This window comes from Nocardia sp. NPDC051750, assembly GCF_044453135.1.
Taxonomy (GTDB): Bacteria; Actinomycetota; Actinomycetes; order Mycobacteriales; family Mycobacteriaceae; genus Nocardia.
The window spans coordinates 859989-915780 of sequence record NZ_JBITCK010000003.1; the positions used below are offsets into that span (position 1 = coordinate 859989).

Sequence of the window (55792 nt, forward strand, 5' to 3'; positions counted from 1 at the left end):
CGACGCCGATCTCGTCTTCTTCTTCGACCGCGGGGAATTGCACCGCGTCGTCGGTGCGGAAGACATCGCCGGTCTCGTGCAGTGCGCCCGGAAACGCCGAGAAGCGCTGGCGTTCCAGGATTCGCTCGAGTTCGACGACGTGTCGGTGGGCCGGCCGGCACCCCTCATTGCCCGGATACAGCACGGAATCACCGACGACCGGATCCCCGGACGGCCCGCCGGCCGGGGAACCGTGGAAGGCGTGGTGCGTGTCGCGAAGTCGATTGTCGAGGCACGTGACGTGCAGCGCGGTGAGATTCTGGTCGCCCCGGTCACCGACGTGGGGTGGACCCCGTACTTCACGGTCATCGCCGCGCTTGTCACCGATATCGGCAGCTCGGTATCCCACGGCGCGGTGGTGGCGCGCGAGTACGGTCTACCGTGCGTCGTCAACACCCTGGTGGCCACCCGAGTGCTCCGGACCGGCGACCGCGTACGTGTCGACGGGGACCGGGGCCTGGTCACCCGCCTGGACGAGTTTCCGCGTTTGCAGGTGTGATCGGCGTTCTGCGTGTGCAGTGCCCAGGGCGACCAGCCGATATCGGCGAAATGCCCCTGATCTTCGTGGGTCGGGGGCATTTTCGTCGGGGCGTGCGGGGTACGAAACCCGCCGGGTTCGTGGGCGGCCCCCTGGCCCTGGTCCGGGGAGCTGGTGTCTGCCTTTTTCCCTCGGTGCTTCTTCGCCTCCGATATTCTCTACAACCGTATAGGACTCGGTGGGGGCGTGGCGACAAGGCGCTGCCATGAAAAACGACGCCATGATCTTGATCAGACCGGTACGACCTTTGCCGACTTCCAGGCCGGCGCCAAAGCCGTTACCGGCAACGTGGATTGAGCGTGGAGCCGCCGCACATCGACGTCCGGGACGCCGATCCGGTGACGGGTCGCGGGGTGCGCGCATACAGGGCGGCCCAGGCCGGACGTTCCGCCGGTACCACCGCGGTTCGGTTCGGTCATCGGGGGGCATCAGCGGTGCGGCGTAAACGGTCGCGACATAGCTGCTGCGCACACCGACATCGAGGGTGCCGATGATGTCGATGGGCTCTTCCCAGAACTTGGTGCGCCCCATCATCTCGTTGCGGATGATCGCGGCATTGTTGACCAGGATGTCGATCCGGCCCTGCTCCTGTCCGATCCGAGTGAACAACACCTCGACCTGTTCGTCCTCGCCGTGGTCGACGCGGACCGGTATGCCATGGCCACCGGCCTCGGTCACCTGCTCCGCTGTCTCGGCAGGCCCGGACGTATGCGCGTTATCGGCTCGGCCGGTGACGTACACGGTGCGGCCGTGGCTGCCGAGGGCACGAGCGATTCCGGCGCCGGCGCCGCGACTGGCTCCTGTGACAGCGGCGACGGGCTTGGATTCGGGCATCGATTCCTCACGTTCTGTCGGGGGTTCGCGCGGAATCCTTCGCGGCCCGCACCTGCTCGGGGCAGCGGTCTGCCGGTTGCTACTGGAGCCGAACCTGCAGCAACTCGGCGCCACTGCTCCGGCTGCCGGGCTTTCCCGCAGCTCAGCAGGTGTGGTGCTGGGCAATCATGGCGAGATCGACAGCGTCGGCCATGGCCTGGTACCCGTGCGGGTTGGGATGGAGGCGGTCGGGGCTGGAGTACTCGGCCCGGAGGGTGGCGGGGTTGTGTGAATCACGCAGGGCGGCATCGAAATCCACGATGCCGTCGGCGATTTTCTGGGTGCGGATCCAGGTGTTGATGTCCTGCCGGTGTTTCTCGCTGTCAGGCGCGAGTAGTACACCGTCGACGAGTGCGTCGGACGCGGGGAGCAGGGTGCCGAGCCAGATCTTTTTTCCGGCGCGGCGTGCCGCGGCGATCAGCTGCTCGTAGCCGGCGATCACCTGGGCGGCGGTCGCGGGCGGCGGTAGTCCGAGGTCGTTGATTCCCTCTTGGACCAGCACACCGCTCACCCCCGCGTGATTCAAGGCATCACGTTCGAATCGGCTGACCGCGCTGGGGCCGAAGAGGAACGGCTCGCCGCCCGTGACCACCCGGTTGCTGCCGATTCCGGCGTTGACGACGGCGACCGGGATCCCCGCGCGGTCGAGCCGGCGCTGTAGGAAGTCGGGATAGCGCGTATCGGTGTCGGCGACTGCGCGGTCGGCCGGGATTCCCGCCGGGGTGGTTCCGACGAAACCGTCGGTGATGGAGTCGCCGAACGCCACCACGGAATGGGTGCCGGCCGGGGCCAGTACGTCGAGGGCGTGGACGTAGAACCAGGAACCGGTCCGGAAGGCGAACGGATCCGGCTCGGTCCGGTGGGTGAGATTGCCGCTGCCCGGAGGCGAGTAGTACGAGGTCGCGTTGGCGTTCCAGTGTTTGGTGGGTGGTCCCGCCCGGCCGGCAACATGGATACCGACGACCAGGGGCTGTGCGGACTCGATCGGGAACGGCAGCGGATCGCTGACGATATCGGCGCCCGCGGGCACGGTGACCGATCGTTTGCCGCCGAAGCCGACCGGCCGGATATCGGTCGCACCCGCTGCGGCGGTCTGTTCGCCGACGGTGACCTCGGCGAAAGTCACCGGCCCCTGGCCGAACCGGTTGGTGAGATGGAGCCGCAGCTGTGTTCCGCCGTGGTGCGGGGTGATGACCATGCGGAATGTCTGGTCGTCGACAGCGGGCGGTACCGGCCCGCCGGACGCGTCCACCGGGGTCAGGGAATCGGTGGGGCTGGCGGTCCACGCCGCGACGAATTGTTCTCGATCGCAGGATCGATCACCGGGCTGCGCTGTGGCAGTGGTAGCACCGGTCATCATCGTTGCCGTGATGGCCAGGGCCGTCGTGGTTGCGCACAACGTGTCACGAATATGCATTGCGCCTATCTTCGGTGAGTCCGGCCCGAGGTCCGGGCAATGGTCACGGGAGGGTGCCGGCGCAGGAGGCAGTGGGGTGGGACTGATCCGTCGGGCCGGGTGGTCGACGATGCCCGGTGGTGGGGCTGTGCCGACGAATCCATGGCGGGTACGACATTGCTCGCAAAGGTAGGCGAGTGCAGCGGGCGAAAAGTTCTGTACGGGAGCCGCTGTCGATGAATGCGACGGATTCTGCGGCGAACGGTCGGTTCGGGCGGGCGAACGGTGCGCCCGGCCCGGTTCAGCTCCCCGGCCGGTCGGGCGCCTGGAACGGCGACGTCAGTGCGGCGATCATCTCCGGGTCCGGCATCCAGCGGCGAGTCGCCCTATCGGCTACGGCGGCGGCCGCCTCGGCGTGGTTGTCGTTGGTCAGGCGGAAGACCGCCCGGTCGAGAATGGGCAGGATTTCGGTGATGTCGAGGGTGTGGTCGGCGAACCGCCCGATCAGGGCGTAGGTGAGGTTGTTCACGACCAGCGAGATGTCTTCGATATAGGCGGGGTCCGCCCCTTGGAAGAGCGCGGTGAGTATCGGTTCCATCGCCGCGATGCCCTGGGCGTCGAGCCGGTGCCCGGAGGGGCCGGTACGGGCGCGGTGGTAGGCCTCCAGCATTCGCGGGTTGCGTTCCCAGGGCTGGAATACGTATCCGAGGACGCGCATCAGACCGGCGTGCAGGGTTTCGCCCGGCTGCGGTGGCTGCATGGACGTGAAGCTGTGAGTGGCCATCCAATGCTCCACCGCGGCCACGATCAGGGTGTCGCGATCGGCGAAATGTTTGTACACGGTCGCGAGCGAGACGTGCGCGCGGCGTGCGACTTCGCGCAGTTGTACCGCCTCGTATCCTTCGGTTTCCAGCAGGTCGAGGACGACGTCGATGATCTGATCGGCGGGCGCCGGTTTCGGTGCTGGACTCACAGGTCCACGGTAGCGATCGCGAGGAGTCGCGGGCAGGGGCGGTGCGGTGTACGCGTCGAGTGATGCTCTGGACACCTCGGGTAACTATGTTACTGTCCGGTACGCGCGGCTGTGACGGGGCTCATCCGGCCACCCGCCGTGTCACTCGGGACACACTGGCATCGGCTCCCGAGTCGAAGCTTCATTGGAGAGGTATCGATGGATCAGCAGCATGGGCAGGGCTCCCGGCGGAGATCGCTGCGCCGGGGAGTCCGGATGACTGCGGTCGCGGTGGCGATGACCTGCGCCGCCGCGGTGGCGGTGGTGGCAGGGCAACCCGAAGCGGCGGCCGCCCCGGACGCGTTCTACGTTCCGCCCGAGCAGATCCCGGCCGAACCCGGCACGGTGATCCGGACCCAGCCGATGTCGCTGCTGGCCACCTTGCCCTCCGAACAGGGGTGGCCGGGCAAGGCCGAACACATCATGTACACCAGCCGGCTACAGGACGGATCGCCGGTTGCTGTGACCGGAACCTATATCGAGGCGGCAGGCCCGTGGCTCGGGGCCGGTCCGCGGCCGACCGTGGTGATCGGGCCGGGTACCTCGGGCCAGGGCGACCGCTGCGCTATGTCGAAGGCCTTCTCGACGGGGGTCACGATCACCGCCGATCCGTCCCCGTCGTTCTCGGCGAATCAGGAGTTACCGTCGTCGGCGGTATGGAGCCGCCTCGGTGCCCGCGTACTGGTGACCGACTACATCGGATTGGGCACCCCCGGAATCCATACCTACGCGAACCGGATCGAGGAGGCCCATGCCGTCCTCGACGGGGCGCGGGCAGCCCACAACCTGGCCGGTGCCGGACCGGAAACCCCGCTGGTGTTCTGGGGTTACTCCCAGGGCGGCGGGGCCGTCGCGGCGGCGGCGGAGATGCAGCCCGGCTACGCGCCCGAATTGAACCTGAAAGGGACCTGGGCCGGTGGCCCGGTGGCGGATCTGGCGGCGATCCTCGAGCGTATCGACGGGGCCCTCATCGGTGGGGCCATCGGCTTCGCCATCAACGGATTGGTGGCACGCTACCCCGACCTGGGGGCTGCGGTCGACCGGGTGACCAGCCAATACGGCCGCGACACCCTGGCGGCGTTGAGCGATGCCTGTATCGGTGATGTCATCACCCGCTATCCCTTCCTGAAGACCACTTCGCTGACCCATGACGGGCAGCCACTCGGTGCCCACCTGGCGGCGATACCGGAGGCCGCCCCCGCCCTGGCCGAGCTGCGGGTGGGCACCCTGACACCGGCCTCGCCGGTACTGATCACCAGCGGCCGCAACGATGACACCGTGCCCTACAACCAGGCCCGTCAGCTCGCCGACGAGTGGTGCGGCAAGGGCGCGACGGTCGAATTCCGTACCAACGAGCTGCCGCCGCTGCTGCCCGGAACCACCATCCCGAACCATTTCGGTCCGGAGATGATCGACGGTTTCGGCCCCGACAATGCCATCACGTATCTGCTGGATCGCCTGGCCGGCAAGCCGGTTACCGGCTGCACCATCGACTGAGGCCCAGCGCACCTGCCGCCTGCACGAGACGTCGTGCTGTGCGGATTCCGGTTCCGCGGCCGCCGTGGATTCGTCGTATCCACGCGCATCACCATCCGGTGGTGTGCGCTGCCGCCGTGCCCGTTTCGCCGGATCGGACAGACCTTTCTCCGAGAACGCAATCGCACCGAAGGATTGATTGATGAAGGAAATCACGCGCCGATCACTGCTGGCCGGCGTGACTGCCGCGGGCGCCGGCCTCATCGGGTCGCGCGCAATCGGGTCGCCGGCGCCGGCCGCAGCCCAGGCCGGTACCGTGCCACTCACTCGTGAAGAGCATCGGGTGGTGGTGATCGGCTCCGGGTTCGGTGGCGGTGTCAGCGCACTGCGTCTGGCGCAAGCGGGAGTGCCGGTGACGGTGCTGGAACGGGGATTGCGCTGGCCCACCGGGCCGGGCGCCGAAACATTTCCCCGGGCGACCGCGCCGGACAAACGATTGCTGTGGTGCCGGTCCAGCCCGAACCTGTTCGGCCGGCCGTTGGTGTTCGAACCGTACACCGGGCTGGTGGAGGCGGTGCCGGGGGAGAATATGACCGCCCTGTGCGCGGCGGGTGTGGGCGGGGGCTCGCTGGTCTACCAGGGGATGTCGCTGCAACCTTCCGAAGCGGTATTCAATACGCATTTCCCGCAAGAGCTGGATTGGCAGCTGATGAACCGGGTCCACTATCCGCGGGTGGCGAAGATGCTGCGGCTGGCCGAAGCGCCCGATGAGTTGGTCGCCACCGAGAATTACCGTGCGGCACGCGTGTTCGCCGATCGCGTGCGCCGCGCCGGGATGCCGCTGTCGAAGATTCCGATGCCCATCGACTGGGATTTCGCGCTCGCCGAGTTGCGCGGCGAGATGAAACCCTCCTACACCAACGGTGACGGTGCCATGGGGGTCAACAACGGCGGTAAGCACTCCGTGGATGTCACTTATATCGCTGCAGCCGAAGCCACCGGGCTCGTGCGCGTGGAAACGCTGCACGAGGTGACCGATATCGAGCGGGCACCCGACGGCCGCTGGACCGTCCGGGTGCAGCGACTCGACACCACCGGTGCGGTGGTAGAACACAAGGTGCTCACCACCGGCGCACTGATCTTGGCGGCGGGCAGCCTCAACACCACTCGGTTGCTCGTGCGCGCGGGTGCGAAGGGCCTGATCCCCGATCTGCCGGACGGCCTCGGCGCGGGCTGGGGAACCAACGCCGACCGCATCTACGTGTGGACCGACCCGTCCGCCGGATTCGGTGCACCACAGGGCGGTCCGGTGGTCTACGGCAGCCTGAACTGGGACGACCCGCATACCGCGCATACCGTCATCCAGGCCTCGATTCCGCCGCTCGCCATGGATCCGCGCAGCACGATGATGGTCGGCTACGGCGTCAGCGACGGCCGCGGAACGTTCCGCTACGACGCGGCGCGCGACGACGCGGTGCTGCAGTGGCCGCGCGAAGGCGACGGTTTCATCCAGAACGGGTACATCGGGCCCGCCGTGCACAGAATCGCCGGTCCCGGCGGTGCGCTGCTGGACACCAACACACTGTTTCCCTCGACCTGGCATCCGCTGGGCGGCGCGAGTATGGGGACGGTGTGTGACCTGGACGGCCGTGTGCACGGCCAGCGGGGACTCTATGTTCTCGACGGGGCGTTGATGCCGGGTAATACCGCGGCCTGCAATCCGTCGATGACGATTGCGGCGGTCGCCGAACGCGCCCTGGACAACCTCGTCGTGCAGGATGTCGGAACGCTCATCTGACCCACCGAGCCGCCGCACTCACCCACTGTTTTCCGGCGTGCTGTCCTGCACGCCCGGCCGCCCCGGCGGTGGAGGTGGGCCGATGGTCAGCGGATCACCATGCCGCCGTCGACGGCAAGGACCTGTCCGGTGACGTAGCTGGTGTCATCGGACAGGAGGACGGCGATGGTGGCGCCGACCTCGTCGGCCCGGCCCACCCGCCGCAGCGGCAGATCCGCCGAGGTCTGCGCCGCGGCCTGTTCGTCGTCGAACACCGAACCGAGACCCTCACCGGCGGTGGCACCGGGGCATACGCAGTTCACGCGAATCCCTTTCGGGCCGTAGCGGAGCGCGGTACGCCGGGTGAGCGCGACGACGCCGCCTTTACTGGCGGTGTAGGCCATCCCGTAGCCGTGCCCGCGCAACCCAGCGGTCGAGGCAACGGTCACGATCGCCCCGCCCGCACCGAGCAGGGGTAGCACCGCACGTAAGACCAGCACGGTGCCGCGCAGGTTGATATCGAGAACACGGTCGAAAACCGCCATATCGAGATCTTCCAGATCGAGCAGGTCGGGTGCTTCGAAAACGCCCGCACTGGTGCACACACCGGCGACCGACGGTAGCCGCGCGGCCGCGTCCGCCACGGCGGCGGCGACCGAATCCTCGTCGGCGACATCGCAGCCGAGGGCAAAGGCCGAACCCCGGGTGGCGAGGCCGGCGGCCTCGGTTTCCAGTTTTCCGATATCGCGGTCCAGCATGGCCACGGCGGCGCCGGCCGAGACCAGTTTCCGGCAGGTGCCCAGCCCGATACCGCTGGCTGCGCCGGTGACGATGTACCCTCGGCCCCTGAGATCCTGCATATCGCAACCTTCTATCGATCATTCCGGACTGGGGTGTCCGCCGGCGGTGCCCGGTTCGGGTCAGGACAGGATTGCGGGCATGGTGTCCCAGCCGCGGACCGTCGAGGTGGTCGACATCCGTGCCGCGGTGAGGTCGACGTCCCATTCCGGGAAGCGTCGCAACACCTCTTCGAGGGCGATACGACCTTCCAGCCGGGCCAAGGCGGCACCGAGGCAGAAATGTGCGCCGATCCCGAACCCGAGGTGGGGCTGCGGCGGGCGATGGATATCGAAAAGATCGGCGTCGGGCGGGAATCGCCGGTGGTCGTGGTTGGCTGCGCCGATGAGGAGCATCATGACGCTGCCCGCGGGTACTTCGTGACCGTAGTGCTCGACGGCGCGGGTGACATAGCGCGCGGCATGCGGTGCCGGTGGTTCCAGGCGGAGCAATTCCTCGATTGCCCGGGGGATCAGCTCGGGGTCTTCGGCGAGTTCACGGCGTTGTCCGGGATGCTCGGCGAGAACCTTGCCTGCCCAGCCGATCAGCCGTGTCGTGGTTTCGTTGCCGGCGCCGGCCACCACGTTCACATACATCAGCAGTTCGTCCCGGGAGAGACGCCGTAAGGTTCCCGTTTCGTCCTCGAACTCGATGTTGAGCAGTTCGGTCACGATGTCGTCGGAGGGATGTTTCTCCCGCCAGTCGATGTACTCGGCGAAGATCCGGCCGTCATCCAGCCCGTCCGAGGCCGCCGTCATGGGGCGGCCGTCTTCGGTGGACACTTGGGCATTGGAGTGATCCCGGACCGCTTCCTGGATTTCTTCGGGAATGCCCAGGAGCATGCAGATCACCCGCATCGGCATGGGGGCACCCAGGTCGGCGATGAAATCGAAACCGCCGCCGCCGACCAAGGGATCGAGGCTGCGGGCGCAGAATTCGCGCACCATCGGTGCCAACTGGCTGATCTTGCGAGGTGTGAACATTCGCGCCACGAGCCGGCGATGGATGTCGTGGCGAGGTGGATCCTCCATCACCAGCAGGCCCGGTGGGATCTCGATACCGGCCTTGATCAGTTCCAGGACATTGCCGCGGCCGGAGCTGTAGGTGGCGGTATCGGCGAGGCAGCTGTTGACGTCGGCGTACCGGCTCAGCGCGTAGAACTCGTGCTGTTCGTTGTAGTACAGCGGTTTTTCTTCGCGGAGCCGGGCGAACATCGGGTACGGATCGGCAATGAGACCCGTGTCGTAGGGATCGAAGAAGACTTCGCTGGTAGCGGAGACGGTCATAGCCGTCGCTCCTCCCCGGGAGGTACACCCCCAAGAGCATCGATTCACGCCAGGACGGGCTGGTAGCACCTACGGCGACGCGGCCGGGGGGCGGCCGCCGTAGGTGCCGGTCCGCATATGAGATACGGACACGTCATTAACATACGTTCTCGTATGTGACATTGTCAGCCGTATGCAATTTTTGCTTTGACAGGATGGGGCGATGGTGGAGCGCTGGACCCGGGAACGACGCACCGAGCACACCCGCAACCTGCTCGTAGATGCGGCACAGGAGGTATTCGCCGCCAAGGGTTTCGGCGCGGCGAGCCTCGATGACATCGCGGCAGCCGCCGGATACACCAGGGGTGCGATCTATGTGCATTTCAGTGCGAAGGAAGACCTGTTCCTGGCCGTTCATCAACGGTACTGGCGGCGATTCTTCGATGCCTTCACGGAGCTGCTGGCCTCGGTGGGCGAAATCGGTGAGGCCGAACTCGCCGAGATCGCCGGGCGATGGCGCCGGCTCGCTGAAAGCGGCGGTACCCAGCAGGCCGCGCTGGGTTACGAATTCACGCTCTACCTGTTTCGCAACCCCGAAGCCCGCGCACGTGTGGCGCCGCAGCAACAGCAGGTCCACGACGAGCTCACGGCCTTCATCGTCGCAAGCCTCGGCAAGCTCGGTGCCACGCTCGCAATGCCGGCTTCGACCTTCGCGCAATTGCTGATCGCCACCAGCGACAGCATCATGCTGGCCGCCGAACTGAACGACACCGATCTCTACCGGCCGGTGCTCGATATGTACACAGCAGTCATCGTCGTGCCCTGAGCGGATGAGCACGATCGAACACGACTGGGGTCATGCAACAGTATCCAGGTTACTGTACGGTCGGATTTACCTCGGTCTGCGCTCGTGCGACAGGCCCGTGCGAACACGGCGGTTCGGTTGCGCACCCGGGGCCGTCATGTTCGACGACGAATGAAACAGGAGTTCGATGCGCGCTGTGTCCGGGGAGCTCTTTTCTTGCGATCAGCGGTCGGTGATGCCGGCGCCGCATGCCATCACCCGCGCGCAGGATCATGTTTTGCGGTACCGTCTCGTGGTCGTATCCCCGACCGTGCGCGAGGCGGTCCGCCTCGCCGGTGGGTGGCTGTTCGACCGCGCGATGTCCGGCTGGGATGTCACGATCCTCGCCGGGGAAGTGGCCGACCCGCTTCCGGCCCGTGTTCTGGGTGCGCTCGTCGTGCCATGGGACACCGTGCCCGCGTCGGCCGAGGGGCCGGATCCACACGCTGTGGCGGTCATCGGTAACCCGCAGGATTTCGACGACCGGATGCGGCGCTGGGTAACGGACTACTCGCACCGTGGACAGGAAACAACGCTATGGGGCGAGGCTGTGTGGGTCGATCTACCCCTGCACGCCGAACCCGGGATTTTTCGCCCGAGTCGCACCGCGCTGTTGTTCAAAGCCCATGCCCTCAACGAAACCACCGGACCACCCGCTGCGCCGTCGGCCGACGAACCCTTCCGTGCCGTCGGGCCGGTCCTTCGCGGTGTGACCAGCCTGCAGGCCCACCGGCAATCCGGAGGTTCCCGGTCGGCCGTGGGTCCCGGTGCGTGACGAAGTCCGCGGAGCGGAGCGTTCGTACGCTCGGCCGGCGCATCCTCTGCTGCTTCGGCGGACCCGGTCCGGGTACGGCCGGCGCTCAGGGGGCGGTTTTGCCATTGCTCTGGGCGAGGACATGGGGGCCGTATCGCGAGGCGATCAGGGTCCACGGGTCGGCGTAGGGACCGCGGTGTTCGAGACGTCGCTGCAGGGTCAGCGCTGCACGTATCGCCGGTCGCAGGAGGGGGCCGGCGATACGGAGAGCCGCGCGCAGAATGCGGGGCTGAGCGTCGGCGATCCAGGCGACCGTTTCCGGCCACTCGTGATGCTGGAAGTCCAGCAGGGCTTGTGATTCCGTGGTGTCGAACCATCCGGTGAATGCCCAGCCGCGGTCGTCGGCGGGGTCGCCGGGCAGGCTCGCGGAAGGTCCGAGCCGACCGATGCCCATGGCTTCGAACATGGCGTCCTCGACATCGCGGTGGGTGTGGGCGTAGCTGTTGTTGCCGGCGATGAGCAGCACTTTGCCGTTGATGCTGTCGCGGCGGTCGACGGCGTTGGCGAATGCCAGCGCGACGTCGCGGGCGTCGACGCCGTGTAGCCGGTTGTCGCCGGGGGTCGCACGGATCAGCACCAGATGGTCGGTGTTGATGCCGGCGGTGGTGTCGGGGGACAGGATGCCACCGAGCCGGAGGAAGGCGTGGGGGAGACCGCTGCCGGCGATGACGCCCTCGGCCAGTACCTTGTCTTCGCCGTACTGGTCGATCGGGGCTACCGGGGTGTCCGCGGTGATGCGGTCGGGATGACGATGCGGATTGCGGGAACCGTATACCGCTGCGCTGGAGGCGAACAGCAGCAGCGGCGCGGCCGGCAGCTTCTGTCCTGCGCGCACCAGGTTCTCGGTACCGCCGACGTTGATCCGCCGGGCCAACTGTGGGTTGCGGTAGGACTGCGGGGAAAACATGGCGGCCAGGTGGATGATCGTGCCGGGGTGGTGTTCATCGACCAGGGCGTCGACAGCGCCGGAGTCGAGCAGATCGGCGAAGGCGGTGCGCAGCGTGCCCGGCGCGGTGGCCCCGGCCAGTCTCTCCGCGGCCGACAGTGCGGCGTCGGTGCGCAGATCGGTTGCCACCACCGTATGGCCCCTGGACAACAGGAGTTCGGCGACGCGTTTGCCGACCTGGCCGAATGCGCCGGTGATGAGGACGGGAGCGCGCATGGTGCCTTCTTTCACGCCGGATCGCGGGGATGCGTGTAGCCGTCGGCACTGCGCGGGAACGGGCGAACCGGCGACAAGGGATCGTCAGGGGAGTTTGACGACGGACAGATACATTTCGAGGATCGGCCGGTAGAGGTCGATATCGTCGAGTTGGCTGCCGAGTATCACGGAGTCGCTGGTGGCGATGAGTACCTGGGCGAAGGCCCGCGGCGTGATCGTCAGGCTGCCGCCCACGCGCTCGAGGTTCTCGGCGACGAATCCGGCGAGTTCTTCGGCCACTTCCAGCCGTTTGGCCGCTACCCGTGCCCGGGCCTCCGGATTGCGTAGGAGGTAGAGGGTGAACTCGTGTCCGAGCGCGGCGTGTTCGGCGCCGCGGTCGTTGCTGAGCTTGCGCCAGCGTTCGGCAACTCGGTCGAGTTCGTGCGGCCCCACTGCCGTGACGTTCGAGAGTACTTCGGCGAAGTTGTCGAAGTAGCGGCGCCAGTATCGGTCGCTCACCGCCAGGAACAGCTCCTCCTTCACGGAGAAATGTTTGTAGATGGCGCCCTTCGTGTAACCGGCCGCGTGTGCGATGTCGTCGAGGGTGGCGGCCGCGAAACCCTTTTCGGCGAATACTTCCTCGGCGGCATCCAGCAGGAGCGTACGGGTGCGCTCCAATCGCCGCTCTTTCGTCCAACGCTCCACCACGGAAGCGATCCTAGCATGGATCTCGGAAACCCATTGTGATGACAGATACCCACGGGTATCTTAACGAAGGGCCGGATGCCGGAAGGAGGCGGACTTCGCCGTGAAAGCGGATTTCCGTTGCGGCGCCGGTGATATCGAGCGCATGCCGAGTCCCGCTGTCGGCGATCGGACCCGCTAGCGCTGCAGAACGCAATCCAGAAGGGGCAGTTGCATGAGCGAACTGTCGAACAAGAAAACCGCCGAGGTCACCGAAAAGCTCGGCTCCGCGGCCCTCGGCACCGAGAATCGGCCGACGAGCAAAGGCATCTATATCTGGGCCGTCCTCGGCGGGCTGATCCTGGCACTCCAGGTATATGTGTGGATCAGATGGATCACCGGCCCCTACTTCGAGCGGGTACCCACCGGCCCGAACGATCCGCCGATGCTCATGAAGACGATCCTGAGCATCTGGACCGCCGGCGTCCTGATCGGCTTTCCCCTCGCCATTTATTGGTGGATCATCAGGCCCTGGTGGCGTGAGCGCCGGATCACCCTGGACGGCATCCTGCTGGCGTCGATGGGCCTGATGTTCTTCCAGGACCCGTTCCTGAACTACCTGAACACGTGGTGCACCTACAACACCTGGATGTTCAACAGGGGTTCCTGGGCGCCCTACGTTCCGGGGTGGGTATCGCAGGAAGAACCGGGTGCCCAGGTCGCCGAACCACTACTGATGAACGTCCCGGGTTACGCGTGGGGTGTCCTGCTCATCACGATCGGCGTGTGCTGGTTCATGCGGAAGGTCAAGTCGCGCTGGCCCGGGATCAGCAATCTCCAGTTGATCGGCGTCACGTTCGCGTTCACCTTCGTCCTGGACTTCATCATGGAAGGCTGCATGCTGCTGCCGCTCGGGCTCTACACCTTCCCGGGCGCGATCCAGTCGGTGTCGTTCAACGCGGGTCACTACTACCAGTGGCCGATCTACGAGGGCCTGATGTGGGGCGCGGTCCAAGCGGGTCTGGCCTGTCTGCGTTTCTTCACCGATGATCGCGGGCGCACGATTGTGGAGCGTGGGCTCGACCAGGTCCGCGGCGGCGTCGTCCGGCAGCAGCTCACGCGTTTCCTGGCGATCTTCGCCGCGGTGAGCGCGATCTTCTTCGTCTTCTACAACCTTCCCGCGCAATGGGTCGGCCAGCACGCGGATCCCTGGCCCGAAGATATCCAGGAGCGTTCGTACTTCACCGGCGGCATTTGCGGGGACGGAACGGACAAGCCCTGCCCCCATCCCGATCTGCCGATGCCACGCAACGACTCCGGCTACATCAACAAAGACGGTGAGCTCGTCCTTCCGGACGGAGTCGAGGTTCCGAAGATCGTCCCGTTCCAGCCGGAGGACTGATATGCCGACCACAGCCACGGCCGTGAGCCGCCCCGACGTGCAGGCACCGTTCTACCGGGCGGTCGGAGACGAGGCCGAAGTATTCCGTGCGGCGTCGTGCCGCGGGGTGCCGGTTCTGTTGAAGGGTCCCACGGGATGCGGGAAAACCCGCTTCGTGGAGGCCATGGCGCATGAACTGGGCCGCCCGCTGATCACCATCGCCGGCCACGAAGATATGACCTCCGCGGATCTGGTGGGCCGGTTCCTGCTCAAAGGCGGTGAAACGGTGTGGGTCGACGGCCCCTTGACGCGCGCGGTTCGCGAGGGCGGCATCTGCTATCTGGACGAGATAGTGGAGGCGCGTCAGGACACCACTGTGGTGATCCACCCACTCGCCGACCATCGCCGCGAGCTTCCTGTCGACCGGCTCGGCACCACGGTTCCGGCGGCGCCGGGCTTCCAGCTGGTGATCTCCTACAACCCCGGATACCAGAGTGTTCTGAAGAACATCAAGGAGTCCACCCGGCAGCGATTCGTCGCGATCGAACTCGGCTTTCCGCCACCCGAGATCGAGCGCGAGGTGGTGGCGCGTGAGGCCGGGGTCGCTCCGGAGATCGCGAATGCTCTGGTCGCGCTGGGTAACGCCATCCGGAACCTCGACGGGTCACCGCTGCGCGAAGCGTCCTCGACCAGGATGCTGATCCTGGCCGGGTCCCTGGTGGCAGGTGGGCTGAACCTGCGCGCCGCCGTACGGTCCGCGGTTGTCCAGGCCCTGTCCGATGATCCGGATATCGTGCGCGCGCTCGGTGAACTCGCGGACGCTGTCCTGCCGTCGCCATGACCACATCGGAAACCGAAGGCCCGGAACGGTTCCGGCTCCTCGCGACATTCCTGGCCGGCCGGTCCGTCGCAGTCGCGGCAGCGCCGGTCGGCCAGGCCGCGCACACCGACGGCAACGCCGTCTTCGTCTCTGCGGGCTGTTCCCGCACCCGGCAGCGCAGTGAAGTGCTGGTGCAATGTGCTCTGCTCCGGGCGGGAAGCCTGGACCAGGGTGTGATCAAGGGGCTGCGGGGACGTCCGCGCATCGCGCGCCGTTATCTGGCGCTCGAGGGCAGGCGAGGGCTGACCGAGCTCGCCCGGTGCGTGCCGAGCGCCGCCGCACTCGGTCCGTACGGGGAAGCGCAGACCGCCACCGTCGACGAATCGCTCGCCCTCGCGAGAGGTAAGGCGGTGATCGCCGATCCGCCGGAGTGGTTCGGGGTCATCGAGCCCGCCCGATTACTGAAGTCCGGCCGCGGACCGAGTTCCCGGGCGACCGACAAGGACCTGCGGCTCGAATTCGATCTCCTCGAGCAGCTCGAGCCCGAGCGGGACGACGACGATGAAGACGACGAAGCGGAGGGGACCGGCACCAGCCGTATCCTGAAACTCTTCGAGAATCCGCTGGTCAACTCGGAAAAGCTCGCCGATCTACTGCGGAAACTGCTCGGCACCTCGCGCGCCCCCGGAGAGAGCGATGCCGGTGCCCAGATGCGGGTTCGTGCCGTTCGGCGGGGCCGGATGGCCGGTGGCGATGCCCGGCCGCTGCCCACCGCGATCAATGTCGTAGTCGACGGAAAACCCGGTGCCGTCACGGGGGTAGGCGGAGCGTGGTACCCGGAATGGGACGTCCACGACAACCGGTACCGGCCCGAGTGGTGCCGGGTTCTGGACTACCCGCTCAGAATCGCCGCCGATACCGCCGCGGCTGATATCCCGCACGACGAGGTCCTCCGGCGCCGCCTGGCGCGTGTCGGCCTCGGTCCCAGGGTCTTACGACGGCGTCCCGACGGCGACGAACTGGATATCGATGCCCTGCTGGACCTGGTCGTCGATGTACGGTCGGGCTACTCGCCGGCGGAGAACGTGTACGCCGAAACCCGCACACGTGCGCGGAATCTCGGTGTTCTCATCTTGCTCGACGCCTCCGGCTCCGCCACCGACACCGATTCGGACGGCCGCGCCGTCCATGAGCACCACCGCCGGGCCGCCGCCATCCTCGCCGCCACGCTCGACGAACTGGGCGACCGGGTCGCGGTCTACGCATTCCGCTCCGACAGTCGGCACGCTGTCCACCTTCCGGCGATCAAAACCTTCGACCAGCGGTTCGGCGCCGTCGAGCGGGCGCGACTCAACGAGCTCCAGCCCTCCGGCTATACGAGGCTCGGTGCCGGTATCCGCGGCGCCGGCCGGATCCTCGACACCGAGGCAGGCACACCGTATCGCCTGCTCCTCGTTCTCTCCGACGCCCTGCCCTACGACCACGGCTACGAAAGCCGCTATGCGGAAGCCGACACCCGCAAGGCAGTCGACGAACTCCGCGCCGACGGCATCGCCTGCCTCTGCCTGTCCATCGGGGCGTCGACCACCACCGACACGCTCGGACGCGTCTTCGGTCCGGCCGGGTATGCGAACGCCACGACCCTCTCCGGCCTGAGTGCGCAGATGGACGAGTTGTTCTCGGCGGCGCTACGCGAACTCAGCGCGCCGAAACCCCAGGGGAAATGACGACGCCCGCCGAGGTGTACGGACTCTCCCTTCGAAAGGAAACAGCAGTGGACACAGGACACCCGCCGCCGGACCCGAGCCGGGCCCGCACGATCTATCACTTCGACCGCCACACCCCGGAATATCGGGACCGATTCGCCGCGATCACCCGGGAAATGCACGAAAAATGCCCGGTGGCCTGGACCGATACCTACGGCGGCCATTGGGTCGCCGCCGGCCACCGCGAAGTATTCGAGCTCGCGCGGTGCCCGCATGTATCCAACGATCGCGACTACAAGAACGAGCGCCGCGGTTACCTCGGCATCACCATTCCGTTCGCCGAGACCCCGATGCCCATGCGCAACGGCATCCTGGAAATGGACGACCCCGAGCACCGGCTGTTCCGTGCGGTGCTCAACCCGTATCTGTCACCGAGCGCCGTACGCCGGTGGGAGCCTTTCATCGATGAGCTGGTGCGCGCGTGCCTCGACGAGAAGATCGAATCCGGACGGATCGACTTCGTCGACGATCTCGCCAATATCGTCCCCGCCGTCGTTACCCTCGGGATGCTCGGCATACCGCTGGCGAAGTGGGTCGTCTACAACGAACCCTCACACGCGGTGGTGTACACCCCACCGGATTCACCGGACCGGGAGCGGGTGCAGGAACTCAACATGGCGATGGGCCTGGACCTGCTGGCGAACCTGCACGAGATCCGCGAGAACCCGCGGCCCGGCCTGATCGACGGGCTGGCCCGGTTGGAGATCGACGGCGAAAAGCCCGAGGATATCGATCTGCTCGGCATGCTGGGGCTGCTCATCGGCGGTGGGTTCGATACGACCACCGCGCTGACCGCGCATTCACTGGAATGGCTGTCCGAACATCCCGCTGAGCGGGAAACCCTTGGCCGCGAACGCGATCTCCTGCTGAATTCCGCGACCGAGGAGTTCCTGCGCTATTTCACCCCCGCGCCCGGCGACGGCCGCACTATCTCCGCGGACTGCGATATTGCCGGCCGGCAATTCGCGGAGGGTGAGCGGTTGTGGTTGTCCTGGGCGATGGCGAACCGTGACCCCGCGGTGTTCCCCGACCCCGATACCGTGGTGCTGGACCGTAAAGGTAATCGGCACACCAGCTTCGGACTCGGCATCCATCGCTGTATCGGATCCAATCTCGCGCGGACGGTTTTCAAGCGGATGCTGGTCGCCGTCCTCGACCGGATTCCGGATTTCCACTGCGAAGCCGAGGGGACCGTGCACTACGACACCATCGGGGTGATCCAAGGGATGCGCAAACTGCCCGCGACATTCACCCCGGGCCGCCGCCGCGGCCCGGGGCTGGACGACACACTCGCCGCACTGGAGCGGATGATCGACGAACACGGCCTGGCCGCCCCGGTCTCCGCGGGGTCGTGACCGCTGATCCGGCCCGGCTCGCCGGCCCGGAACCAGGGCGTTCGCGGATTTGAGCAGCACCGCGCAACGGGCCGGACTCGACGGATGTCGCCCGCCGGGATAGGTCAGTCGGTACGTTCGGGGCCTTCCACTTCGCGAAGGAAGTCCTCGATCAGGGTGGTGATCTCGGCGTGCCCGCTGTCGATATCGAACGATTCCTCGATGCGCAGGAACCGGGAGACGCTGGACATGAGCATCACCAGGGTTATCGGTGTCCACGAGGTGTTCCCGTGGTTGCGCAGGGCGCGGGTGACGATCTCGAGCTGGAGTTCGCGGAACCGTTTGGACGACTGCGTGATCTCGGTCCGGATCGACGGGCGGTGGGTGGCCAGCGAGACGAACTCCATGGTCAGCGAGGTCCGGGACTGGTCGTGGATCGCGGCCCAGAGTGCCCAGAGCGGCTGAGGGGATTCGGCGGCCGCGAGCAGGCGCTGGTAGCTGCGTTCGGAGCCCCTGCGGAAGAGGGCGACGAACAGGTTGTCCATCGTGCCGAAGTAGTAGTGGACGAGCGCGGAGTTCACCCCGGCCCGGGCCGCGAGCCGCCGGGAACTCACCGCGGCGTAACCCTCCTCGAGCATGACCTGTTCGGCGGCGTCGAGGAGCGCGCTGCGGGTCGACAGGCTCGCCGAGTCTGCGGTGCGGTCCGTCCGGCCGCTGTGGTCGCTCGGTTCCTTCTTGTTCATGGTGCCTCCGTCTGCCGGCGCTGGAAGTCGGCACGCCTGCCGTGCACTGCCGCGGGCCCGGGCTGGTACGGCCGCCTCCTGATCATAGGAACCTCCTCGTCCGAGTGGTGCGGGCACCCGAGCTGGGGCCGTGCTGGTGGGGCGCGGGTGTGAACGTGATTCGCGCGGAGTTCTTTCCGGCCCTTGACGCGCACCGAACGACGGCCGTATAACTTTAATCACCCGAGTAATTAATCACCTGCTTAACAATACCGGGTCGAGTGTGCAAAACCGCTGCGGCGGCTCCGGAAGGGGAGAACCGTGGAACGCATCGAGGCGGGACAACGAGCCGGTGCAGGGCGCGTTGCCGCTGGTCGCTCCCCGGGATCCGCGGCGGCCGAACCGGTCCGCGTCACGATTCGCTCCGGACGGCGTACCGCCGGCGCCGACCACCGCGACGGTATGACCATCTTGGAAACAGCGCGATTTCTCGGGATGAATCCGCCTTCGACCTGCGAGTCCGGATACTGCGGCGCCTGCACGGCCCGGGTCGAGGCAGGCGGCGGCATCGAGATGCCACGCAACGAGGTCCTTACGGCCGCCGAGGTCGCGGCGGGCTGGGTGCTGACCTGTCAGGCCCGCCCGACCGGTGAATCGGTGTGTGTGGTTTATGAGTAGAGGAGCTTCGGCGATGAACGAACCCCTGAATCCCGCTCTGCCGGAGCAGGGCCCACCTGACGACGGTGGCTTCGAGGGGCGGGTGGCGATTGTGACCGGCGGCGCCTCGGGAATGGGGCTGTCGATCTGCCGCCGCTTTGCCGTGCGGGGAGACCGGGTCGCGGTCTTCGACGTGGACGGCGCAGCCGCCGAACGTGCCGCGGAAGAGCTGCGGGCGATCGGCGGCACGGCGCTGGCTTTCGAAGTCGATGTCACCGATCGCGCGCTGGTCGACGAGGCAGTGGGCAAAGTGCGGGCAGCGTGGGGGCCGGTCCAGGTACTCGTCACCAGCGCGGGCGTTTTCGCGTTCGAGCCGTTCACCGAGATCTCGTCCGGCTCCTGGCAGCGAATCCTGGACGTCAACCTCAACGGCACCTTCCACTGCATCCAGGCGGTGATCCCGGATATGATCGCGGCAGGCTGGGGGCGCATCATCACGATCTCGTCCTCCAGCGCCCAGCGCGGCTCGCCGAAGATGGTGCACTACACCGCTTCCAAGGGTGCGGTGATCGCGATGACGAAAGCGCTGGCCCGGGAGTACGCGCAGTCCGGCATCACGGTGAACACCATCCCACCGTCCGGTATCGACACTCCGATGTCGCGGGTGTCCCAGGCGGCCGGGCATCTGCCCGACAACGAGACGATGGCGCGGGCGATCCCGGTCGGCTACCTGGGCAGCGGTGAGGATATCGCCGCGGCCTGCGTATTCCTGTGTTCAGCGGAGGCTCGCTTCATCACCGGCCAGGTGCTCGGAGTGAACGGCGGGGCAGTGATATGACCTCGACGGTTCCCCGGCTCGAACCACTTCCGGTAGGGGAGTGGACCGAAGAGGCGCGGGCGATGTTGCGTGGGCGCGTGGCCCGGGCCGACCGATACCTGTCCGGCGCGCCGGACGCACCACCGATGCCGAATATTCTCGGGATCCTCGGACATCATCCCGAATTGGGCGGTGCCTGGCTGAAATACAACGGGCTGCTCCTGGAACGGGCGGCGCTCGATCCGCGACTGCGCGAACTGGTGGTGTTGCGGGTCGCGTGGCGGACACGCTCGGCCTACGAGTGGCGTCAGCACACCCGGATGGCGCGGGATCTCGGGATCGGTGACCGGACCATCGAGGACATCGCCTGCGGGGAGACCGCCGCCTGGCCCGAGCCGGATCGGCTGGTGCTGGCGGCGACCGACGAACTCCTCGACAGGTACCGGGTATCCGATACCACCTGGGCCGCGCTCACCGGCCATCTCGACACGCACCAGTTGCTCGAGCTGCTGTTCGTCGTCGGCTCCTACCTGTGCCTGGCCCTCGTATTCAACAGCGTGGACCTGCAACCCGACCCCGATGCCGGCCCCGCGGCGGCACCCGAAGTACCCGAATCGGAGGAATGACCATGGCGCGATGGCCGAAACCGGCGGAAGGAACCTGGACCCAGCACTATCCGGAACTCGGTACCGGACCGGTGTCGTTCGAGGATTCGATCTCGCCGGAGTTCTACGATCTCGAACGAGAGGCGATCTTCAAAAGAGCCTGGCTGAACATCGGCCGGGTGGAGCAGGTGCCACGGGTCGGCAGCTATTTCACCAAGGAGATCCATATCGCCCGCACCTCGGTGGTCGTGGTGCGCGACCACGAGAAGCAGGTGCGCGCGTTCTACAACATGTGCCGGCACCGGGGGAACAAGCTGGTCTGGAACGAAGTACCGCGCGCGGAGGTATCCGGGACGTGCCGGCAGTTCACCTGCAAATACCACGGATGGCGGTACGGGCTCGACGGGAAGCTGACCTTCGTCCAGCAGGAGGGTGAGTTCTTCGACCTCGACAAGGCGGAATTCGGGCTCGCGCCCGTGCACTGCGAGGTATGGGCGGGCTTCATCTTCGTGAACCTGGCCCCCGAACCACCGCAGACACTGCGGGAGTTCCTGGGGCCGATGGTCACCGCACTCGAGGATTACCCCTTCGACCGGATGACCGAATGGTATGAATTCCGGGCCGAGAATCAGAGCAACTGGAAACTGTTCGCCGACGCGTTCCAGGAGTACTACCACGTCCCCGGCCTGCATTCCCAGCAGGTTCCGGGCAAGGTACGCAATCCCGACCCGAGTTTCGAATGCGCCCATTTCCAGACCGACGGGCCGCATCGGGTAGTGAGCACCGGCGGCGCGCGGCGCTGGACGCTGGACCCGGAATACATGTATCCCATCGAGCGCGCCACGCGCAGCGGGCTGGTCGGCCCGTGGGAATCCCCCGATATCGGTGAGCTGCCCCCGGGTATCAACCCGGGTCGGGTCGAACCGTGGGGTATCGACAATTTCCAGATCTTCCCCAACCTGGAACTGCTGTTCTACCGTGGCTGGTATCTGATCTACCGCTACTGGCCCACCTCCTACAACAGTCACCTGTTCGAGGCCGTCCTGTGCTACCAACCCGCGCGCACGGTGCGTGAGCGAGTAGAGCACGAGGTCTCCTCGGTGGTGTTCAAGGAGTTCGCGCTGCAGGACGCCGGAATGCTCACCGGCACCCAGACCGCACTCGAATCCGCCTACCGCACCGCGCGGATCACCGACTATCCCGTCAACGATCAGGAGATCCTGGTCCGCCATTTCCACAAGGTGGTCGCCGACTGGGTCGACGGGTACCGCGGCGCGCGGGTAGGAGCATGATGAGCGAGAACCTGCTACCACCCGCGTTCGCCGAATTCGAGCGGTTCGCCCCTATTTGGTGCCTGGCCACGGAATCCGAACGCTGGGAACGCCGGATGAACAGTTCGATGGAGGAGCTGTCGGAGTTCTACACCGCCTTCTTCCCCCGCCTGGAAGAGGCCATCGTCTACTGCGACAAATTCCCCCTCGACGATCTGCCCGACGAGGTCATGCACCTACTGCAACTCGTCTACTCGCTGTCCATGGTCGCCATGGCGGTCGAGATCTTCCTCCAGCCCAGACCGGTCGACAGCGCCGATGCCGAAATCGAACGGATCGGCGAGCCGTGGCCGTGAGCCGCCCGACCTGCCCTGCGATGCCCGAACGAAGGACACAGTGATGCCCACCCTGACTGTCGAAAAGCTGAACCACGAGATCGGCGCGGAGATCGTCGGTCTCGACGTGGACCGGCTGGTCTCCGACGAGACTGTGCCCGGCGCGATCCTGGAGGCCCTGGAAGCGAACGGGGTTCTGGTCTTCCGGGGCCTGCATCTGGAACCGGAAGCGCAGGTGGAGTTCTGCCGCAAACTCGGTGATATCGACACCTCGGCCGGCCACCACCCGGTCTCCGGGATCTACCGGGTGAGCCTGGACACCGCAAAGAACTCGTCGGCGAGCTACCTGCGTGGCACCTTCGACTGGCATATCGACGGATGCACCCCGAAAGACGACACCTACCCGCAGATGGCGACAGTTCTGTCCGCGAAAGCCGTTGCCGTGCGTGGCGGGGAGACCGAATTCGCCAGTACCTATCGCGCCTACGACCGGCTCGGCGACGACGAGAAGAAGTATTTGGCGTCGCTTCGTGTGCTGCATACGCTCGAGGCATCGCAGCGGCCGGTCACCGCCGATCCGACACCGCAACAGCTGGAGTTCTGGCGTCGCTGGCCGACCAGGGAACATCCACTGGTCTGGACACACAAGTCGGGCCGCCGCTCACTGGTGCTGGGCACCTCGACGGATCACGTGGTGGGGATGGACCGGGACGAGGGGCGCGCGTTGCTCGACGACCTGCTCGCTCGTTGCACCGCACCGGCACACGTCTACCGGCACGAATGGACGATCGGCGACACGGTGATCTGGGACAACCGCGGCGTCGTCCATCGAGCCGCACCGTATCCCGAGAACTCACCCCGCGAAATGCTGCGCACCACCGTGCTGGGCGACGAACCGATCCAGTAGCCGCCGGGTCCTGTCGAACCGAATCACACCGCAAGGAGCACCACCATGCCTCGATGGCCCAAACCCCCCGAAGGCAGCTGGACCGAACACTATCCGGAACTGGGTACCGCGCCCGTTTCCTACGAGGATTCGATCTCGCCGGAGATCTACGAAGTGGAACGCGAGGCGATCTTCAAGAAGGCCTGGCTCAACGTCGGCCGGGTGGAACAGGTCCCGCGGGTCGGCAGCTATTTCACCAAGGAGATCCACGCCGCGTGGACCTCGGTGATCGTCGTACGCGATAAAGAGAAGCAGGTGCGGGCCTTCTTCAATATCTGCCGGCATCGCGGAAACAAACTGGTGTGGAACGAGATTCCTCGTGAAGAGGTATCGGGGACGTGCCGCCAGTTCACCTGCAAGTACCACGGGTGGCGGTACGGGCTCGACGGGGAACTGAACTTCGTCCAGCAGGAGGGCGAATTCTTCGACCTGGACAAGAAGGACTACGGGCTCGCCCCCGTGCACTGTGAGGTGTGGGCGGGGTTCATCTTCGTGAACCTGGCGCCCGACCCCGAACAGTCGCTGCGCGAATTCCTCGGTCCGATGGTCACCGACCTCGAGGGCTACCCGTTCGACCAGCTCACCGAACGCTATTCCTACCGTTCCGAAGTGGGAGCGAACTGGAAGCTGTACATGGACGCGTTCGCGGAGTTCTACCACGCGGCCGTGCTGCACGGGAATCAGTCACCGGACAACTTCTCCGCGGCCGCGCAGGCCGCGGGTTTCGAAGCACCGCACTATCAACTGCAGGGCCCGCACCGGATGGTCAGCACCTCCGGGGTGGTGACCTGGGAACTCGACCCCTCCATGCGCAAACCGATGGAGGACATCACCCGCGGTGGGCTGTTCGGGCCGTGGGATGTCCCGGATCTCGGTGAACTCCCCGCCGGAGTCAACCCCGGGAAATGCGAGCCCTGGGGCCTGGATTCGTTCCAGTTGTTCCCGAACTTCGTGATCCTCATCTGGTCGAGCGGCTGGTATCTCACCTACCACTACTGGCCGACGTCCTACAACACCCACATCTTCGAAGGAAACCTGTATTTCATGCCGGCCCGGACGCCACGCGATCGGGTCGCCCACGAAATGACGGCGGTGACCTTCAAGGAATACGGCCTGCAGGACGCGAGCACCCTGGAAGCCACGCAGATGATGCTCGAATCACGCGCGGTGACCCGGTTCCCGCTGTGCGACCAGGAGATACTGCTCCGGCATCTGCACAGAACCGCCGGACAGTGGGTCGAGAACTACCGGAAAGAACGTGCGGAGGAGACGAACCGATGACTCTGCTGCCCGAACAATTCGCCGACCTGGAACCCTTCGCTGCCCAGTGGTGCCTGGCTACCGAAGGCGAACGCTACAGCACGCGTATGGCCAGCAGTATGGACGATATGCAGCGGTTCTACGACGCCGTCACCCCGCGCGCCGAAGCCGCGATGACCTACCTCGACCATATCGGGCTCGACGATATGCCCGAGGACGCGCTGAACCTGCTGCACATGCTGTATTCGATGATCATGGTGTCGTTCCCGGTCGAGGTGTGGCGCCAGCCCTGGATACCCGACGCGAGCGAGGCGTCGATGGACTGCGTCATCGAGCCGGCGCCGTGAGGGCCGGGACAACGGTCCTGCGTGCGGCGCGCTGGGTCGATATCGAGGCAGGAATCGTCCGCTCCCCGGCGGTGATCGTGGTGCGCGACGGGCTCATCGAATCGGTGAACCCGCCCGAGACGCCCGCCGAGGCGACCGTCGTGGACCTCGGCGACAGCACACTGCTGCCCGGGCTGATGGATATGGAATTGAACCTGCTCATCGGTGGCCCGGACAACCCGACGGGTCTGCCGAATCCGATGCACGGGGTTCAGGACGATCCGGTCTACCGGACGTTGCGCGGGACCGTCAACGCGCGGGAGACGCTGATGGCGGGATTCACCACGGTCCGCAATCTCGGACTCATGGTAAAAACCGGTGGCTACCTGCTCGACGTGGACCTCGGCCGAGCGATCGAGCAGGGCTGGTTCCCCGGTCCGCGCATCGTTTCCGCCGGGCACGCCATCACCCCCACCGGTGGGCATCTCGATCCGACCATGTTCCAGAAGCTGGCTCCGCACATCATGCCGATGTCGATACAGGAGGGCATGGCCGACGGTGTACCGGCAGTGCAAGCGGCGACGCGCTACCAGATCAAATACGGGGCCGGCGTCATCAAGATTTCCGCATCCGGCGGGGTGATGTCGCACAGCACCGCTCCCGGAACCCAGCAGTACTCCGACGCGGAACTCGCCGCCATTGTCGACGAAGCACACCGCGCCGGTATCAAAGTCGCCGCCCACGCCCACGGCGACGCCGGCATCCGGGCCTGCGTCCGCGCGGGTGTGGACTGCATCGAGCACGGGTCGCTCGCCAGTGACGATACGGTGCAGATGATGGTCGATCACGGCACCTTCCTCGTCCCGACCAGCTACCTGTCCGAAGGTCTCGACACCTCGAAAGCCCCACCGGCCCTGCAGCGAAAAGCTGCTGAAGTGTTCCCCAAGGCCCGCCGCATGCTGGGAAAGGCCATCGAAGCCGGCGTCCGGATCGCCTGCGGCACCGACGCCCCGGCCGTACCGCACGGCCAGAACGCCAAGGAGCTGTGGGCGCTGGTCGACCGCGGTATGACACCGATGCAGGCGCTTCGCGCGGCCACGGTCACCAGCGCCGAGCTCATCGACGCCGACGACCGCGGCCGGCTCGCCCCGGGGCTGCTCGCCGATATCATCGCCGTCCCCGGCGACCCGTCCCGCGATATCACCGTCCTCGAGCAGGTGCGATTCGTGATGAAGGACGGGATCGTGCACAAGAACGAACCGGTCGCGTAGTCACGCCGATCCGATCCGATTCCCCACATCCAGGAGGTCACAGGTGCCCAAAGGAATTCTCTACGTCGAGTCCCGTCCGAGCTCACCGGAGGAAGTAGCCGAATACCACCGGTGGTACACCGAAACCCATATCGGTGAGATGCTCGATATCGACGGCATCGTCTCCGCCCGCCGGCTCGAACCGGTCGCCGGCGACGGCAGCTTCATCGCGCTCTACGAGATCGAAGCCGACGATCTCGAAGCCGTCCGGGCCCGGATGGGCGCACGCGCCCGGTCCGGTGAAATGTCGAAACCGATAGCGGTCCAATCGGATCCGCCGCCCACCGTCCGCCTGCTTCGTGAGTTGAGTGTCCACACCCTCTGATCGGACGAAAACGATGCGCGCATACAAGGAGCTGTTCGTCGGTGGCCGGTGGTGTCCGCCGAGTACCGACCAGGCGATCGAGGTGATATCGCCGCACACCGAGGAGCCCGTCGCGCGCGTCGCCGCGCCGGCGGCCGCGGATATCGATGATGCGGTCACGGCGGCGCGGCTGGCATTCGACGCCGGGCCGTGGCCGCGGCTTCCACCCGCTGAGCGAATCCGGATCGTCCGTGGTCTCGCCGACCGGTACGAGGAACGGGTGGAGGAAGTAGCCCAAGTGGTGACCGCGGAAATGGGTGCGCCGATCACCTTCTCCCGTTCGGCGCACGCCCGGCTACCCGGCGTGATGATGCGCGCTCTGGCCGACCTCGCGGACACCTACCCGTGGCGGGAGACCCGGCCGGGCTTTTACGGCACCGGCATCCTGGTGCGCAATAACCCCGTCGGCGTCGTGGGGGCGGTGACGCCCTGGAACATGCCGATGCTCATGGTCGTCGCGAAACTGATCCCCGCCCTGCTCGCGGGCTGCACCGTCGTGCTCAAACCGTCACCCGAGACGCCGCTGGACGCGTACCTCATGGCCGAACTACTCGAGCAGAGCGAGGTACCACCCGGCGTTGTATCGATCCTGCCGGGCGACCGTGCGGTCGGCGAGTACCTCGTCGCCCACCCCGGCATCGACAAGGTCTCCTTCACCGGATCCACCGCCGCCGGCCGGAAAGTCGCCGCCGTGTGCGGCGCCGCGCTCAAACGCGTCGGCCTGGAACTCGGCGGAAAATCGGCGGCCGTCGTCCTCGACGACGCCGACCCGGCCGCCGTCGCCGCCGGTGTGCAGGTGGCCGGACTGATGAACAGCGGCCAGGCCTGCGTGGCCCAGACCCGGGTCCTGGTACCGCGCCACCGCGCGCCGGAATTCGTGGACGCGTTGGCGGCGATGGTCGACGGGCTGGCGGTGGGAGACCCGCTCGACGAAGCCACACGTATCGGCCCGATGGTCTCCGCCCGGCAGCGCGAGCGGGTGCGCGGATACATCGAACAAGGGATCGGCGCGGGGGCACGTGTCGTCACCGGCGGAGCAGGCACACCGGAAGGCATGGACAGGGGCTGGTATGTGCGGCCGACTCTGTTCTCCGAGGTCGACTCCTCCATGGGCATCGCCCAGGAGGAAATATTCGGCCCGGTACTGACGGTGCTGGAGTACGCCGATATCGATGACGCGGTGCGACTCGCCGACGACACACCCTACGGGCTGTCGGGCTCGGTGTGGACGCCGGATATCGACCGCGGGCTCGCGGTCGCCGGCCGGATCCGGGCCGGCACCTTCGGTATCAATCAGGCCTACAGCATGGATCCGCACGCACCCTTCGGCGGGGTGAAGGCCAGTGGAATCGGGCGGGAATTCGGCCGCGAAGGGCTGGCGGAGTATTTGGAAACCCAATCGATTTCCGGACTCGGATCGTGAGTCGCCCGACCTGCCGCCGGCGGGGGCACCGGCGTCGCCAGGTGGGCTGACTACGACAGGGGGCCATGAGCGAGTACCGGGACGAGACGGGCGAGCCCCTCGGCTCCGTGGCCCGCTGTCAGCGCGCGCCGGAAGATCTGGCCCGTGGCGTCGAGTACGCCGGTATCGATGCCGTGGCGCGCGATCACTTCGCGGAGTGTGGTGAACGCGGTGTAGGCCGAGGAAATGGATGTGTCGTCGCCGGGATAGTGCCCGGCTTCGACCTGTGCGGCGGTTTGCGCCGCCATATCGGGTAGCAGTGAGACCACGGCGGGTGTGAACGGGACGAGTTCGCTGCCTTTGATCCCTTCGGCCTCGGCGAGTGCGATGCCCAGGGCCACCCCGACGTAGGAGAGCCAGAATACCGACACCAGTGAGGCGTCGAAGGCGGCCGCGCGCCCATGGTCCGTGCCCAGGTAGGTGCCCTGTTCGGCGAGCGTTCTCAGCGCCGGTTCCGCTGCGCGGTAGCCGTTTTCGGAACCCGAGTACAGCAGCAGTGCGTCCGGTGTGCCGATGCCCTGCGGGACCGCCATGACGGCGCCGTCCACGTACTCGGCACCGTGGCGGCCGGCCCACTCGGCGCGCCTTCTCGACTGCTCGGGAGTCGAGGAGGTGAGGTTCACCAGCACCCGTCCGTGCAGTTGCGCGCCCGCGTCGCGCAAGGCCGCGCCTACCGCCTCGTCGTCGAGCAGCGAGACGACGACGAGGGGAGCGGCCGCGATTGCCGCGGCCGCCGAAGATGCCCTGGTGGCGCCGAGTTCGACCAGCGCATCGGCCTTCGCGCCGGTGCGGTTCCACACGATCGTCGGATGGCCCGCGTTCAGGAAGGTATTCGCGATCGCCGAACCCATGAGTCCCAGCCCCAGGACCGCGACGGGTGTGCCTGGTTCGCCGGACATGCTGCCTCCTGATTGTTTGAAGAGTATCAAACAATAATTGTTGTATGATTATCAAACTGTCAAGAGCTGGAGGGAGGCGCGTTCGTGCCCGCCGAGTTGCCGCACCCGGATACCGCCGACCTCGAACTGGCGGCGGTCATGCACGCGCTGTCCGACCCGATCCGGCTCCAGCTGGTGGCCTGCCTGGCCGCCGACGAGGGCGAGAACTGCGGCGAACTCAGCCAGCACATCGAATTGCACAAGTCCACGCTCTCGCATCACTACCGGGTCCTGCGCGAAGCGGGCATCACCCGGACGGCGGTCACCGGACGCACCAGGGTGATGCGCCTGCGCTACGCGGATCTGCAGGCCCGGTTCCCGGGGTTGCTCGACGTGGTGTTCCGCGCCCTGGCCGATATCGTCGAGGACGACGAGAAATGGACCGGTTCGCCCGAGGACCGCGCAAAACTGCTCGACGCGCTGAAACGGCCCGAGGCCTCGCGCTGATCCGGGATACATTCCGGCAGACTGCATGCCATGAAGTACAGCGCCGGAGTTCTGCTGTTTCGTCGTGAGCCGGAGGTACACGTGCTGTTGGGGCATATGGGCGGGCCGCTGTGGGCGCGTAAGGATTCGGGGGCGTGGTCGATCCCCAAGGGTGAGTACGAGCCGGCGACCGAGGAGGCCCGCGCCGCGGCGGGCCGCGAATTCGACGAAGAGTTGGGAATACCGGTACCCGACGGGGAGTGGATCGCGCTGGGTGACGTGCGGTACGGCAGCGGCGGGAGCAAGAAGCAGGTCACGGTGTGGGCCGTCGAGGGCGAGCTCGATCCGGCTCGGGTCGTGCCGGGGACCTTCGAGATGGAATGGCCGCCGCGGTCGGGCGAATACCGCGCTTTCCCCGAGGTCGATCGGGTCGAATGGTTCGATCTGACCACCGCGCACGACAAGCTGACCACCGGCCAGCGGCCATTGCTGACCCGCCTTGCCGAGCGACTGGGCTGACCTCGTCGGAGCGCCTCGGGAACTGAATTATGATCGAGGTGGTGAGCACACCGTTGCCGGATACGGCAATCCGATCGGATTCGCGTACTCGACCCAGACCTCTGCGGGCACTTGCGATCACTACGACGGTCGTGTCCGTGCTACTGGTCCTCTTTGCCGTCCCGTGGTGGACGTTGGTGATGTCCGGAACTCAGTGGCCGGCACCCGCGGTCGCACTGGGAACAGGGGTCTTCGCGGTCACTCTCGTGGTATTACCTGTGGCGCTGGTATTGAGCCACGGCCACCGCCATCTCGACTGGGCAGGTGTGCTCGGCGACTCGATCCTGGGAATCGTCTGGGTGCTCTTCTCGTGGTCGGTGATCGGCACGATCGCGCGGCTCGTACTCGCCTTCGTGGGTGTGGAGGACCCGGTTCGCTCACGCGCGGTGGCCGCCGCGGTCGTTCTCGTCACCGCAGTTCTCCTGATCTGGGGTAATCGGGAGGCGATGCGAATTCCTCGGATCAACCATGTGGACGTCACCCTGCCACGACTCGGTCAGGGGTTGGACGGCATACGAGTCGTCGCCGTCACCGATACCCATTTCGGTCCGATCAACCGGACGAAGTGGTCGCTCGGGGTCGCTGCGGCTGTGAACGAACTGCGTCCCGATATCGTGGCCCATGTCGGTGATATCGCCGACGGTCCTGTGGAGCAACGACGCGGGCAGGCGGCCCCGCTCGCCACCATGGAGGCCGGGCTCGCGAGGATCTACGTCACCGGCAATCACGAGTACCTCGGCGAGGCGCAAGGCTGGCTCGACTACATGGACTCGATCGGCTGGAAAACCTTGCACAACGAGCATATTGTCGTCGAGCGCGGCGGCGACCGCCTCGTCCTTGCGGGCGTCGATGACGCTACTGCGAAGTCGGCGAAACTCAGCGGTCACGGCGCGAACTTCGACGATGCCCTGGCAGGAGTCGATCCCGGGCTACCGGTCCTCATGCTCGCGCATCAACCGAAGCAGGTTGCCGAGTCCGCGGCTGCCGGTGTCGACCTCCAGATCGCCGGCCATACGCACGGTGGGCAGATCTGGCCGTTCAACTTCCTGGTCCGCCTCGATCAACCCACCGTGCACGGGTTGAGTCGGCACGGTGCGCGGACACAGCTGTACACCAGCAGGGGCACGGGTTTCTGGGGCCCTCCGTTCCGTATCTTCGCGCCCAGTGAAATCACGGTGATAACGCTTCACTCCGCTTGACGTCACTCTCCGCGACAGTGGGCCGAAGGTGTCCGGAGCCCCTCGGATCTACGGCAGACGCAGGTCCGCGCGATGTATGAGCGTGGAGTTTCGGGTCGGTTCCCACTCCGGACACCATCACTACGCCCACGGACGACTGGGGACAGCTCCAGGCTTCCATCGTCCGTGTGGCTGAAAGTTGGTTTCAAACCGCAGTGTCGATAAAACTTCCTGCTTGTTGGCCGGTTCAGCTAGGCGGATCGTGAGATAGACGCCCGGGACTGGCCGGAGCGCCCAGTCAGGCGGTCACGCGGACGGCTTCTCGGAATGGATGGGGGCAGAAGCGAGCCGCCTCCGTGTGTGAACGCTCAAGCGATGCGGAGGAACCGCACATTCTCACTGAGTACTCGGCGTGCGCCGTCGAGATCGGCGAGTCGAGCGGAGGCGGTCGCTCCGGCGAGACCAGGTGGGAGCACATCGGAGAACTCCAGTCCGTCCACAGCCCGCCTATCAACGGTGGGCAGTTCGAGATCGGGGAGTGCGGCGCGTGCTGTCGTGAGGGCAATCAGCCATTCCTCGGCTGTGAGGTCGGGCCGAAGCTGATGCACCAGCCGTCCGCGGCGTGAATCCCCCTGGAGTGGGGCCATTCTCCCAGTAGTAGTGCGCTGGCTGCCGGAGGCGGCGCAACGCAATGAATACGCGGCCGCGAATACACGGACCCACCGAGTACGACTGGGTAGCCAACGAATCCTTCGACGACGACGATTGTCATATGCATACAAGGCTGGTCGCTCCGGATTCCTGGAGGTGGCGGCACTATATGAAGAAAGTCGAATCGTATGGCCAGGGCGGCGCTGTCGATCTAGTTCGGCTGAACTTCTCCACGATGCCGTAGCCGCCGCCCGCGCGGTCGTGGCCGACAAGGATCCCGATCTGCCCGGCGACCAACTCGATGCGACAGCCGAACAAGCCGGAATCGGTGCGGTCAAGTACGCGGACCTGTCCACCTCTCGGGTCAAGGACTACACGTTCGACCCGCAACGTATGGCCGCTTTCGGTGGCAACACCGGCGTCTACCTTCAATACGCGCACGCCCGGATCTGCTCGATTCTGCGCAAAGCCGGCGAATCCCGGCGGGTGACGGTCGATACCACAGCAGCGATCGAACCGGCCGAGCGCGCACTTGTCCTGACCCTCGACGACTACGGCACCGTTGTCGCCGACGTGGCCGCCACCCTGGAATCGCACCGGCTCGCGGGATACCTATACGACCTGGCCCGCGCGTTCAGCTCGTTCTACGACACCTGCCCGGTCGTGAATGCCTCCGAACCGGTTCGAAGCGACCGTCTCGCGGTGTGCCAACTCGCTGCCCGCACATTCGCCCATGGTCTCGGCCTGCTCGGCATCGCGGCCCCCGCCCGATGGTGACAGTCTTGCCGGCGTCAATGCCTTGTGATGGTTGCGTCAGCGCATCGTGCGCCCAGCGCGGAAGCGCCGCTGCTGCACAGGATACCGGCGTTGCCGAGGTGGAAGTGGAGGAGCGGTGCACAATGAAGGCACGGTAGTGAAGCTGCTGAACACGGTGTCCTCGAGAAACAGGGTTCTGGCCTGATGTAGGCCGATCCGAGATTCCGGCAGGCTCGATCGGTGCCGTGGTCGCCGTATACGGGATCGCACCGCCAGAGGTTTCGTACGACATCGAATTCGTCGCCGAGGACGGTGGCACTATTGGGATTGTGACGTTGACGGCTTCGGACCTTGTGCTGGTATCCAGGGTAGGCCGGAGTTGAGGTCTTCCAGGTGCAAGGTCGCGGTCGTGGTGTTCCGCCGGACGCGCTCGACCAGCGTGTGAGCTGGTCGGGGGTTGATGCCGGAGCTGACGGTGGCGATCAGATGTGAAGCGGAAATGCCGGCCACCCGTCCCAATGCATCTGGGCTACGAGCACTTCGATCAGGGAGATTTCGGTGTTTCCGCCGAGTGGGCGGACCGGGGACATTCGCACCGGTTCGAATCGCACCGATTCGGACCCGGTGTGGAGAAAGCACTGGCGAGGGGTGTTCGGGTGTATGCGGGTATCGGTGGGCACGGGTTGCGGTTCATCGGTGGAGCGAGTTTCCAGGGTGAGGTGGTAGGCCAGATATGAGGGGAGTTCGGCTGCCAATGTTTCGGGCGGCTGTTGCGCTGCCAGTACCAGGTGCGTTCCGATGGACCTGCCCATTCGACCGTGGGTTGCCAACAGCATGCGGAACTCCGGCTGCTGGGCGATGAGTTCGGCGATTCCGTCGATTACTACAACCAGGGTGGGTAACGGGTCCAGCCCCATGCCCATGACTCGTGCTCGTTCGTAATGTTCGAGATCGCCGAAATTTCCCATCCGCAGCAGTTCCAGCCGGCGATCGCACTCCTTGAACAGCAGAGCCAGGATGCGGTCGACCAGAGCGAGATTCTGTGCGACACCGGAAACATGGCCGGCAGTATGCGGCAGGTCGACCAACCCGTCGAATGTCCCACGGCCATGGAAGTCGACGAAGAAGAAGTTGACCGCCGCCGGCGAGTTCCGGATTGCCAGGCCGAGCACGATGGCCCTGATCAACTCGGCTCTGCCCGTATCTGGCGCGCCGGTGACGAATCCGTGCCCGAATCCCCAACCGTGGTTTATTTTGGCGACCGCCCGTATGGTCAACTCGGCCGGATTTCCGGCGTGGGTGACTCCGATCGGAACCGTCTCTACACCAGAGGGCCTGCGCTGCCACTGTTCCTGGATATCGATTCGCTCGGGATTGCCGAGGCCGTAGGCGGTTGCGAAATCGACCGGTTCCATCGCCGCCTGTCGGATTGCCGAGTCTTCCACGGTTGCCCCTCTCCGTCGGACGCGCCGATCACTCGGGCGTCGGGTGGCATCATATGGTCGTCGCTTCAGACGTGATCTCTCCGGGGTACCGACCTCGGCATCGGCGCCGGGCGGAAACCGGGTGGACGGGTGCGGCGGGCATCGGCATTGCTCGGACAACCCACCGGCACAACCGAATTCATTCGGTCCAACCAGGCCTGTTCTACAGAATTTGAGATATCGGCCGCGGAGAGAGCACCGACCGAGATCGACCTGTATGGCCTTGTACATCGATCAACGGTGGAGGTAGAGGCGTTCGTTGGGTAGGCGGGGGAGGTCGGTGGGGTGGCCGGGGAGGATGGTGGCGGCGTCGGGGTGGTGACGGGTGCACCATTCGTGCAGGAAGTGGTGGGCGGCGGTGTGGCAGGCGGCGTAGTCGAGGCGGAGATCGTGGAGGTGGATGCTGAGGTGGAGGTCGGGTTCGTGGGGGCGGGGTGAGGTCATGGGCGGGGTCCGGGGGGTGGGGGTGCGCAGCCAGCCGGTGCGGGCGGTGCAGGCGCGGAGGGAGTCGAGGACGGTGTGGCCGGAGAGGCGGAAGGGGTTGTGGGGGAGATGGATCCAGCGGCGGAAGTGTGCGCCGCGGTCGGTGGGAGAGGGGAGGGCGAGGGTGGTGCCGGGGTGGGTGAGGGAGATGTGGAGGCGGAAGAGTTCGGTGAACAGGGCGGTGTCGTCGGGGAGGTCGGGGCGGATGAGGAAGGTCCAGCGGCCGGAGCGGGGGTGAGCGAGGACCGGGCCGAGGGCGGAGACGGCGCCGTGGCGGTGACAGTGCCGGAGGTCGGTGTGGACGGCGTGGGCGAGGGACGACGGCATGACGAGGGCGGCGATATGGTCGGCGCGGACGGTTATACGGCCGAGTTCGAGTGGGTCAAGGCGGGCGGGGAGATCGCAGACGCGGCGGTAGAAGACGCAGCGGGTGGGTGGGGTGTCGCCGAACGGGACGGGTGGTTTCGGGTCGGTCATGAGCGGATTCCGGTCGTGTATTGGGCGGCGGTGGCGTAGCGGGGGCAGTGGTGGCCGGCGTGGGCGGCCATGAGCTGGTGGGCGTGGGCGTGGCCGCGGATGGGTTCTCGGGAACGGCAGTCGTCGGTGGGGTGTTCGTCGGGAAGAGCGCGCAGTCCATCGGCGAGGCGGTGCAGGATCGCTGGGTCGTCGGTGACCCAGCATTCGCGTGTGTGCCAGAGGCGCAGGGCAGCGGTCATGGCGGGGTTGGACGGTTGACGGGTGGGCAGAGGCGGAAGCTCGGGACTCATGTCGTGGTACCTCGGTGCTTTCGGACGGGAGCAGAGGCGGGCAGCCGAGCTGGATAGAGCGCACAGCGTTGGCGTCAATTCGATAGCAACGCTGGTGTTTTGCTCGGTGTAGAGCTAGTCGACCATCGGAACAGTCCGTCGGGGAACGTTCCTGAACGAGAATTCTCGAAAAGAAGGTGAAAGTTCCTGAACGAAGGCAGAATCGGTTCCAGTACGAACCATCTCGTCACTCAATCCACCCGGAGCAGCCAATGACCGAGAGTTCGACCGTCCCCAACTCGACGCTTCCGCGACGCATCCTTGCCCGCTTGTTGCGAGAGAAGCGTGAGGAAGCCGGGATCTCTGCAGAAGCCGCGCGCCGGGCAATCGGCGTATCGAAACAGACCTTCTGGCGGATGGAGACCGGGCAGCCGACGCGGATCAACCCGTTGTTCATCACCCACTTGGCTGAGATGTACCGATTGAACGACGAGGACGCGGCGGTTCTCCTGGGACTGACGGAGGAATCCCAGGCCAAGGGCTGGTGGCACGCCTTCGGCGATGCCATTCCCAAACACTTCGACCTCTATATGGGCCTGGAGGATGCGGCGCGGAGTTTCAGCTCTTACCACACGATGTTGTTGCCTGGACTGCTCCAAACCGTCGACTATCGGCGGGAAGTAATCTGGGCTGAGTTCCCCGGGATGGCAACCAGTGAGGTGGAACTACGCCTGGAGCTGCATACGCGCCGGCTCGACGGGTTGCACAGCAGGAAGCATCCGCTGGAGCTGAACGTGATGGTGGACGAGTCCGTCCTCCGGCGCAGCGTCGGGTCGCCGGACATCATGGCCGCCCAGTTGGCGCATCTCTTGGATGCAGACCAGATGCCGAACGTGGCGGTTCGGGTGGTCCCGTTGGCCGCACGCCGGCACAAGGGTGTCGTGACCGGTCATTTCGTGATTCTGGAGTTTCCCCGCCATCCGACGGCGAAGCTCACGGATCCACCGGTTGTCTACGTCCAGGGATTCACAGGCGCCCTGTATCTGGACAAGCAGGCCGAGTACGACCAATACCGTGACGCGTATGCTGACATCCGGCGTGTCGCGCTGGACGAGGCCGGTAGTCATGACCTCATCCAGGAGATTGCAGAGGAGTGGGTTCGGTGACGGTCGATCTATCAGGGGCACAGTGGTTCAAGAGCAGCCATAGCTCAGGGAGCCAAGAGTGCGTTGAGGTCGCGCACTTGGTGCAGCGCATGGTCGGTGTCCGTGATTCCAAGGATCCCAGTGGGCCCGTGCTGGCGTTTTCACCGTATGCGTGGGATGCGTTCACTCGCGCGGTGCACGGTGGAGTCTTTTGACATCAGATTCCGAACCTGGGGAAGGGCTCGTACTGCATTGCTGAGTACGAGCCCTTCGCGGTTCTGAGCGCGTGTTCAGCTCGTGGAGGAGGTATCGACCTTTCGACGCCCGCCGCGGCCGCCGCGCGAGGCGGCCGGTGGGCGCCAGGCTCGTAGATCGTCGTCAGTGAGGCCGTGTTCACCTTGGATGGTGCGGCGGTGGGAGGCGAGGAAGGCGGCGGAGAGAGGCCGTAGGCCGGGTCGACCTCGGTGTGCCACTGGTCGAGCCAAGGTTGTAGTTCGAGGAGTGCGGCCAGGAGCGGGGTGATCTCCTCTGTCGGCGGTGCGGTGTTGGTGAGGTGGGTGGCGAGGGCGAAGGCTTGCTCACGGTGGTCCCAGCCGGCCCACCCGTACAGGTCGCGGGTGGTGGCGTAGGAGATGAAACGTTCCTGGGGTGGGGCAACCTGCGGTCGGATCCGGATACCGGCCGGGTGACGACGGGGCCGATTTCCATCGGGCTCGATACCTGTATCAATTGACTGCCGCCGGGCAGGCTGCCGAGGAAGCGCTCGCCGTCTATGACGAGGCGCTGGGACGCCGGGGTGCACTCCAGTCGGTGGCGCTCGAGGACATCGCGAACCAATTGCGGGCGTTGGTGGCGCTCGCTCGGGCCGAGGTCGCCGATATCGATCCGGCGGAACTGCATCTGCTGCTCCTCGGGCTGGTGGAACGGTTTTCCGGGTTGGCCGATAACGCTCAGGCTTTTATGGCGTCGTTGCGCCGGGTGATCGATTTCTCCGACGGTGACGTCGAGGCTTTCGTGGCCTACAAGCAGCGGCTGATCGACTGCATCAACCGGTTCATCGCCGATCTCGCGAATCGGGGCGCGGAAATCGCGGCGCTGCTGGATGAGCCGGCCCCCGAAGCGGTGGAGCGTCTGCTGCGGCTGGCGGTGGAAACGTGAGGCTCGCGATGTGGTGCCCGACGTGGCCGAGACCCCGGCTCGTGGGGCTCGGACTCTCCGGCCGGATGCATTACGTCGACGGTTCGCGCGAGTTGGTACCCGGGGTCGGGGGTGCATCTCGTGGCGGCCATACCGCGGGTACACAGGTGGTCAGCGTGGCGACTGCACCCGGTACCGTCGTGCTCCCCGCCGACGCATCACATTTCTACGGAAACGTCTGCGGTGACGCGCCGTTCGCAGTCCACACGGATCTCCCCGGGACCTACCACGCCTTCGACATCATCCACGAATTGGCGAGTAGTCCGGAGCTGATCGTGCCCGGCCAACGACCCGGAAGTATTCCACCGATTCGAGCCGGTCGCTGCGTCGGAAGTACGGCGGTGCGTATCGCATGAAAAGGCACGGCACGCGGGCACGAGTGCCGGCAGCCGCAGGTCTCGCCGGATTCAGGCGGCGCGATGGGATCGGGGTAGGAGGGCGCCGTCCATGATCTCGGTCCACCAGTTGTGCAGTGGGCTGGGGTCTGGCCAGTGCACGTCGGCGTGGGCGTCGGCGCCATCGGCGCCGGCGGCGGCTGCGCCGCTTGCGGCCGGGTGGGGCGTAGAGCGCTGGGCTGCTGCGGATCGGGGGCCGGGCGGTCCGAGGCGATCGAGGCCGGTGTCCGTCGCTGGCGTCGTCATGCCGTAGTTCCTCTCGGACTATGGTCTGCGGAAGCCCGGGTGGGCCCGGAAGTGCTGTGCTGACCGGGCCCACCCGTCGCTGGATGGAATGTGAGAACCGAAGGTCGGGCGGTCCGCGTTCGCGGGCCCGGAACCGGTCCGGCCGCGACCTCTGTGGCCGTAAAGATCCGCGGCTGGAGCCGGTGGTTCGCGCCGGCGGAGCACCGGTCGTGCGCAGCCGTGGCAACCATCGGACTCGGGTCGCTTGCAGCGCCTCGTCGACCTCGGCGAACAGCTCCTCGAACTCGGGATCCAGTGCGATCAGCCGGGGATCCACATTTTCCAGCCGGTTTTCGCCGGTACGGGTCATTGCGTTCACGGCCGGGCTCCCGCTGTGGTGCCGACCCGGGGGGTCAGGCGCTGATGGCCTGACGCTCGTGGTCGTGGCGCGCGACCTCGATCTTGCGGGGCTTGGCCTTCTCCGATACCGGGATCACCAACCGCAGCACCCCGTCGCGGTAGTCGGCGCGGATCGCGTCGGTATCGAGGTTCTCCCCCAGGAACAGCTGACGGCTGAACACCCCGCGGGTGCGCTCGGCGGCAAGCATCGACCGGCTCGAATCCAATTCCGGCCGGGCGGCCCGCACGGTCACCACATTGCGTTCGACATCCAGGTCCAGGGAGTCCGGGTCGATGCCGGGCAGATCCAGCTCGACGAAGAAGTCGTCGCCCTCGCGCCAGGCGTCCATCGGCATCGCCGCCGGCCGCGCGGGCGTGCCGAAGACCTGCTGGGTCAGACGATCCAGATCACGGAAGGGATCGGTGCGCATCAACATGGTCGCCACCTCCAGTCACTCCTTAACTCTCGAAGAGGAACCAGATAATCTATGTCTACTGACAGAAATAATATTTAGCACTCGGCTGAGGAGAGTGCAAGTAGTATTTGCAGATAATGTCGAGAGGATGGTGAAGAGGGTGACGGGTGAGTACAGCCGTAACCTGCCCGGCGCCGGGCAGGGCGTGTACGCGATATCGGTGGCCGCCGAACTTGCCGGCGTCGGAGTTCAGACGCTGCGGCTCTACGAACAACACGGGTTGGTCATCCCGGCTCGAAGTGCGGGCGGAACCCGCCGCTACAGCCACGACGATCTGGCACGCCTGCAGCGCATCACCGATCTGGCCGGGCAGGGTATCCACCTCACCGCGATCGGGCGCATCCTCGAACTCGAAGACGCCAACACCACGCTCCGCGACGCCAACGCCGCCCTCGCCGCCGAACGCGACCGGCTCCGCGACGGACCGTCACAACGCTGACATCCGGTGTCGCCCGAGACGGGCCCTGTTCATCCCTGTCGACCACGAACGTCACGAGCCATGCCCCGGGCCCGGATGCACAGGGTCGTGCCGAATCGTCTGCGGGTAGCGCCGGCCGGCGGCCGGAGGGTCAGTATTCGAAGTAGTCCTCAGTACTGACGCGCGGATTCGGCGCTGATGGAAGGGGACCCGGAACAGATGGATCGCGCACAGGCCCTGTCCTGGTTGTGAGCAATGTGGCCACCAGTATCAGGGTCGTCGCGATGACGACGTGCGCGGCGAGCATCACCAACATGGGGAGGGCGAAGCCTTCGTTGGTGAGAACGCCGTGGTCTCCTACACAGTAGAGGGTGTAGTTGGTGGAGGTACCTTCGGAATCGTGGAAGGTGTCGGACACGACCATGGGCTCGGTGGCCGGGGAGGAACAGAACAGGGGCGCGGTGAGTTTCGCTTCACCTGGCCAGATGGCGACGGGCACGATAATGCTGAAGGCACCGGCGACGAGGCCGGTCCAGAGGCTTGTCACTACTCGGGACATCGGCTATACCTGCTGGGCTCGGAGGAAGACGCCGGTGCGGTCGAACTCGGCGACCACCTCCGAGCGGGCGGAAACCACGTTGGCGACGATCCGGATATCGCGGCCGAAGCGGCTCACCACGATGGCGGTGACCTGACCGTCGGTGATTTCGCTGCGCGTGCGGGCGGTATCGACTATGTCTTCGATACGCGAGAGGCCTGGCACCTCGCTGATCGTGAAGTTCTCGCCGTCCAGGTCGTCGAATGAGGAAACCCGCACCGGGCGTGGGGCACTCAGTTCACCGAGCGTGAAGGAGTAGTCGTCCAGCACGCGGGGTTGACCGGGCGGCCGGACGCGCAGGCGGACAGTGGGTTCGCGGGCGGTGAAATCGCTGCCGGCGAGGAAGTCGGTCAACTGGGCAGGCTGATTGTTCACCACAAGCCGGAACTGGGTGGAGTTCGGTGCCGTCAGGAGCACAACGTTCACATCCGGGTCTTCCGCACCGATGCGCTGGGCCAGCGCGGCGATCGCGGCCTGCGGCAGTGCGCTCACCAACCCGCCGCCGCGGGTGCGGATCCGGTCCTCGAAATCCGCCCGGTCCACCGCGCCGATACATCCGCTGGTGCTGCTGAGCACAGTCAGGCACAGCAGGACACGGAACCAGTTGCCACGGTGCATGTTCTGCAGGCTATGCGTTGCGAACCGATTGCGCTGGGCGGCAGTGCCTCGGTTACTGCGTCAGAGTGAAACCGTCGTAGTCGTCGGCGGCGACCTGGTCGCATTTTTCGCGGTATGCTCCGACGCCGCCGATGTAGGCGTACATCACCCTCGGCTTGCCGGGCACGTTCGACCCCACGTACCAGGAGTCGACCTTCGGGTACAGCGTCAGATCGCCGACTTCGTCGACGTGCCGGGTCCATTCCTGCTCCGCGTCGGCCTCGGCCTCCATGGTCGTGACGCCCTTGGACCGCATCGTGTCGATCGCGTCCGCCACCCAGTCGACGTGCTGTTCGATGGATACCAGCATGTTCGACAGGACCGAGGGGCTGCCCGGGCCCGTGATCGTGAACAGGTTCGGAAAGCCTGCCACGGCGAGACCGAGATAGGCTACGGGCCCAGCGGCCCACTTCTCCCGCAGCGCCGCACCATCCCGGCCGCGAATGTCGATCGCGTCCAGCGCACCTGTCATCGCGTCGTATCCCGTGGCGTAGATGATGTCGTCGAACTCGAAACTCTCCTGCGTCGTCTCGAGCCCGGACTCGGTGACCTCGGTGAGCGGAGTAGCTCGTACGTCCACGAGCCGGACATTGGGACGATTGAAGGTTTCGTAATAGTTCGTACCCAGGACCGGGCGCTTGACGCCGAACAAACCGGTGGGCTGAAGTAGCTCGGTGACAACCGGATCCGTCACGATCTCGGCGATGCGGTCGCGAATGAACTGGGCGGCGGTTTCGTTGGCGGCTTCGTCGGCGAGTGTGTCCGTGAATCCGGTCAGCATGCTGACCAGTTCGCTGTTCTTGTCCTCCCATACGCTGCGGTAGAAGGCATTTCGCTCCTCTTCGCTCACCTCGAGCGCCCCCTTGGTGGCCTCGGGCCGCGCGATGCCGAACGACGATTCCCGGTTGGCCTTGCGCACCTCGCGATAGCGCGACTTGATATCGCGCTGGAATTCGGGATCTATCGCGTGATTGCCGGCGGGAAGAACATAGTTCGCGGTCCGCTGGAACACGGTGAGCTCATCGGCCACTTCGGCGACGAGCGGAATAACCTGCACCCCCGAGGAACCCGTGCCGATCACCGCGACCCGCCGGCCGGTGAAGTCCACCTCCTGCTCGGGCCAGTTACCGGTATGGAAGCTGCGGCCCCGGAACTTCTCGATACCCGGCACCTCCACCATCTTCGGCACCGACAGGCAGCCTGTCGCCATGATCGCGAACCGCGCCGACACGACCTCGCCCTGATCGGTCGTGATCCGCCATCGCGCGGCGGACTCGTCGTAGACGGCAGCGGTGACCCGGGTCCGTAACTGCACATCCTTACGCAGGTCGAAACGATCCGCGACATGGTTGATGTAGCGGAGCAACTCCGGTTGCGGCGGCAACTTCTCCGTCCACTCCCACTCCTGCTCGAGGTCCGGGTCGAACGAGTAGTTGTAGTACATGCTCTTCACGTCGACGCGGGCGCCCGGATAGCGGTTCCAGTACCACGTGCCGCCGAGTCCGTCGCCCGCCTCGTACACCTGCACCGAGAGTCCGAGTTCGCGCAGCTTGTGCAGCATGTGGAGGCCGGCGAACCCGGCTCCGACGACGACTGCGTCGATCTCGCGAGCCTCCTGCCCGGCCGAGAGTGCGGAGTGCTCCGGGGTCGTTGTCATCGTGGGACCTGCCTTTCAATGAGTCGCCGTGGGACGCCCGACAGCGGTTCGGTTCGACTATGTGCCGAGCCGGCAGTTATCTGGTCGAGGGAAGAGATGGGCGTGATGTGGTGGTGGGACGTGGTAGACGGTGACGCCGCAGAAGTTCTTGCCCTCCCTCATGCGAGACGCATCGGCGGGCACGGTGGAAACTGCACCGGTAGCGCCACCAACGCACGGTGGAACTGACCGGGCCGCCAATCCAGGTCCTGCACAGGTACTTGCGAACGGATATCCGGCAGGGCATCGAGCAGCAGGTCGATGCCCTGGGAGGCGATCGTCAGGGCGAGGGACTGAGCCGGGCAGGCATGCGGTCCGGCCCCCCACGCCAGATGTGACCGGTTGCCTCCGCGGTCACCGCGCACGACGGGATCGTTGTTGCACGCGGCCAAGCTGATGACCACCGGTTGATCAGCGGGCAGCCACGTATCGCCGACGAGTTGTGGCTGTCTGGGGTAGCTCACGCACCAGTTCGCCAGCGGCGGGTCTTCGAACAGCACGGCATCGATCGCGTCGCGGGTAGCCACGGCGCCGCTGAGGACGCCACCGCCGTACTGCTCGTCGGTCATCAACAGCAGCAATGCGTTGAGGATGAGATTGCAGGTCGGCTCCGTGCCCATCGAGAACAGCAGCGCCGCCTGATTCACCATCTCCATGAGATCGAGCCCGTCCGGATGCCGCAGCAGCGCCGAGGTCAGATCGTCCCCCGGCTCGGCCTGCTTCTGCTGGACAACTCCGATCAGGGCCTCGACGAAACGCTGCTGCCCCTCCTCGGCACCTACGCCCTCCAGCATCGCGGCCATCCCCTCGTAAGCCGCGGCCGCGGCGTCTTCGGGAAAACCCATCAGTTCACTGAGGACCCGGAAGGTCAGCGGATACGCGTAGTCGATCTGCAGGTCGGCGGTACCCCGGTCGCAGAAGGTATTGATCAGTGCCTCGGCCGCCCGCGCGACCGCGTCGTGCACCTTGTGCAGGTCGACGGTTTCCAGCGCGGCGATGATGGTGCGCCGGTACCGGTCGTGTTCGGCACCCGCGGTTCGCAGCGCGTTCGGGCGATAGCCCAGCATCGGCACCATCGGACAGCCCGGGGCGGCGTTCTTCTCCCAGCGGCGCGAATCGGCGGGGAAATGGTCCTCGTCGTTGAGGATCTGGACGGCCACCTGGTAGCCGATCACGAGCGTAGCCGGCACACCCGGAGCGAGCTCGACCTGTACCAACGGGCCGTGACGTCGCATGTCTTCGTAGACGCGGTGCGGATCGGCCGCGAACGAGGGGGCATCCAGCCGGACACGAGGGTCGGCGGATACCGGGGACCCGTACGCGAACGGGGATTCGCCCTGCACACCCGGATCTGTATTGCTCAACGGGTGACCTTCGCGGGCGGTGACGCGGTGTGTCCCTTTCTGCCTGCTGCGGGACGGCCTGGCATTCGTTGTGTAGGCACGTCAGGTGACCATACCGGAAAGTGTTCCAGTCCAACATCTTTAGCGAAACCAGCACGGTCGCTTGTTGCTTGTATGTAGCTGCCGCGCGTCGGATCAACCATCCACGGCAGGCATCACCACGCACCGTCCGGATCGAAATCGGCGAAATCGAAGCCCGGCGAGACGACGCAGCTGACCAGGACGTCGTCCGCCTCCCCGGCCAGTGGTTCGGCGCTCTGCCACGAGCCGGCCGGGACCAGCACCTGCGGCCGCTCACCGGCGAGCACGTCACCGCCGAGAACATGACGCTCGGCGGCGTCCGGTTGCGGCCCGTCTCCGCCGAGAGTCAAGCCGAGGGGCCGACCGGCATGCCACAGCCACAGCTCGTCGGAACGCACCCGATGCCACACCGACCGCTCGCCGGGGCCGAGCATGAAGTAGATCGCCGTACCGGCAGCTCGGGTGCCGGAGTAGCCCGCCGGGGTGAAGGTATGTGCACTGCGCCAGGTTTCGCGGAACCATCCGCCTTCGGGATGCGGCAGCAGGTCCAGCGATTCGGCCAGCGGCGAGCGGTGGTCGAGGCTGATAAACGTGCCGGTGACATCCCTGCGCGCATAGCGGATTTCGGCGATCGCGGAGCGTTCGATAGGCCCGAATACGCGCGGGATCAGCGTATTCTCGGCGCCCGGTGCCGCGGAACTCGCACTCTCGAATCGGACCGGTGCGCTGATCTTTGCCGGATCGAGCAGCAGCGCCGCCATAGGTTCGCTTTCGTCCCGATAGCACGTGTTCGCCGTGTGCAGCATTGCCGTCTCGTCCGGTGCACACTGCATGAAACCTTCGGTTTCCAGCGACGGATCGGAAATCGCCCCGTCGGTTGCCCGTAGGTCCGACAAACGCAACATATAGACAATCAGGTCGGTAGGCACCGCCCCAATCTACTCACTACCGGTCCGGCGGAACCGGCCCATCGCCGGCTGAGTGGACAGTGCCCGGAGTTACCAGCGGGCCGGTGCCGGGGTTTCCATGGACAGCGGGCGCTGGTAGGACAAGTCGGATTCGTCGCGGGTGCCGACGAGGTATCCCGCTTTCTTGACGAAGCTCGATTGCAGCACCGAGGCGTCCGCGCCGAACATCGTTTCGACCGTCGAACGCCGTACCGCGATGCGCCACTCGCTGTCCCGGCGTTCGAGGCGGTCGAAGTACCGGCCGGTGATCAGCTGGGCGCTGCGGCCGTCGAGTCCGAGTAGTACAACGATGACGTAGCTTTCGGCGTGCGCGGTATCCCCGTCGATCTCGCAGGTGTGCGTGGTGATGTGGTGAGTGTGGACGCGGGAGGTGGCCGCGTGGGTTCGGTTGGCCCATTCGGCGTAGCCGGTGCCGGGGTTGATTGCGGCACCGTGTTCGTCGATCCCGTCGTGGTGATAGGCGGCGGTGACGAGATCGGGGTCGTGGCGATCGCAGCCGCGCGCATGACCCGCTACGCAATCGAGGATCGCGGTCCGGTCCATCAGGTATCGGACATCGCGCTGCAGCGCTTCCAGGGCCTTGTCCTCGCTCATATTTCTCCTCTGGGAGTACAGCCGGAACGAAGCAACCAGTGCGTTGACCACCGAGTTCATGGCATTGGGCAACCATTGCGAATCGGTCCGAGCCGAGATCGCCGAGGCGACCGAGCGGGTGCGAAAGCTTCAACTCGACGCCCTGGCATCGGGTTTCGACGGACACAGGTTCCTCGGCCAGCAGCTCACCCCGGGCGCGCTCCTGCTGCTCATCATCGGCATACCGAAATTCCTCAACCTGGAAGAGAGGGAATCGGCGTCCGCACCGCCCACCGAGAACTCGTGGACGCTGTCGAGCAGTATCTGGGATCGGTCCAGTCGGCGGCGGCATCCGCGTCGCCGAAGCGATCACACTGAGGGGCGATGGTCTGGTGGCGTGGCCGGTGATCAGAACAGTGGGACGTGCCCGGCCTCGACCCCGCCCGGGTCCCGGCCTGGGTATGCCGCCGTGATGCGCACCGGTTGCCGGATCTCGGACCGGCTGTCGAGACACGAGAGTCACTCTCCGCGAACTCGTGGTCCCGCGTGTTAATTTGCTGCTGTGGCCGCACCGATCGATACCATCGACCAGGTCACGCGCTATCTCGACCTTGCCGGTGTCTTCGCCTGTGCGATGCTCGGCGGCGCCGTATCCCGGACCGAGGGCCTGGACCTGTTCGGCTTCCTGGTGGTCGGCATCGTTTCCGGCCTCGGCGGTGGCATCATCCGCGACACCCTGCTCCAGAAGGGTCCCCCGGTCGCCCTCACCGACTATGCCTACCTGCCCACCGCTGTGGCCGGCACTCTGATCGCCTTCGTCATCCATCTCAGCGAACACTCCTGGGACCGGCTGTTCACCGCCCTCGATGCCGCGGTGATCGGCTTCTGGGCGGTCACCGGCGCGCAGAAGACACTGGCCGCCGGGCTGGGCTGGCTCCCCGCTGTTCTGCTCGGGATCACCACGGCCGTCGGTGGCGGCGCCACCCGCGACGTACTGCTGCGGCGGGTTCCTGCGGTGTTCGGAGGCAACGGCCTGTATGCGACGGTCGCCGCGATCGTCGCGGGCACCATGGTGGTGTGTACCTACCTGGGCGCCCCTGCCCTGGGTATCGTCCTCGGTATCTTCTGCTCCCTGCTGCTGCGGCTGGCCGCCGTCCGCTTCGGCTGGGGACTGCCCAACGGACTGGAGTGGCAACCACACACCCGCCTGGCCGCCGCCTTCCGTGGTAGCCGCCCACCACGACGCCGGCGGCGCGACCGTACCCGCCGCCGCGACACCGAAGAAGGCAATTGACAGATCTGCAAACCGCCAGCGAGGATATGAGCGAGATACCGGCCGCCTTCGGCGCCCCGTTCACCTACTGGGGCATCGGGGGAGCGGACCCGACAGCCTATGCCGCGGCCGTACGGAAAGGTACTGTCTCCCAGGATATTCCGGTCAATCACAGCCCGTACTTCGCACCCGTGATGCAACCCACGCTCGACACCGGCGTCAAAGCCCTCACCGTCGCCGCCCTCGCCTGGCTGGGCACCGGGGACGGCCACTGACGCCGGCGTCGGAGCGGTGCCAAGTTATGGAGTGATCGTTCAAATTCGATGGACCGACCGGACCGCTGCCGGCCGGGCCGGGATTGCGGGTTCAACGGCTCGAACTCGTCGACACGCATCACTCGCCCGCCAGCGCAACCCATCCGGACGGGAACTAGCGTTTGCGGCCCCGGGCCGGCTTCTTCCTCGCGGGGGCCGGCTTCCTCACGGGACGCGGTCGCTTCCCGGAGGGGTTCGGCTTCCGCGGTTCTGGTTCGGTGCTCTTTCCGGCAGGGGAGCGGGAGCTGTTCTGCGAGCGGCCGCGCACTACGCCGATGAACTCCTCTACCGAGTCGGTGGTCCGGTCCGGCGGCCAGGCCAGCGCGATTTCGGTGTCGTCGGTGTCGGTCACCGTGCGGTAGACGAGGTCGCGCCGGTGGTGCAGGCGGGCGATCGAATGGGGCACGATGGCGACGCCGACTCCGGCGGCGACGAGTTCGATGGCGTCTTTGACGGTATCGATATCGGCGGTGTCCTGCAGGCGCTCGTCTGCGAGATCGGCCATGCCGACCTCGTCGAACAGGGCGATCTCGTGGTCCTTGGGTACCACAACGACGGGTAGCTCACGGTAGAGCGGGATTGCGTTCAGACCGCCGCGGTCGATCGGCAAGCGGACGAAGCACATGTCGATCCGGCCCTCGCGCAGTGCGGTCTCCTGATCGGCCTGGGCAACAGGGGCCAGCTCGAGCGGGGTATCCGGGAACCGCTCACCCCAGATCCGCTCCCACTTGGTGACGGTGACGCCGGGCACGAACCCGACCCGCAGCGTGGCGGGGGCGACCGCTGCGGTGCCTGCCGGATCCTCGGTCCGCGCAATGATGTCACGCGCCTCCCGCAGCAACTCCCGTCCGGCATCGGTCAGCTGGGTCGGCTGTGCTCCCGGCACGAACAGCTTCGTGCCGAGCTCGGTCTCCAGGTCGATGACCGTATGGCTGAGCTTCTGGCGGGAGATGTGCAAGGCCTTCGCGGCGCGTGCGAAGTGCAGCTCCTCCGCGACTGCGGTGAACCAGCGCAGGCGCTGCACATCGATCGAGGAGAACCGGCTCATATCGGCAAGCGTATGGCACCGCGGCGTCCGGACCGGCTCGGCGGCCCGATACGCTGTTCCGGTGAGCCCGGACAGGAAACCGCAGATGATGAAGCCGCTGACCGCGGCCAACAAACTCGGCATCTATCTGCCGGCGGCTCCCGAAGAGTTCCGGAACGCCTCCATTTCCCGGGCCGAGCTGGACGAGCTCCGCACGAACCCGCCGCAGTGGCTCACCGAGCTGCGCCGCACCGGACCGTTCCCGCGTGACGTCGTGGCCCGCAAGCTCGGTATCTCCAACAGTGGCCTGACCCGAGCCGGCGTGTCCGACTCGCTCACCGCCGACGAGATCGCCGCCTTCGTCGCGGATCCGCCGGAGTGGCTGACCCGTGAACGCGAAAGCTATGCCGCCGTGCGCGCCGAGGACGAACGGGCCCAGGCCAAGGAGGCCGAACGCCGGGCAGCGACCAACCGGCCGGCCAAGGGTCGCTAGTTGTTCTGACTCAACCGGACTCGGGGCAGTCCCGCAATGCTGAAGTGCGCAATGCCGGCGCGCGGGCAAGTTGAGCCGGGAGGTGCCGGTGCATCGGCCAGGCGGCGGGTGCGAAACGGGCCGGATAGCCCACTGTCGGCGGCATCAACGGCCGGGCCACGTCGGGCAGCGCCCCGCTGCCGTTCGAGCTGATCGGGTGGTCCGGGGAGTCGAAAGTCCGCTGGGCGAGCGAGGCGCAGCGTGGGCGCGGTGGCCTCTAGCGGACCGGTCGATCGTGCGAGGTCGGGGTCGAACCCGGCGCAGGTGGCGAGGGGTCACGGTGAACCGGCGGGTCCTTCGAAGGGCAAGGCATGCGGCTGCTCGGGGCTCGGGCGGGGCCGCTGCCTCCGAGAATAAATACTAATTTAGTATTGACACTGCCGCGTGCGGTGGGCGACTCTGATCGAAGCGAAGTTGCCCAGGCGAGACATCGAGGTCACATGCAGGGAAAAAGGAAGTGGGGCGCCGTCCTCGGCGCGGTGCTGATGGCCGCGGCCGTCGCGGGCTGCGCCGGCAAGGTCGGTGAGAACGGCCGCGTCGGGGTCGTCTACCTGAACGCCGAGGGGTACTACGCGGGCGTCGCGAGGGGCCTGAACGAGACATTCTCCGAACAGCCCGACGCGCCGCAGCTGCTCGCGTCCAATATCCAGTCGGACGCGTCGAAGGAAAGTACGTTCGTGGATACGGTCGTTTCGGTGAAGGCGGACGCGCTGATCATCTCGCCGTCCTCCGCTACCGCCTCCGTTCCCGCACTGCGGCTCGCACACGACAACGATGTTCCGATCATCTGCTACAACACCTGCGTCGAGGACGCCGCCGCCCGGGAGCTGGTCTCTGCCTACGTACTCGGCGACCCCGAAGAGTTCGGCGCCGCTTCGGGACGCCAGATGGCGGCGTACTTCCGGGAACAGGGCATCACCGCACCGAAAGTGGCCGTGATCAACTGCGAACAGTTCGAGGTGTGCGTCCAGCGCCGGATCGGCTTCGAACAAGCGCTCACCGCGGCGGTTCCCGGCGCCACCCTCGTGGCCAACCAGCAGGGGCTGACCCTCGACGAGGCGGTCCAGCGCTCCGAACAGGTACTCACGGCCCATCCCGATATCGACGCCTTCTACGGCGAGGCCGGCTCGCAGATGATCGGCGCGGCACGTGCTGTCCAGGCCCGGGGTAAGGCCGGTGACGTGGTGGTATTCGGCGGTGATATGTCGACGCAAGCAGCCGGGATGTTGCGGGACGGCACCATCCTCAAGGGCGTCACCGATATCTCCGGCATCAAGGTCGGCGACCTGGCGGGCCGCGCGGCCGTCGACATCCTCGCCGGCAACCCACCCGCCGAGTTCGTGATCCCGGCCCCGATCGACGAGTACGTCGGAGCGCGTGCCGGTGCGGACTGGATCGAGACGCATCCGGACGGAATCCCGTGACCGCCGCACCCGCTCGCGACCCGCACCTGCCCCGGAAGGACACCATGGATCACCGCACGGACGATCCCGGCGACGGCGCCGTTGTCGTCGAGATCGAGGGATTGACCAAGCACTACGCCGGGGTGCACGCGCTGACCGATGCCTCCGTGACCATCCGTGCCGGTGAAGTGCGGGCGCTGCTCGGCCGCAACGGTGCGGGCAAATCGACGATGATCCGGCTGCTCGCGGGTGTCGAAACCCCGGACCGGGGGAGCATCCGCGTCGGCGGTGAACTACTCGGCCACGGTGGCGTCCGGCGGTCGACCTCGCTCGGTATCGAGACCGTCTACCAGGAACTGAGCCTGGTCCCGGAACTGACCGTCGCGGAGAATATGTTCCTCGGTGTCTGGCCCCGCAGCGCCGGTCGTGTCGACTACGACACCATGCGCCGCGAAACCGCCGCCGTCTTCGCGGAACTCGCCCTCGATATCGATCCGCTCAGCCGGGTCGAATCGCTGCCGCTCGCCGAACAGCAGCTCGTCGAGATCTGCCGCGCGGTCCGGCGGCGACCCCGGTTGCTCATCCTCGACGAGCCGACCAGCGCACTGGCCGCCGCCGAGGTGCAGGCGGTCCTGAAGACCGTCAACCGGATCGCGGCGGCCGGGGTCGCCGTGGTGTATGTCAGCCACCGCCTCGACGAGATCCGGCAGGTCGCCTCGACCGCGACCGTCATGCGCGACGGCCGCGTCGTCGACACCGTGCCGCTGGAGGACGTCAGCACCGCCCATGTCGTGGCACTGATGGTCGGCGCTGCCGCACCGGCTGTGGAGGACCGCGCCGAGCGCGCCGTGGACCGTTCCGGGACGCCGCTGCTCTCCGTGCGGAACCTGGTGCTGCCACCGAAGATTCGCGACGTGTCGTTCGACGTGTATCCCGGTGAAGTACTCGGGATCGCCGGCCTGATGGGCTCCGGCCGCAGCGAACTGCTCCGTGCCCTCGCGGGATTCCAGCCGATCTCGTCCGGCTCCGTCGCGGTGGCCGGGACCGGCGTCCGCAATGTCAGCGCCGCGCGGATGAAGGCGCTGGGAGTCGGGATGACGCCCGAGGATCGCAAGGGCGCGGGCATCGTGCCGCTGCTCGGTGTCGACGAGAACATGCTCATCTCGGACTATCGGGCCGTCAGCTCCGGGCCGACCATCGTGTACCGGCGCTTCCGTGAAGTTGCATCCGGTCTGATCTCGCGGCTGTCCATCGCGACCGCCCGCGGGGAGACGCCGATCGTCAATCTCAGCGGTGGCAATCAGCAGAAGGCGGTCATCGGTCGCTGGCTGCACGCGGGCAGCCGGATCCTGCTGCTGGACGAACCCACCCGCGGTGTCGATGTCGCCGCCAAGGCTCAGATCTACCGCCTCGTCAGGGAACTCGCCGACGGGGGAGCCGCCGTCGTGTTCGTCTCGGGCGAACTCGAGGAGCTGCCCCTGGTCTGTGACCGGGTGCTCGCGCTGCGCGGCGGCGCGATCGCCGAGGAGCTGACCGGCTCCGGTATCACTGTCGATTCCGTCCTCGCCGCCGCGATGGCGGCCTGACCACCACGAAGCACAGACGAGAAGAGGACCCTGTGGTCATCACCAAGAACAGTCTCCAGCCGGGTGATTCCCGCACAGCGCGCGGGTGGCTGGGCTCGCGCAGCCATCAGCTCAACGAAATCGGCCTCGTGGTGGCGATCGCGGCACTCTATGTGGTGCTCGGTCTGACGGCGTCCGGTTTCATGGACGGCTCGAACCAGCTGGGCATCCTGCGCGATGCCGCGACGATCGGTATCGCCGCGTGGGGTGTGACGCTGGTGATCATCGCCGGCGATATCGACATCAGCATCGGCCCGGCCGTCGCGTTCGCCTCGGTGCTGGTCGCGATGGGGAGCGCCCAGTGGGGGCTCGGGGTGTTCGGTGCGGTGCTGCTGACCCTTGTGCTCGGTGCGGCGTGGGGTGCGCTGGCCGGCTGGCTGCGCGCCAGCTTCAATGTGCCGTCCTTCATCGCGACCCTCGGACTGTGGAGTGTCCTCGGCGGTCTCGGTCTCTATCTCACCGACGCCCTGCCCGTGGTGCTCCCCGAGAGCGGCCTGTTCGACCTGCTGGGCGGATCCATCGTGGGTATCCCGACGTCCGCGGTGGTGATGCTGATCCTGTTCGCCGTGTTCGTCTACATCGCCAAGTTCACCGCGTACGGTCGTTCGGTGTACGCGATCGGCGGTAACGCGGCGGCCGCCCAGCTGGCCGGGATCAACCTCACCAAGGTGCGCATCCTGCTGTTCGCCACCACCGGCCTGCTCTCCGCGATCACCGGTGTACTCCTCGCCTCCCGGCTCGGCGCGGGATCCGGCAGCGCGGGCGCCGGACTGGAGTTCGACATCATCGCCGCCGTCGTCATCGGTGGCGCCGCCCTCGCCGGCGGGCGCGGCACGATGCTGGGCACCCTGCTCGGCGTCGTCTTCATCACCGTGATCGGCAACGGACTGGTCCTGCTCGGAGTGAACTCCTTCCTGCAGGACGTTATTCGCGGCGTGATCATCGTCGGCGCCGTCCTGATCAACTCGCTCGTCGTGCGCCGCGGAGCAGCGGCCGTCCGCACCGCATGACCGGCGCCCATATCCCTGCCCCGACCCGGCCGCTCACAGGAGGAATCGTGACCACCACCGAGTCCGGGACGCGGACCGTTCCCGAGACGATGCCCGGTATCTACCTTCCCGGCAACTCCACCACCGAGATGCGTCAGGTTCCCGTGCCGACGCCCGGCCCGGGGCAGCTGCTCGTCGAGGTCGGCGCCGCGGGAATCTGCGGTACCGATATCAGCTACATCTATCGCGAGTACAAGACGCACCGCGGTATCGACGGCCCCGCCTACCGCGGCGTCGTCTCCGGCCACGAACCGTCCGGTCGCGTGGTCGCCACCGGACCCGGCTGCGCCCGCTTCGGCACCGGCGACCGGGTCATCGTCTACCACATCGCCGGCTGCGGACTCTGCGACAACTGCCGCCGCGGCTTCTACATCAGCTGCACCGCACCGTCCCGGGAGTCGTACGGCTGGCAGCGCGACGGCGGCAACGCCCGGTACGTGCTGGCGGAGGAGCGCACCTGTGTGCCGCTGCCCGCGGAACTGTCCTATGTCGACGGTGCGCTCATCGCCTGCGGATTCGGCACGGCCTACGAGGGCCTGCGCCGCATCGGTGTCAGCGGGGAAGGTGACCTGCTCGTCGTCGGTCTCGGACCCGTCGGCCTCGCGGCCGGCATGATCGGCCGGGGCATGGGTGCCCGCCGCGTCGTCGGTGTCGAACTGTCCGGCGTCCGTCGGGAGTGGGCCGATTCGCTCGGTATCTTCGATGCCACCGTCGCGCCGGACGAGGCGGACGCCGAACTCGACCGGCTCACCGGCGGCGCGGGTTTCGCCTTCACCATCGATGCGTCCGGGTCGGCGCCCGGCCGGTCCACCGCGGTCGAGCACGCGGCCGAGTGGGGGCACGTGTCGTTCATCGGCGAGGGCGGCCGTTTCGACACCGAGGTTTCGGACACCCTGCTGCACAAGCAGTTGACGCTGCACGCGTCGTGGGTGACGTCCCTGCAGGCGATGTCGGATCTGGCGGCGAACCTGGTCGCGTGGGGGTTGCGTCCCGAGGCAGTGGTCAGCGACCGGTTCACCCTCGACGAGGCCGATCGGGCCTTCGCGCTCGCCGCGGGTGGCAGTCGCGGCAAGGTCGTCTTCGTCTCGGATTCACTACCGTGACGCTACGGCCGGCCACCACCGGAACCCTCGTCGAGATCGATGAGGGTTCCGGCCGTCGTCCGGATGTTGTCTGGCTCGACAATGCGGTGTTGCGGCTCGGGTTCGTCCCCGCGCTGGGCGGCCGGTTGCTCTCGGTGCAATTGCGCGGCCGGGAAACCCTGTGGCGCAACACCGAACTGCTGAACGAAAACCTGTACCCGGTGGCGCCGCACGTACCCGCGCCGGTATCGGGGCCGATGAGCGTCTGGAACAACTACGGCGGCGACAAGACCTGGCCCGCGCCGCAAGGGTGGTCCGGCCCGGCCGAGTGGGCAGGCCCGCCGGATCCGGTGCTGGACTCCGGCCCGTACGAACGGCGAGTGGAGCGCACCCCGGGGGCCGTGACCCTGACCATGACCAGCGGCCACGACCCGCGCACCGGCCTGACCTTGACCCGGGCAGTCACGCTGCGGGACGGGCAGAGCTGGTACGACGTGCGCCTCGAGGCCCGCAACACATCCGCGCGGCCGGTGCGGTGGGCGCTGTGGAACGTCACCCAGCGCGCCGCGGGCGAACCCGGCAGCGGTGGTGTGTACGTCGGGGTCACCGACGGCGACCACCGGGCGGTGCCGCTCGCAATCGGCACCGGAGCGCCCCGGCACGAGGTCCTCGGCCCCGATCGAGTTCTGGTGCCGCACCAGGATGTCGTCGGCAAAATCGGCTTCCCCGGCGCGAGCGGCTGGCTGGCGCACGCGGCGCACGGCATCACCACCACCCAGACCTTCACGGTCGATCCGCGCGGTGACTACCCGGACGGCGGGTCACGCGTGGAGGTGTGGATGGAACACCCGCTGAGCGAACCGATCGAACATCTCGGCGGCCTCCTTCCGCGGGCCCGGATCGTAGAGATCGAACTCCTCGGCCCGTCGGCGACGCTGGGGCCGGGTGAACACACCGCACTCGGGTACCGATGCGCGACCGCCGCCGGTGCGGGTGAGGTCCGCACCGTCACCCCGGTCGGCCACTGGGAGAACGGCGCCCGGTTCGCCGCGTACGTCAGCGGCGACCTCCTGGCCGACGGCGTTACCGTCGGCGAGGTGCGTGCCGGTGCGGCGATCTCGCTGGACAGCGAACTGATCGGAACTCCGGTCACGCTGCGCGAGAAAGGTGCCGGAGTCGAACACGAGATCGGCACGGCACCCGACCAGGAGGAGGAGCTGTGATCGCAGAACCCGGCACCGGTACGGTGCTGATCACCGGTGCGGCCCGGGGGATCGGTGCCGCGACCGCACGCCGCATGGCGGCCTCCGGCTGGTCGGTGGTGCTGTTCGACCGTGACGAGACAGTCGCCGAGACGGCCGCGTCGATCGAATCCGCGGGCGGCCGGGTACTGGCCTGCCGCGGCGATGTGACCTCCGAATCCGACTGGGCCACAGCGATCGAACGCACCCACGCGACCTTCGGTCCCCTCGACGCGCTCGTCTGTAACGCGCTGGCCACCGACCACGCCCCGTTGCACGAGATGGCGCTCGCGTCGTGGCAGCGACAGCTGGACGTCAACCTCACCGGCACCTTCCACGGGATCCGGGCGTGCCTGCCCGACCTGCGCCGGGACCGGCGCGGCGCGATCGTCATCGTCTCGTCCGTCCACGCCTGCTTCGGCCTCCCCGGGGTGCCCGCCTATGCGGCGACGAAAGCCGGACTGACCGGCCTGACCCGGCAGGTGGCCACCGAGTACGGCGGTGAGGTGCGGGTGAACTGTGTGCTGCCCGGCCCGATCCTGACGGCACAGTGGGAGGGGATCCCGGACGAGAGTCGCGCCGCGAGTGCTGCCGAGACGGTTATCGGACGGCTCGGTGATCCCGATGAGGTGGCCGGTCCCATCGAGTTCCTGCTCGGTGCGTCCGCGTCCTTCGTCACCGGCGCCACCCTGACCGTCGACGGCGGCTGGAGCATCACCAAGAATTCGTCCTGACCGCAACCGACGCGGTGTGACACATATTCACGGAAAGCGGAGTCGAGGC

Annotated in this window: 60 protein-coding genes and 2 pseudogenes (1 of these 62 running past the window's edge); 39 read left to right on the plus strand and 23 right to left on the minus strand. The window is 66.6% G+C overall.

The features are described from left to right. Nucleotides 1–538 carry the 3' portion of a PEP/pyruvate-binding domain-containing protein gene (locus tag ACIA75_RS17100; RefSeq protein ID WP_397104794.1) on the plus strand. Its footprint begins 1856 nt before the window's first position, so only the last 538 of its 2394 coding nucleotides appear in the window; the start codon falls outside the window, past its left edge; its stop codon occupies nt 536–538. A 450-nt stretch (nt 539–988) separates the two neighbouring features. Here ACIA75_RS17100 and ACIA75_RS17105 read toward each other — a convergent pair. The 3 genes and pseudogenes from ACIA75_RS17105 to ACIA75_RS17115 form a co-directional block, all read right to left on the minus strand. Continuing rightward, nucleotides 989–1411: pseudogene (locus ACIA75_RS17105) on the minus strand (SDR family NAD(P)-dependent oxidoreductase); the annotation flags it as partial. A gap of 142 nt (nt 1412–1553) precedes the next feature. After that, nucleotides 1554–2867, minus strand: coding sequence for a GDSL-type esterase/lipase family protein (locus ACIA75_RS17110; protein WP_397104796.1), 1314 nt, complete (start codon nt 2865–2867; stop codon nt 1554–1556). A gap of 280 nt (nt 2868–3147) precedes the next feature. Further along, a complete protein-coding gene (locus tag ACIA75_RS17115) occupies nt 3148–3819 on the minus strand; it encodes a TetR family transcriptional regulator (RefSeq protein ID WP_397104798.1) in 672 nt (223 codons plus the stop codon). A gap of 255 nt (nt 3820–4074) precedes the next feature. Between ACIA75_RS17115 and ACIA75_RS17120 the strand changes: the two genes are divergently transcribed. Together ACIA75_RS17120 and ACIA75_RS17125 are read left to right on the plus strand one after the other, a co-directional pair. Then, complete coding sequence (locus ACIA75_RS17120; RefSeq protein ID WP_397104800.1) at nt 4075–5355, plus strand: lipase family protein; 1281 nt, start codon at nt 4075–4077, stop codon at nt 5353–5355. 181 nt (nt 5356–5536) lie between these two features. Beyond that, on the plus strand, nt 5537–7132 hold the full coding sequence (locus ACIA75_RS17125) for a GMC oxidoreductase (RefSeq protein WP_397104802.1): 1596 nt from the start codon (nt 5537–5539) through the stop codon (nt 7130–7132). Between the two features lie 86 nt (nt 7133–7218). Here ACIA75_RS17125 and ACIA75_RS17130 read toward each other — a convergent pair whose 3' ends face one another. Both ACIA75_RS17130 and ACIA75_RS17135 read right to left on the minus strand, forming a co-directional pair. After that, nucleotides 7219–7971 carry an SDR family NAD(P)-dependent oxidoreductase gene (locus tag ACIA75_RS17130; protein WP_397104804.1) on the minus strand — a complete coding sequence of 251 codons (753 nt, stop codon included), beginning with the start codon at nt 7969–7971 and terminating at the stop codon, nt 7219–7221. A gap of 60 nt (nt 7972–8031) precedes the next feature. Then, nucleotides 8032–9234, minus strand: coding sequence for a cytochrome P450 (locus ACIA75_RS17135; protein WP_397104806.1), 1203 nt, complete (start codon nt 9232–9234; stop codon nt 8032–8034). 202 nt (nt 9235–9436) lie between these two features. Between ACIA75_RS17135 and ACIA75_RS17140 the strand changes: the two genes are divergently transcribed. Both ACIA75_RS17140 and ACIA75_RS17145 read left to right on the plus strand, forming a co-directional pair. After that, a complete protein-coding gene (locus ACIA75_RS17140) occupies nt 9437–10039 on the plus strand; it encodes a TetR/AcrR family transcriptional regulator (RefSeq protein WP_397104808.1) in 603 nt (200 codons plus the stop codon). 256 nt (nt 10040–10295) lie between these two features. Next, complete coding sequence (locus ACIA75_RS17145) at nt 10296–10832, plus strand: hypothetical protein (protein WP_397104810.1); 537 nt, start codon at nt 10296–10298, stop codon at nt 10830–10832. Nucleotides 10833–10917: 85 nt separating this feature from the next. On the opposite strand, the gene ACIA75_RS17150 is transcribed toward ACIA75_RS17145, so the two are convergent. Together ACIA75_RS17150 and ACIA75_RS17155 are read right to left on the minus strand one after the other, a co-directional pair. Then, the gene (locus ACIA75_RS17150) at nt 10918–12033 is read right to left on the minus strand and encodes an NAD-dependent epimerase/dehydratase family protein (RefSeq protein WP_397104812.1); all 1116 of its coding nucleotides are present in this window, start codon (nt 12031–12033) and stop codon (nt 10918–10920) included. Between the two features lie 84 nt (nt 12034–12117). Beyond that, a complete protein-coding gene (locus ACIA75_RS17155) occupies nt 12118–12720 on the minus strand; it encodes a TetR/AcrR family transcriptional regulator (RefSeq protein WP_397104814.1) in 603 nt (200 codons plus the stop codon). A gap of 211 nt (nt 12721–12931) precedes the next feature. On the opposite strand from ACIA75_RS17155, the gene ACIA75_RS17160 reads away from it, so the two are divergent. From ACIA75_RS17160 to ACIA75_RS17175, 4 genes are read left to right on the plus strand one after another with little or no spacing between them, the layout of a single operon-like run. Next, nucleotides 12932–14098 (plus strand): spirocyclase AveC family protein, encoded by a 1167-nt coding sequence (locus tag ACIA75_RS17160; RefSeq protein ID WP_397104816.1) that lies wholly within the window; start codon nt 12932–12934, stop codon nt 14096–14098. A gap of 1 nt (nt 14099) precedes the next feature. Then, a complete protein-coding gene (locus ACIA75_RS17165; RefSeq protein ID WP_397104818.1) occupies nt 14100–14918 on the plus strand; it encodes a CbbQ/NirQ/NorQ/GpvN family protein in 819 nt (272 codons plus the stop codon). Continuing rightward, entirely contained in the window at nt 14915–16624 is a 1710-nt protein-coding gene (locus tag ACIA75_RS17170) for a nitric oxide reductase activation protein NorD (protein ID WP_397104820.1), read from the plus strand. Before ACIA75_RS17165 ends, ACIA75_RS17170 begins: the two co-directional genes overlap by 4 nt. 47 nt (nt 16625–16671) lie before the next feature. Continuing rightward, nucleotides 16672–18018 carry a cytochrome P450 gene (locus ACIA75_RS17175; RefSeq protein ID WP_397104823.1) on the plus strand — a complete coding sequence of 449 codons (1347 nt, stop codon included), beginning with the start codon at nt 16672–16674 and terminating at the stop codon, nt 18016–18018. 104 nt (nt 18019–18122) lie between these two features. Here ACIA75_RS17175 and ACIA75_RS17180 read toward each other — a convergent pair whose 3' ends face one another. Then, on the minus strand, nt 18123–18740 hold the full coding sequence (locus ACIA75_RS17180) for a TetR/AcrR family transcriptional regulator (RefSeq protein WP_397104825.1): 618 nt from the start codon (nt 18738–18740) through the stop codon (nt 18123–18125). A 441-nt stretch (nt 18741–19181) separates the two neighbouring features. Between ACIA75_RS17180 and ACIA75_RS17185 the strand changes: the two genes are divergently transcribed. The 11 genes from ACIA75_RS17185 to ACIA75_RS17235 are packed head-to-tail and all read left to right on the plus strand — an operon-like array spanning nt 19182 to nt 28033. After that, nucleotides 19182–19397: a 2Fe-2S iron-sulfur cluster-binding protein gene (locus ACIA75_RS17185; RefSeq protein ID WP_397104827.1), complete on the plus strand. Its 216-nt coding sequence runs from the start codon at nt 19182–19184 to the stop codon at nt 19395–19397. A 13-nt stretch (nt 19398–19410) separates the two neighbouring features. After that, the gene (locus ACIA75_RS17190) at nt 19411–20214 is read left to right on the plus strand and encodes an SDR family NAD(P)-dependent oxidoreductase (protein WP_397104829.1); all 804 of its coding nucleotides are present in this window, start codon (nt 19411–19413) and stop codon (nt 20212–20214) included. Continuing rightward, a complete protein-coding gene (locus ACIA75_RS17195; protein ID WP_397104831.1) occupies nt 20211–20819 on the plus strand; it encodes a carboxymuconolactone decarboxylase family protein in 609 nt (202 codons plus the stop codon). Before ACIA75_RS17190 ends, ACIA75_RS17195 begins: the two co-directional genes overlap by 4 nt. A gap of 2 nt (nt 20820–20821) precedes the next feature. Continuing rightward, entirely contained in the window at nt 20822–22090 is a 1269-nt protein-coding gene (locus ACIA75_RS17200) for an aromatic ring-hydroxylating dioxygenase subunit alpha (protein ID WP_397104833.1), read from the plus strand. Then, nucleotides 22090–22425, plus strand: a complete 336-nt coding sequence (locus ACIA75_RS17205; RefSeq protein ID WP_397104835.1) for a hypothetical protein — start codon at nt 22090–22092, stop codon at nt 22423–22425. Before ACIA75_RS17200 ends, ACIA75_RS17205 begins: the two co-directional genes overlap by 1 nt. 43 nt (nt 22426–22468) lie before the next feature. Then, nucleotides 22469–23311, plus strand: a complete 843-nt coding sequence (locus ACIA75_RS17210) for a TauD/TfdA dioxygenase family protein (RefSeq protein ID WP_397104837.1) — start codon at nt 22469–22471, stop codon at nt 23309–23311. 45 nt (nt 23312–23356) lie between these two features. Then, nucleotides 23357–24631, plus strand: coding sequence for an aromatic ring-hydroxylating dioxygenase subunit alpha (locus ACIA75_RS17215; protein ID WP_397104839.1), 1275 nt, complete (start codon nt 23357–23359; stop codon nt 24629–24631). After that, entirely contained in the window at nt 24628–24957 is a 330-nt protein-coding gene (locus ACIA75_RS17220) for a hypothetical protein (RefSeq protein ID WP_397104841.1), read from the plus strand. Before ACIA75_RS17215 ends, ACIA75_RS17220 begins: the two co-directional genes overlap by 4 nt. After that, the gene (locus ACIA75_RS17225) at nt 24954–26207 is read left to right on the plus strand and encodes an amidohydrolase family protein (protein WP_397104843.1); all 1254 of its coding nucleotides are present in this window, start codon (nt 24954–24956) and stop codon (nt 26205–26207) included. The genes ACIA75_RS17220 and ACIA75_RS17225 overlap by 4 nt, the downstream gene beginning before the upstream one ends. Before the next feature lie 43 nt (nt 26208–26250). Then, nucleotides 26251–26571, plus strand: coding sequence for a hypothetical protein (locus ACIA75_RS17230; RefSeq protein WP_397104845.1), 321 nt, complete (start codon nt 26251–26253; stop codon nt 26569–26571). Nucleotides 26572–26584: 13 nt separating this feature from the next. Continuing rightward, nucleotides 26585–28033: an aldehyde dehydrogenase gene (locus ACIA75_RS17235; RefSeq protein WP_397104847.1), complete on the plus strand. Its 1449-nt coding sequence runs from the start codon at nt 26585–26587 to the stop codon at nt 28031–28033. A gap of 50 nt (nt 28034–28083) precedes the next feature. Here the strand turns inward: ACIA75_RS17235 and ACIA75_RS17240 are convergent, their stop codons facing one another. Then, nucleotides 28084–28971, minus strand: a complete 888-nt coding sequence (locus ACIA75_RS17240; protein ID WP_397104849.1) for an NAD(P)-dependent oxidoreductase — start codon at nt 28969–28971, stop codon at nt 28084–28086. A gap of 84 nt (nt 28972–29055) precedes the next feature. Here ACIA75_RS17240 and ACIA75_RS17245 point away from each other — a divergent pair, with 84 nt between their 5' ends. Genes ACIA75_RS17245 through ACIA75_RS17255 form a run of 3 tightly spaced genes read left to right on the plus strand, consistent with a single transcriptional unit; the run spans nt 29056 to nt 31193 of the window. Beyond that, on the plus strand, nt 29056–29457 hold the full coding sequence (locus tag ACIA75_RS17245) for an ArsR/SmtB family transcription factor (RefSeq protein WP_397104851.1): 402 nt from the start codon (nt 29056–29058) through the stop codon (nt 29455–29457). A gap of 30 nt (nt 29458–29487) precedes the next feature. Beyond that, nucleotides 29488–29955: an NUDIX domain-containing protein gene (locus ACIA75_RS17250; RefSeq protein WP_397104853.1), complete on the plus strand. Its 468-nt coding sequence runs from the start codon at nt 29488–29490 to the stop codon at nt 29953–29955. 29 nt (nt 29956–29984) lie between these two features. Then, the gene (locus tag ACIA75_RS17255; RefSeq protein WP_397104855.1) at nt 29985–31193 is read left to right on the plus strand and encodes a metallophosphoesterase; all 1209 of its coding nucleotides are present in this window, start codon (nt 29985–29987) and stop codon (nt 31191–31193) included. 347 nt (nt 31194–31540) lie between these two features. Here ACIA75_RS17255 and ACIA75_RS17260 read toward each other — a convergent pair whose 3' ends face one another. Next, a complete protein-coding gene (locus ACIA75_RS17260; RefSeq protein WP_397104857.1) occupies nt 31541–31819 on the minus strand; it encodes a hypothetical protein in 279 nt (92 codons plus the stop codon). A 160-nt stretch (nt 31820–31979) separates the two neighbouring features. On the opposite strand from ACIA75_RS17260, the gene argS reads away from it, so the two are divergent. Next, nucleotides 31980–32600 (plus strand): arginine--tRNA ligase, encoded by a 621-nt coding sequence (argS, locus tag ACIA75_RS17265; protein WP_397104859.1) that lies wholly within the window; start codon nt 31980–31982, stop codon nt 32598–32600. Nucleotides 32601–32800: 200 nt separating this feature from the next. Continuing rightward, a complete protein-coding gene (locus ACIA75_RS17270) occupies nt 32801–32962 on the plus strand; it encodes a DUF4926 domain-containing protein (RefSeq protein WP_397105364.1) in 162 nt (53 codons plus the stop codon). A 99-nt stretch (nt 32963–33061) separates the two neighbouring features. On the opposite strand, the gene ACIA75_RS17275 is transcribed toward ACIA75_RS17270, so the two are convergent. Genes ACIA75_RS17275 through ACIA75_RS17285 form a run of 3 tightly spaced genes read right to left on the minus strand, consistent with a single transcriptional unit; the run spans nt 33062 to nt 35313 of the window. Then, entirely contained in the window at nt 33062–34294 is a 1233-nt protein-coding gene (locus ACIA75_RS17275) for an FtsK/SpoIIIE domain-containing protein (protein ID WP_397104861.1), read from the minus strand. Nucleotides 34295–34297: 3 nt separating this feature from the next. Further along, a complete protein-coding gene (locus tag ACIA75_RS17280; RefSeq protein ID WP_397104863.1) occupies nt 34298–35023 on the minus strand; it encodes a hypothetical protein in 726 nt (241 codons plus the stop codon). Continuing rightward, nucleotides 35020–35313 (minus strand): hypothetical protein, encoded by a 294-nt coding sequence (locus ACIA75_RS17285; RefSeq protein ID WP_397104865.1) that lies wholly within the window; start codon nt 35311–35313, stop codon nt 35020–35022. The genes ACIA75_RS17280 and ACIA75_RS17285 overlap by 4 nt, the downstream gene beginning before the upstream one ends. Nucleotides 35314–35564: 251 nt before the next feature. Between ACIA75_RS17285 and ACIA75_RS17290 the strand changes: the two genes are divergently transcribed. Then, a complete protein-coding gene (locus ACIA75_RS17290; protein WP_397104867.1) occupies nt 35565–36458 on the plus strand; it encodes a helix-turn-helix domain-containing protein in 894 nt (297 codons plus the stop codon). Continuing rightward, the gene (locus ACIA75_RS17295) at nt 36455–36652 is read left to right on the plus strand and encodes a DUF397 domain-containing protein (RefSeq protein ID WP_397104869.1); all 198 of its coding nucleotides are present in this window, start codon (nt 36455–36457) and stop codon (nt 36650–36652) included. The genes ACIA75_RS17290 and ACIA75_RS17295 overlap by 4 nt, the downstream gene beginning before the upstream one ends. A 2-nt stretch (nt 36653–36654) precedes the next feature. On the opposite strand, the gene ACIA75_RS17300 is transcribed toward ACIA75_RS17295, so the two are convergent. Then, on the minus strand, nt 36655–37167 hold the full coding sequence (locus ACIA75_RS17300; protein WP_397105366.1) for a DUF7008 domain-containing protein: 513 nt from the start codon (nt 37165–37167) through the stop codon (nt 36655–36657). Between ACIA75_RS17300 and ACIA75_RS17305 the strand changes: the two genes are divergently transcribed. After that, the gene (locus ACIA75_RS17305) at nt 37086–37595 is read left to right on the plus strand and encodes a DUF2397 family protein (RefSeq protein ID WP_397104871.1); all 510 of its coding nucleotides are present in this window, start codon (nt 37086–37088) and stop codon (nt 37593–37595) included. The two genes, ACIA75_RS17300 and ACIA75_RS17305, sit on opposite strands and share 82 nt — an antisense overlap. 155 nt (nt 37596–37750) lie before the next feature. Further along, a complete protein-coding gene (locus ACIA75_RS17310) occupies nt 37751–37990 on the plus strand; it encodes a hypothetical protein (protein ID WP_397104873.1) in 240 nt (79 codons plus the stop codon). A gap of 51 nt (nt 37991–38041) precedes the next feature. Here the strand turns inward: ACIA75_RS17310 and ACIA75_RS17315 are convergent, their stop codons facing one another. Beyond that, nucleotides 38042–38275 carry a hypothetical protein gene (locus tag ACIA75_RS17315; protein WP_397104875.1) on the minus strand — a complete coding sequence of 78 codons (234 nt, stop codon included), beginning with the start codon at nt 38273–38275 and terminating at the stop codon, nt 38042–38044. 392 nt (nt 38276–38667) lie between these two features. Further along, entirely contained in the window at nt 38668–39090 is a 423-nt protein-coding gene (locus tag ACIA75_RS17320) for an Hsp20/alpha crystallin family protein (protein WP_397105368.1), read from the minus strand. A 127-nt stretch (nt 39091–39217) separates the two neighbouring features. Here ACIA75_RS17320 and ACIA75_RS17325 point away from each other — a divergent pair, with 127 nt between their 5' ends. Continuing rightward, nucleotides 39218–39568: a MerR family transcriptional regulator gene (locus tag ACIA75_RS17325; protein WP_397104877.1), complete on the plus strand. Its 351-nt coding sequence runs from the start codon at nt 39218–39220 to the stop codon at nt 39566–39568. A gap of 130 nt (nt 39569–39698) precedes the next feature. Here the strand turns inward: ACIA75_RS17325 and ACIA75_RS17330 are convergent, their stop codons facing one another. From ACIA75_RS17330 to ACIA75_RS17355, 6 genes are all read right to left on the minus strand, one after another. Continuing rightward, nucleotides 39699–40106 (minus strand): hypothetical protein, encoded by a 408-nt coding sequence (locus ACIA75_RS17330; RefSeq protein ID WP_397104879.1) that lies wholly within the window; start codon nt 40104–40106, stop codon nt 39699–39701. Nucleotides 40107–40109: 3 nt separating this feature from the next. After that, on the minus strand, nt 40110–40763 hold the full coding sequence (locus tag ACIA75_RS17335) for a hypothetical protein (protein WP_397104881.1): 654 nt from the start codon (nt 40761–40763) through the stop codon (nt 40110–40112). A 52-nt stretch (nt 40764–40815) separates the two neighbouring features. Beyond that, the gene (locus tag ACIA75_RS17340) at nt 40816–42459 is read right to left on the minus strand and encodes a flavin-containing monooxygenase (protein WP_397104883.1); all 1644 of its coding nucleotides are present in this window, start codon (nt 42457–42459) and stop codon (nt 40816–40818) included. A 158-nt stretch (nt 42460–42617) separates the two neighbouring features. Continuing rightward, the gene (locus ACIA75_RS17345) at nt 42618–43862 is read right to left on the minus strand and encodes a cytochrome P450 (RefSeq protein WP_397104885.1); all 1245 of its coding nucleotides are present in this window, start codon (nt 43860–43862) and stop codon (nt 42618–42620) included. 194 nt (nt 43863–44056) lie between these two features. Further along, nucleotides 44057–44827, minus strand: a complete 771-nt coding sequence (locus ACIA75_RS17350) for a cupin domain-containing protein (protein WP_397105370.1) — start codon at nt 44825–44827, stop codon at nt 44057–44059. 93 nt (nt 44828–44920) lie between these two features. Continuing rightward, entirely contained in the window at nt 44921–45484 is a 564-nt protein-coding gene (locus ACIA75_RS17355; RefSeq protein ID WP_397104887.1) for a nuclear transport factor 2 family protein, read from the minus strand. A gap of 541 nt (nt 45485–46025) precedes the next feature. Between ACIA75_RS17355 and ACIA75_RS17360 the strand changes: the two genes are divergently transcribed. Continuing rightward, nucleotides 46026–46757, plus strand: a complete 732-nt coding sequence (locus tag ACIA75_RS17360) for a trimeric intracellular cation channel family protein (RefSeq protein ID WP_397104889.1) — start codon at nt 46026–46028, stop codon at nt 46755–46757. Nucleotides 46758–46765: 8 nt separating this feature from the next. After that, nucleotides 46766–47011: pseudogene (locus ACIA75_RS17365) on the plus strand (amidohydrolase); the annotation flags it as partial. Between the two features lie 154 nt (nt 47012–47165). On the opposite strand, the gene ACIA75_RS17370 reads toward ACIA75_RS17365, so the two are convergent. Further along, entirely contained in the window at nt 47166–48098 is a 933-nt protein-coding gene (locus ACIA75_RS17370; RefSeq protein ID WP_397104891.1) for a LysR family transcriptional regulator, read from the minus strand. Between the two features lie 61 nt (nt 48099–48159). Here ACIA75_RS17370 and ACIA75_RS17375 point away from each other — a divergent pair, with 61 nt between their 5' ends. The 7 genes from ACIA75_RS17375 to ACIA75_RS17405 all read left to right on the plus strand — a co-directional run bounded on the left by ACIA75_RS17375 (nt 48160) and on the right by ACIA75_RS17405 (nt 55743). Beyond that, on the plus strand, nt 48160–48570 hold the full coding sequence (locus ACIA75_RS17375; RefSeq protein WP_397104893.1) for a DUF5997 family protein: 411 nt from the start codon (nt 48160–48162) through the stop codon (nt 48568–48570). Nucleotides 48571–49049: 479 nt separating this feature from the next. Further along, nucleotides 49050–50033 carry a substrate-binding domain-containing protein gene (locus ACIA75_RS17380; protein ID WP_397104895.1) on the plus strand — a complete coding sequence of 328 codons (984 nt, stop codon included), beginning with the start codon at nt 49050–49052 and terminating at the stop codon, nt 50031–50033. After that, nucleotides 50030–51598: a sugar ABC transporter ATP-binding protein gene (locus ACIA75_RS17385; RefSeq protein ID WP_397104897.1), complete on the plus strand. Its 1569-nt coding sequence runs from the start codon at nt 50030–50032 to the stop codon at nt 51596–51598. The genes ACIA75_RS17380 and ACIA75_RS17385 overlap by 4 nt, the downstream gene beginning before the upstream one ends. Nucleotides 51599–51630: 32 nt before the next feature. Next, nucleotides 51631–52647, plus strand: coding sequence for an ABC transporter permease (locus ACIA75_RS17390; protein ID WP_397104899.1), 1017 nt, complete (start codon nt 51631–51633; stop codon nt 52645–52647). A gap of 47 nt (nt 52648–52694) precedes the next feature. Beyond that, nucleotides 52695–53789: a zinc-binding dehydrogenase gene (locus ACIA75_RS17395; RefSeq protein WP_397104901.1), complete on the plus strand. Its 1095-nt coding sequence runs from the start codon at nt 52695–52697 to the stop codon at nt 53787–53789. Further along, complete coding sequence (locus ACIA75_RS17400) at nt 53786–54991, plus strand: DUF4380 domain-containing protein (RefSeq protein WP_397104903.1); 1206 nt, start codon at nt 53786–53788, stop codon at nt 54989–54991. Before ACIA75_RS17395 ends, ACIA75_RS17400 begins: the two co-directional genes overlap by 4 nt. After that, nucleotides 54988–55743 (plus strand): SDR family NAD(P)-dependent oxidoreductase, encoded by a 756-nt coding sequence (locus ACIA75_RS17405; protein WP_397104905.1) that lies wholly within the window; start codon nt 54988–54990, stop codon nt 55741–55743. The genes ACIA75_RS17400 and ACIA75_RS17405 overlap by 4 nt, the downstream gene beginning before the upstream one ends. The last annotated feature ends 49 nt before the right edge of the window (nt 55744–55792 follow it).

Excerpts from the sequence above, each read along its gene's own strand:
- ACIA75_RS17110 (WP_397104796.1), bottom strand. The coding sequence starts at position 2,867 with ATGCATATTCGTGACACGTTGTGCGCAACCACGACGGCCCTGGCCATC.
- ACIA75_RS17120 (WP_397104800.1), top strand. The coding sequence starts at position 4,075 with ATGACTGCGGTCGCGGTGGCGATGACCTGCGCCGCCGCGGTGGCGGTG.
- ACIA75_RS17125 (WP_397104802.1), top strand. The coding sequence starts at position 5,537 with ATGAAGGAAATCACGCGCCGATCACTGCTGGCCGGCGTGACTGCCGCG.
- ACIA75_RS17130 (WP_397104804.1), bottom strand. The coding sequence starts at position 7,971 with ATGCAGGATCTCAGGGGCCGAGGGTACATCGTCACCGGCGCAGCCAGC.
- ACIA75_RS17135 (WP_397104806.1), bottom strand. The coding sequence starts at position 9,234 with ATGACCGTCTCCGCTACCAGCGAAGTCTTCTTCGATCCCTACGACACG.
- ACIA75_RS17140 (WP_397104808.1), top strand. The coding sequence starts at position 9,437 with ATGGTGGAGCGCTGGACCCGGGAACGACGCACCGAGCACACCCGCAAC.
- ACIA75_RS17150 (WP_397104812.1), bottom strand. The coding sequence starts at position 12,033 with ATGCGCGCTCCCGTCCTCATCACCGGCGCATTCGGCCAGGTCGGCAAA.
- ACIA75_RS17160 (WP_397104816.1), top strand. The coding sequence starts at position 12,932 with ATGAGCGAACTGTCGAACAAGAAAACCGCCGAGGTCACCGAAAAGCTC.
- ACIA75_RS17165 (WP_397104818.1), top strand. The coding sequence starts at position 14,100 with ATGCCGACCACAGCCACGGCCGTGAGCCGCCCCGACGTGCAGGCACCG.
- ACIA75_RS17170 (WP_397104820.1), top strand. The coding sequence starts at position 14,915 with ATGACCACATCGGAAACCGAAGGCCCGGAACGGTTCCGGCTCCTCGCG.
- ACIA75_RS17180 (WP_397104825.1), bottom strand. The coding sequence starts at position 18,740 with ATGAACAAGAAGGAACCGAGCGACCACAGCGGCCGGACGGACCGCACC.
- ACIA75_RS17185 (WP_397104827.1), top strand. The coding sequence starts at position 19,182 with ATGACCATCTTGGAAACAGCGCGATTTCTCGGGATGAATCCGCCTTCG.
- ACIA75_RS17190 (WP_397104829.1), top strand. The coding sequence starts at position 19,411 with ATGAACGAACCCCTGAATCCCGCTCTGCCGGAGCAGGGCCCACCTGAC.
- ACIA75_RS17195 (WP_397104831.1), top strand. The coding sequence starts at position 20,211 with ATGACCTCGACGGTTCCCCGGCTCGAACCACTTCCGGTAGGGGAGTGG.
- ACIA75_RS17200 (WP_397104833.1), top strand. The coding sequence starts at position 20,822 with ATGGCGCGATGGCCGAAACCGGCGGAAGGAACCTGGACCCAGCACTAT.
- ACIA75_RS17205 (WP_397104835.1), top strand. The coding sequence starts at position 22,090 with ATGAGCGAGAACCTGCTACCACCCGCGTTCGCCGAATTCGAGCGGTTC.
- ACIA75_RS17210 (WP_397104837.1), top strand. The coding sequence starts at position 22,469 with ATGCCCACCCTGACTGTCGAAAAGCTGAACCACGAGATCGGCGCGGAG.
- ACIA75_RS17215 (WP_397104839.1), top strand. The coding sequence starts at position 23,357 with ATGCCTCGATGGCCCAAACCCCCCGAAGGCAGCTGGACCGAACACTAT.
- ACIA75_RS17220 (WP_397104841.1), top strand. The coding sequence starts at position 24,628 with ATGACTCTGCTGCCCGAACAATTCGCCGACCTGGAACCCTTCGCTGCC.
- ACIA75_RS17235 (WP_397104847.1), top strand. The coding sequence starts at position 26,585 with ATGCGCGCATACAAGGAGCTGTTCGTCGGTGGCCGGTGGTGTCCGCCG.
- ACIA75_RS17240 (WP_397104849.1), bottom strand. The coding sequence starts at position 28,971 with ATGTCCGGCGAACCAGGCACACCCGTCGCGGTCCTGGGGCTGGGACTC.
- ACIA75_RS17250 (WP_397104853.1), top strand. The coding sequence starts at position 29,488 with ATGAAGTACAGCGCCGGAGTTCTGCTGTTTCGTCGTGAGCCGGAGGTA.
- ACIA75_RS17255 (WP_397104855.1), top strand. The coding sequence starts at position 29,985 with ATGATCGAGGTGGTGAGCACACCGTTGCCGGATACGGCAATCCGATCG.
- ACIA75_RS17260 (WP_397104857.1), bottom strand. The coding sequence starts at position 31,819 with ATGGCCCCACTCCAGGGGGATTCACGCCGCGGACGGCTGGTGCATCAG.
- ACIA75_RS17275 (WP_397104861.1), bottom strand. The coding sequence starts at position 34,294 with ATGTACAAGGCCATACAGGTCGATCTCGGTCGGTGCTCTCTCCGCGGC.
- ACIA75_RS17280 (WP_397104863.1), bottom strand. The coding sequence starts at position 35,023 with ATGACCGACCCGAAACCACCCGTCCCGTTCGGCGACACCCCACCCACC.
- ACIA75_RS17285 (WP_397104865.1), bottom strand. The coding sequence starts at position 35,313 with ATGAGTCCCGAGCTTCCGCCTCTGCCCACCCGTCAACCGTCCAACCCC.
- ACIA75_RS17290 (WP_397104867.1), top strand. The coding sequence starts at position 35,565 with ATGACCGAGAGTTCGACCGTCCCCAACTCGACGCTTCCGCGACGCATC.
- ACIA75_RS17315 (WP_397104875.1), bottom strand. The coding sequence starts at position 38,275 with ATGACGACGCCAGCGACGGACACCGGCCTCGATCGCCTCGGACCGCCC.
- ACIA75_RS17320 (WP_397105368.1), bottom strand. The coding sequence starts at position 39,090 with ATGTTGATGCGCACCGATCCCTTCCGTGATCTGGATCGTCTGACCCAG.
- ACIA75_RS17325 (WP_397104877.1), top strand. The coding sequence starts at position 39,218 with ATGGTGAAGAGGGTGACGGGTGAGTACAGCCGTAACCTGCCCGGCGCC.
- ACIA75_RS17330 (WP_397104879.1), bottom strand. The coding sequence starts at position 40,106 with ATGTCCCGAGTAGTGACAAGCCTCTGGACCGGCCTCGTCGCCGGTGCC.
- ACIA75_RS17335 (WP_397104881.1), bottom strand. The coding sequence starts at position 40,763 with ATGCACCGTGGCAACTGGTTCCGTGTCCTGCTGTGCCTGACTGTGCTC.
- ACIA75_RS17340 (WP_397104883.1), bottom strand. The coding sequence starts at position 42,459 with ATGACAACGACCCCGGAGCACTCCGCACTCTCGGCCGGGCAGGAGGCT.
- ACIA75_RS17350 (WP_397105370.1), bottom strand. The coding sequence starts at position 44,827 with ATGTTGCGTTTGTCGGACCTACGGGCAACCGACGGGGCGATTTCCGAT.
- ACIA75_RS17355 (WP_397104887.1), bottom strand. The coding sequence starts at position 45,484 with ATGAGCGAGGACAAGGCCCTGGAAGCGCTGCAGCGCGATGTCCGATAC.
- ACIA75_RS17370 (WP_397104891.1), bottom strand. The coding sequence starts at position 48,098 with ATGAGCCGGTTCTCCTCGATCGATGTGCAGCGCCTGCGCTGGTTCACC.
- ACIA75_RS17380 (WP_397104895.1), top strand. The coding sequence starts at position 49,050 with ATGCAGGGAAAAAGGAAGTGGGGCGCCGTCCTCGGCGCGGTGCTGATG.